At 65.2% G+C, this 57,025-nt stretch carries 51 protein-coding genes and 4 tRNA genes (2 of these 55 cut by a window edge); 49 read left to right on the forward strand and 6 right to left on the reverse strand.

Annotated features, from left to right (window positions below; genetic code table 11):
• Both FQU96_RS20455 and FQU96_RS20460 read right to left on the reverse strand, forming a co-directional pair.
• On the reverse strand, positions 1-210 hold the 5' portion of the coding sequence (locus FQU96_RS20455) for a P-II family nitrogen regulator (RefSeq protein ID WP_146543187.1). The gene continues 129 nt to the left of window position 1, outside the view; only the first 210 of its 339 coding nucleotides appear in the window; its start codon is at positions 208-210; its stop codon lies off the left edge, out of view.
• Between the two features lie 222 nt (positions 211-432).
• A complete protein-coding gene (locus tag FQU96_RS20460; RefSeq protein WP_218574782.1) occupies positions 433-582 on the reverse strand; it encodes a putative 2OG-Fe(II) oxygenase in 150 nt (49 codons plus the stop codon).
• Positions 583-893: 311 nt separating this feature from the next.
• Here FQU96_RS20460 and FQU96_RS20470 point away from each other — a divergent pair, with 311 nt between their 5' ends.
• Positions 894-2,057 carry an aminotransferase gene (locus FQU96_RS20470; protein WP_146543188.1) on the forward strand — a complete coding sequence of 388 codons (1,164 nt, stop codon included), beginning with the start codon at positions 894-896 and terminating at the stop codon, positions 2,055-2,057.
• Between the two features lie 126 nt (positions 2,058-2,183).
• Positions 2,184-3,377: an SMI1/KNR4 family protein gene (locus tag FQU96_RS20475; protein ID WP_146543189.1), complete on the forward strand. Its 1,194-nt coding sequence runs from the start codon at positions 2,184-2,186 to the stop codon at positions 3,375-3,377.
• Between the two features lie 428 nt (positions 3,378-3,805).
• Here the strand turns inward: FQU96_RS20475 and FQU96_RS20480 are convergent, their stop codons facing one another.
• Positions 3,806-5,380 carry an NAD(P)/FAD-dependent oxidoreductase gene (locus FQU96_RS20480; RefSeq protein ID WP_178130610.1) on the reverse strand — a complete coding sequence of 525 codons (1,575 nt, stop codon included), beginning with the start codon at positions 5,378-5,380 and terminating at the stop codon, positions 3,806-3,808.
• A 126-nt stretch (positions 5,381-5,506) separates the two neighbouring features.
• Between FQU96_RS20480 and kynU the strand changes: the two genes are divergently transcribed.
• The 31 genes from kynU to FQU96_RS20635 all read left to right on the forward strand — a co-directional run bounded on the left by kynU (position 5,507) and on the right by FQU96_RS20635 (position 35,394).
• A complete protein-coding gene (gene kynU / locus FQU96_RS20485; protein WP_146543191.1) occupies positions 5,507-6,739 on the forward strand; it encodes a kynureninase in 1,233 nt (410 codons plus the stop codon).
• A gap of 11 nt (positions 6,740-6,750) precedes the next feature.
• Positions 6,751-7,542: a tryptophan 2,3-dioxygenase gene (gene kynA, locus FQU96_RS20490; protein WP_255468421.1), complete on the forward strand. Its 792-nt coding sequence runs from the start codon at positions 6,751-6,753 to the stop codon at positions 7,540-7,542.
• Positions 7,543-7,648: 106 nt separating this feature from the next.
• Positions 7,649-7,725, forward strand: a tRNA-His gene (locus FQU96_RS20495).
• Positions 7,726-7,804: 79 nt separating this feature from the next.
• On the forward strand, positions 7,805-8,347 hold the full coding sequence (locus tag FQU96_RS20500; RefSeq protein WP_146543192.1) for a hypothetical protein: 543 nt from the start codon (positions 7,805-7,807) through the stop codon (positions 8,345-8,347).
• A 2-nt stretch (positions 8,348-8,349) separates the two neighbouring features.
• The gene (locus FQU96_RS20505) at positions 8,350-9,870 is read left to right on the forward strand and encodes an NAD(P)H-hydrate dehydratase (RefSeq protein ID WP_146543193.1); all 1,521 of its coding nucleotides are present in this window, start codon (positions 8,350-8,352) and stop codon (positions 9,868-9,870) included.
• A gap of 80 nt (positions 9,871-9,950) precedes the next feature.
• Positions 9,951-10,035 (forward strand) — tRNA-Leu (locus FQU96_RS20510).
• Positions 10,036-10,065: 30 nt separating this feature from the next.
• Positions 10,066-11,439, forward strand: coding sequence for a trigger factor (tig, locus tag FQU96_RS20515; RefSeq protein ID WP_218574783.1), 1,374 nt, complete (start codon positions 10,066-10,068; stop codon positions 11,437-11,439).
• 159 nt (positions 11,440-11,598) lie between these two features.
• Positions 11,599-12,249 (forward strand): ATP-dependent Clp protease proteolytic subunit, encoded by a 651-nt coding sequence (locus FQU96_RS20520; RefSeq protein WP_178130627.1) that lies wholly within the window; start codon positions 11,599-11,601, stop codon positions 12,247-12,249.
• A 185-nt stretch (positions 12,250-12,434) separates the two neighbouring features.
• Positions 12,435-13,706: an ATP-dependent Clp protease ATP-binding subunit ClpX gene (gene clpX, locus FQU96_RS20525; RefSeq protein WP_146543194.1), complete on the forward strand. Its 1,272-nt coding sequence runs from the start codon at positions 12,435-12,437 to the stop codon at positions 13,704-13,706.
• A gap of 226 nt (positions 13,707-13,932) precedes the next feature.
• A complete protein-coding gene (lon, locus tag FQU96_RS20530) occupies positions 13,933-16,335 on the forward strand; it encodes an endopeptidase La (protein ID WP_146543195.1) in 2,403 nt (800 codons plus the stop codon).
• A gap of 237 nt (positions 16,336-16,572) precedes the next feature.
• Positions 16,573-16,845, forward strand: a complete 273-nt coding sequence (locus FQU96_RS20535) for an HU family DNA-binding protein (protein ID WP_146543196.1) — start codon at positions 16,573-16,575, stop codon at positions 16,843-16,845.
• Positions 16,846-16,904: 59 nt separating this feature from the next.
• Positions 16,905-16,980 (forward strand) — tRNA-Val (locus FQU96_RS20540).
• A gap of 184 nt (positions 16,981-17,164) precedes the next feature.
• A tRNA-Asp gene (locus FQU96_RS20545) sits at positions 17,165-17,241 on the forward strand.
• 194 nt (positions 17,242-17,435) lie between these two features.
• Positions 17,436-17,801, forward strand: coding sequence for an NADH-quinone oxidoreductase subunit A (locus tag FQU96_RS20550; protein WP_146543197.1), 366 nt, complete (start codon positions 17,436-17,438; stop codon positions 17,799-17,801).
• Positions 17,792-18,319, forward strand: coding sequence for an NADH-quinone oxidoreductase subunit B family protein (locus tag FQU96_RS20555; protein ID WP_304623180.1), 528 nt, complete (start codon positions 17,792-17,794; stop codon positions 18,317-18,319). The genes FQU96_RS20550 and FQU96_RS20555 overlap by 10 nt, the downstream gene beginning before the upstream one ends.
• Before the next feature lies 1 nt (position 18,320).
• Positions 18,321-18,926 carry an NADH-quinone oxidoreductase subunit C gene (locus FQU96_RS20560; protein WP_146543199.1) on the forward strand — a complete coding sequence of 202 codons (606 nt, stop codon included), beginning with the start codon at positions 18,321-18,323 and terminating at the stop codon, positions 18,924-18,926.
• Between the two features lie 13 nt (positions 18,927-18,939).
• The gene (locus FQU96_RS20565) at positions 18,940-20,124 is read left to right on the forward strand and encodes an NADH-quinone oxidoreductase subunit D (RefSeq protein WP_146543200.1); all 1,185 of its coding nucleotides are present in this window, start codon (positions 18,940-18,942) and stop codon (positions 20,122-20,124) included.
• Between the two features lie 13 nt (positions 20,125-20,137).
• Complete coding sequence (nuoE, locus tag FQU96_RS20570) at positions 20,138-20,773, forward strand: NADH-quinone oxidoreductase subunit NuoE (RefSeq protein ID WP_218574784.1); 636 nt, start codon at positions 20,138-20,140, stop codon at positions 20,771-20,773.
• A gap of 19 nt (positions 20,774-20,792) precedes the next feature.
• Positions 20,793-22,079: an NADH-quinone oxidoreductase subunit NuoF gene (gene nuoF / locus FQU96_RS20575; RefSeq protein ID WP_146543201.1), complete on the forward strand. Its 1,287-nt coding sequence runs from the start codon at positions 20,793-20,795 to the stop codon at positions 22,077-22,079.
• Between the two features lie 7 nt (positions 22,080-22,086).
• Positions 22,087-24,132 (forward strand): NADH-quinone oxidoreductase subunit NuoG, encoded by a 2,046-nt coding sequence (gene nuoG, locus FQU96_RS20580; RefSeq protein ID WP_146543202.1) that lies wholly within the window; start codon positions 22,087-22,089, stop codon positions 24,130-24,132.
• Between the two features lie 9 nt (positions 24,133-24,141).
• Complete coding sequence (gene nuoH, locus FQU96_RS20585; protein WP_218574796.1) at positions 24,142-25,164, forward strand: NADH-quinone oxidoreductase subunit NuoH; 1,023 nt, start codon at positions 24,142-24,144, stop codon at positions 25,162-25,164.
• Positions 25,165-25,182: 18 nt separating this feature from the next.
• Positions 25,183-25,671: an NADH-quinone oxidoreductase subunit NuoI gene (gene nuoI, locus FQU96_RS20590; RefSeq protein ID WP_146543203.1), complete on the forward strand. Its 489-nt coding sequence runs from the start codon at positions 25,183-25,185 to the stop codon at positions 25,669-25,671.
• A 13-nt stretch (positions 25,672-25,684) separates the two neighbouring features.
• On the forward strand, positions 25,685-26,305 hold the full coding sequence (locus FQU96_RS20595; RefSeq protein ID WP_146543383.1) for an NADH-quinone oxidoreductase subunit J: 621 nt from the start codon (positions 25,685-25,687) through the stop codon (positions 26,303-26,305).
• The gene (gene nuoK, locus FQU96_RS20600) at positions 26,302-26,610 is read left to right on the forward strand and encodes an NADH-quinone oxidoreductase subunit NuoK (protein ID WP_146543204.1); all 309 of its coding nucleotides are present in this window, start codon (positions 26,302-26,304) and stop codon (positions 26,608-26,610) included. Before FQU96_RS20595 ends, nuoK begins: the two co-directional genes overlap by 4 nt.
• A 29-nt stretch (positions 26,611-26,639) precedes the next feature.
• Positions 26,640-28,607: an NADH-quinone oxidoreductase subunit L gene (nuoL, locus tag FQU96_RS20605; protein WP_218574785.1), complete on the forward strand. Its 1,968-nt coding sequence runs from the start codon at positions 26,640-26,642 to the stop codon at positions 28,605-28,607.
• A 3-nt stretch (positions 28,608-28,610) separates the two neighbouring features.
• A complete protein-coding gene (locus FQU96_RS20610) occupies positions 28,611-30,128 on the forward strand; it encodes an NADH-quinone oxidoreductase subunit M (RefSeq protein ID WP_146543205.1) in 1,518 nt (505 codons plus the stop codon).
• Position 30,129: 1 nt separating this feature from the next.
• Positions 30,130-31,575 (forward strand): NADH-quinone oxidoreductase subunit NuoN, encoded by a 1,446-nt coding sequence (nuoN, locus tag FQU96_RS20615; RefSeq protein ID WP_146543206.1) that lies wholly within the window; start codon positions 30,130-30,132, stop codon positions 31,573-31,575.
• A 142-nt stretch (positions 31,576-31,717) separates the two neighbouring features.
• Positions 31,718-32,476, forward strand: coding sequence for a biotin--[acetyl-CoA-carboxylase] ligase (locus FQU96_RS20620; RefSeq protein WP_146543207.1), 759 nt, complete (start codon positions 31,718-31,720; stop codon positions 32,474-32,476).
• A 72-nt stretch (positions 32,477-32,548) separates the two neighbouring features.
• Positions 32,549-33,325 (forward strand): type III pantothenate kinase, encoded by a 777-nt coding sequence (locus FQU96_RS20625; RefSeq protein WP_146543208.1) that lies wholly within the window; start codon positions 32,549-32,551, stop codon positions 33,323-33,325.
• Positions 33,326-33,407: 82 nt separating this feature from the next.
• Positions 33,408-35,066 carry a ribonuclease J gene (locus FQU96_RS20630; protein WP_146543209.1) on the forward strand — a complete coding sequence of 553 codons (1,659 nt, stop codon included), beginning with the start codon at positions 33,408-33,410 and terminating at the stop codon, positions 35,064-35,066.
• Positions 35,067-35,157: 91 nt separating this feature from the next.
• Positions 35,158-35,394, forward strand: a complete 237-nt coding sequence (locus FQU96_RS20635; RefSeq protein WP_146543210.1) for a DUF1467 family protein — start codon at positions 35,158-35,160, stop codon at positions 35,392-35,394.
• 339 nt (positions 35,395-35,733) lie between these two features.
• Here the strand turns inward: FQU96_RS20635 and FQU96_RS20640 are convergent, their stop codons facing one another.
• On the reverse strand, positions 35,734-37,026 hold the full coding sequence (locus tag FQU96_RS20640) for an NCS2 family permease (protein WP_146543211.1): 1,293 nt from the start codon (positions 37,024-37,026) through the stop codon (positions 35,734-35,736).
• 241 nt (positions 37,027-37,267) lie between these two features.
• Here FQU96_RS20640 and proS point away from each other — a divergent pair, with 241 nt between their 5' ends.
• From proS to FQU96_RS20670, 6 genes are all read left to right on the forward strand, one after another.
• A complete protein-coding gene (gene proS / locus FQU96_RS20645; protein WP_146543212.1) occupies positions 37,268-38,587 on the forward strand; it encodes a proline--tRNA ligase in 1,320 nt (439 codons plus the stop codon).
• 81 nt (positions 38,588-38,668) lie between these two features.
• A complete protein-coding gene (locus tag FQU96_RS20650; RefSeq protein WP_146543213.1) occupies positions 38,669-39,286 on the forward strand; it encodes a hypothetical protein in 618 nt (205 codons plus the stop codon).
• Positions 39,287-39,295: 9 nt separating this feature from the next.
• Positions 39,296-40,627: an FtsX-like permease family protein gene (locus tag FQU96_RS20655; RefSeq protein ID WP_146543214.1), complete on the forward strand. Its 1,332-nt coding sequence runs from the start codon at positions 39,296-39,298 to the stop codon at positions 40,625-40,627.
• A gap of 33 nt (positions 40,628-40,660) precedes the next feature.
• On the forward strand, positions 40,661-41,920 hold the full coding sequence (locus FQU96_RS20660; RefSeq protein ID WP_146543215.1) for a lipoprotein-releasing ABC transporter permease subunit: 1,260 nt from the start codon (positions 40,661-40,663) through the stop codon (positions 41,918-41,920).
• On the forward strand, positions 41,913-42,599 hold the full coding sequence (locus tag FQU96_RS20665; protein ID WP_146543216.1) for an ABC transporter ATP-binding protein: 687 nt from the start codon (positions 41,913-41,915) through the stop codon (positions 42,597-42,599). The genes FQU96_RS20660 and FQU96_RS20665 overlap by 8 nt, the downstream gene beginning before the upstream one ends.
• A gap of 231 nt (positions 42,600-42,830) precedes the next feature.
• On the forward strand, positions 42,831-44,261 hold the full coding sequence (locus FQU96_RS20670) for an aldehyde dehydrogenase family protein (RefSeq protein ID WP_146543217.1): 1,431 nt from the start codon (positions 42,831-42,833) through the stop codon (positions 44,259-44,261).
• Positions 44,262-44,331: 70 nt separating this feature from the next.
• Here FQU96_RS20670 and FQU96_RS20675 read toward each other — a convergent pair whose 3' ends face one another.
• Entirely contained in the window at positions 44,332-44,631 is a 300-nt protein-coding gene (locus tag FQU96_RS20675; RefSeq protein WP_146543218.1) for a hypothetical protein, read from the reverse strand.
• A gap of 238 nt (positions 44,632-44,869) precedes the next feature.
• On the opposite strand from FQU96_RS20675, the gene dnaE reads away from it, so the two are divergent.
• Together dnaE and FQU96_RS20685 are read left to right on the forward strand one after the other, a co-directional pair.
• On the forward strand, positions 44,870-48,310 hold the full coding sequence (gene dnaE / locus FQU96_RS20680) for a DNA polymerase III subunit alpha (RefSeq protein WP_146543219.1): 3,441 nt from the start codon (positions 44,870-44,872) through the stop codon (positions 48,308-48,310).
• A 104-nt stretch (positions 48,311-48,414) separates the two neighbouring features.
• Entirely contained in the window at positions 48,415-49,458 is a 1,044-nt protein-coding gene (locus FQU96_RS20685; protein ID WP_146543220.1) for a DUF72 domain-containing protein, read from the forward strand.
• Here the strand turns inward: FQU96_RS20685 and FQU96_RS20690 are convergent.
• The gene (locus FQU96_RS20690) at positions 49,437-49,943 is read right to left on the reverse strand and encodes a hypothetical protein (protein WP_146543221.1); all 507 of its coding nucleotides are present in this window, start codon (positions 49,941-49,943) and stop codon (positions 49,437-49,439) included. The two genes, FQU96_RS20685 and FQU96_RS20690, sit on opposite strands and share 22 nt — an antisense overlap.
• Before the next feature lie 218 nt (positions 49,944-50,161).
• On the opposite strand from FQU96_RS20690, the gene rpsB reads away from it, so the two are divergent.
• The 8 genes from rpsB to rseP form a co-directional block, all read left to right on the forward strand.
• Positions 50,162-50,956, forward strand: coding sequence for a 30S ribosomal protein S2 (gene rpsB, locus FQU96_RS20695; protein WP_146543222.1), 795 nt, complete (start codon positions 50,162-50,164; stop codon positions 50,954-50,956).
• Between the two features lie 80 nt (positions 50,957-51,036).
• Positions 51,037-51,972: a translation elongation factor Ts gene (gene tsf, locus FQU96_RS20700; RefSeq protein WP_146543223.1), complete on the forward strand. Its 936-nt coding sequence runs from the start codon at positions 51,037-51,039 to the stop codon at positions 51,970-51,972.
• 180 nt (positions 51,973-52,152) lie between these two features.
• Positions 52,153-52,878, forward strand: a complete 726-nt coding sequence (gene pyrH, locus FQU96_RS20705) for a UMP kinase (protein WP_146543224.1) — start codon at positions 52,153-52,155, stop codon at positions 52,876-52,878.
• 5 nt (positions 52,879-52,883) lie between these two features.
• Entirely contained in the window at positions 52,884-53,441 is a 558-nt protein-coding gene (gene frr, locus FQU96_RS20710; protein WP_146543225.1) for a ribosome recycling factor, read from the forward strand.
• Positions 53,442-53,466: 25 nt separating this feature from the next.
• Complete coding sequence (locus FQU96_RS20715) at positions 53,467-54,213, forward strand: isoprenyl transferase (RefSeq protein ID WP_146543385.1); 747 nt, start codon at positions 53,467-53,469, stop codon at positions 54,211-54,213.
• On the forward strand, positions 54,194-54,886 hold the full coding sequence (locus FQU96_RS20720; protein WP_146543226.1) for a phosphatidate cytidylyltransferase: 693 nt from the start codon (positions 54,194-54,196) through the stop codon (positions 54,884-54,886). The genes FQU96_RS20715 and FQU96_RS20720 overlap by 20 nt, the downstream gene beginning before the upstream one ends.
• Complete coding sequence (locus tag FQU96_RS20725) at positions 54,877-56,091, forward strand: 1-deoxy-D-xylulose-5-phosphate reductoisomerase (protein ID WP_370461383.1); 1,215 nt, start codon at positions 54,877-54,879, stop codon at positions 56,089-56,091. Before FQU96_RS20720 ends, FQU96_RS20725 begins: the two co-directional genes overlap by 10 nt.
• Positions 56,092-56,118: 27 nt before the next feature.
• A protein-coding gene (gene rseP, locus FQU96_RS20730) for an RIP metalloprotease RseP (RefSeq protein ID WP_146543227.1) crosses the window boundary here: on the forward strand, positions 56,119-57,025 show its 5' portion. 494 nt of this gene lie beyond the right edge of the window; the window shows 907 of its 1,401 coding nt (coding positions 1-907); the start codon lies at positions 56,119-56,121; the stop codon falls past the right edge of the window.

Genomic DNA, 57,025 nt, shown 5'->3' on the forward strand with positions numbered 1-57,025 from the left:
GACCATCTCGTCCTCGATCACCAGTTCGAGCTTCACCTTGGGCAGGAAGTCGACGACGTACTCGGCGCCGCGATAGAGCTCGGTGTGACCCTTCTGGCGGCCAAAGCCCTTCGCCTCCAGCACCGTGATGCCCTTCAGCCCGATGTCGTTCAGCGCTTCCTTCACCTCGTCGAGCTTGAACGGCTTGATGATCGCTTCGATCTTTTTCATCGTCGTGCCCGTCCGTTGAAGTCGCACCACCACCATACGGCCGCCGGACGGCGCCGATGCGCCTTCACAACAGCACGTTCTGTGCCAGCGCTGACGAGAGACTGCGTAAACTCCAGTCAGTTGCCGGCCGGCGGTGCTATAGCCCACTTTTTTGAAGCAGGCGTGCGGGAAATTTATGCAAATTGACTAAATTTTAGCCAATTGACTGCTGCCAGGGCAGGGTTATCCAAGGGTGCAGTTGAAGGCGATGGAAATCCGTTCGCCAGCGCCCTGGAAGGGGCTGACCCAGTGGTCGAGCCAGCTGGGGAACAGCAGCAGCATGCCCGGTTGCGGCAGCACCGAGATACCGCGGTCGAACTTGAAGCCGGCCACCCGGCATGGCGCGCGCCATCGGGCGCAGGTCGGGGAACTCGATGGCCCCGTTGTTGGCGACCTGCGAGTCGGGCTGGCCGATGTCGACGCAGTAGACGCCCGACCAATGCTCGCCGGGATGTAGGTGCATGCGGTTGTCGTGGCCGTTGCGGTTGATGTTGGCCCAGGCATGGGCATGGAAGGTCGTGGTGCCCGGCGCGCGGTCGCGGAACAGGGGGCTTGGGCAGCACCCGTGCACAGTATCGGGAAACTGCGCTACAACCCTGCGCGCGCCCGGTGGGCGCCGCGCCAATTCGTGTGGATCGCAGTCGATGAAGCAGGGCAACAGCGTTCTGGGTGGCTACGCCGATACCATCTTCGAGCAGATGTCGGCGCTGGCGCGGCAGCACCAGTCGGTCAATCTCGGTCAGGGCTTTCCCGACGACCCCGGGCCCGAGGATGTGCGCCAGAAGGCGGCCGAGTACCTGATGACCGGCAACAACCAGTATCCGCCGATGCTGGGCATTCCCGAGCTGCGCCAGGCGGTGGCGGCGCACAACAAGCGCTTCTACGGCCTGGACGTCGACTGGCAGAGCGAAGTCATGGTGACATCAGGCGCCACCGAGGCGCTGGGCGACTGCCTGTTCGGCCTGATCGATCCGGGCGACGAGGTGGTCGTGCTCGAGCCGCTCTACGACTCCTATGTGCCGATCGTGCGCCGGGCCGGCGGCATCCCCAAGTTCGTGCGGCTCGAGCCGCCTTCCTGGGAACTGCCGCGCGAGCAGCTCGCCGCCGCTTTCGGCCCCAAGACCAAGCTGCTGCTGCTGAACTCGCCGATGAACCCGGCCTCCAAGGTGTTCACGGCGGACGAGTTGGCCTTCATCGCCGAGCTGTGCGTGGCGCACGATGTGTTCGCGGTATGCGACGAGGTCTACGAGCACATCACCTTCGATGGCCGCCCGCACATCCCGCTGATGACGTTTCCCGGCATGCGCGAGCGCACGGCGCGCATCGGCTCGTCCGGCAAGACCTTCAGCGTCACCGGCTGGAAGGTGGGCTACATCACGGCGGCGCCCAATGTGCTGAAGCCGATCCTGAAGTCGCACCAGTTCGTCACCTTCACCACGCCGCCCAACCTGCAGTGGGGCACAGCGCACGGCCTGCGCAAGGACGACGCCTATTTCACCAGCCTCGCCGGCGACTTGCAGGCCAAGCGGGACTACCTCGCCAAGGGCTTGCGCGACATCGGCTTCGACGTGATGGACGCGCAGGGCACGTACTTCATCACCTCGGATTTCCGGCCGCTGGGTTTCAACGGCACCGACGAGGATTTCTGCCGCCACATCACGGTCGAGGCCGGCGTGACGGCAGTGCCGATCAGCGCCTTCTATCAGGGGCAGGGCGCGCCGCAGCATTTCGCGCGCTTCTGTTTCTGCAAGCACGACGCCACGCTCGACGCGGCGCTGGAACGGTTGGCCAAACATTTCCGACGCTGATGGCGCGGGGCGTTCTCACCGGCACTGGCTGTCATTCCGAGCGAAGCGAGGAATCTTTGGCGGTCTCCGGCCAGCCGCGACGGCAAGATCCATCGCTACGCTCGGGATGAAGATCATGTGCGAGGTATGACGATGGAGCCTGAGCTCGATATCGATCCCGCACCGCTGACGTCCGACACGTTCTTCAAGTCACCGGGCTACTGGCGGGTGAATGCGTCGCGGGAGGCCATGGAAGGGCGCGGTGCGATCGTCGAGAAGCCCCCGCTGGCGGCAACCGAGGCCATGATCGCGGCACGCGAGGCAAAACTTGGCGTGCGGTTGCCGCAAGCCCTGCGCCACCTCTATCGCATGATGAACGGTGGGTATGTCGGTTGGCTCTTCGTGCCGCTGAAGGCAGAGCCGCAGCCCGTCTATGACGACTGGCGGGGCGCGTTCGCGATCGACTATTCCAGCCTGGTACCGCTCGAGAAACTGCGGACGGTCGCCGAGCACTATGAGGATTTCACGCACGAACCCGAGGAAGTGCCAGCCGGCGCCGACCGCCTGATCATTCTGCAGGCACGCTACGGCGACATGACGTTGCTGGACTATACGCAGGGTCCGCAACCGCGCGTGCTGATCGTCGACTACGACAAGCCCATCGGCGATGACCCGGTCGACATCGCGTTTGCGACCTTCGATACCTTCTTCGCGGCTCTTCGCCGCAGACGCAGCAGCGATGCCGTTGTCGGCGGGACGGCAAAGGAGCCCGGCCCGCGGCTGGGCGGTCTCCCCCGGTCAGACTGGCCATCGCGGTTCTGGGGCCCGTCGGGGCCGCACGCGTTCCACGGCAATGCGATCACGCGCAAGGCCGCGTTCATACCGAAGCTTGCGGCCGACGATGCGCTTGTCAGCGAAACGCAGGCGCGGCTCGGCGTGACGCTGCCGGCGGGCCTCATCGATCTCTGGCGCACCAGGAACGGCGGCAGCGTCTCGTCCCGCTATATCGAACTGATGACGGACGATGGCCTCGAGGAGCGGGAGACGCTGCGCTATCCCGTTCCCCTCGAGTATCTCGTCAGCCTCGCCGGTCTGTCCGACCGGATCGCGTTTCCGCCAGGGGACGTTCCCTGGAAACAACGACATGCGGGCGCGGACCAGCTGATCGTGCTCGAAGCGGATCACAATCGCGCGGTTCTCCTCGACTATCGCGACCGGCCGGACGGAGATCCTGCCGTGCTGCTCGTTGATGATCTCGATCGCGCGTCGCTCGCGGACGCCCTGCGCTTTGGCCGCTTCGATGACCTGTTGGCTGGCCTGCGCATACCGCGCGGCGGATGAAAATGTTTAGTTTCGTTCCGCTTGCGGCGCGACCCGGCCGTTCTCAAATGACCGCTATCGCATGCGCGTCATGTCATCCCGACAGCCTGTGATTTTATGGCCGCACGCTATCATTGCGAGCGTAGCGAGGAATCTTTTCCGGCCGTGAACGGCCCAGAAACTGCCGAAAGATTCCTCGCTACGCTCGGAATGACAGCGCGAAGCGATAAAGATCACATCCTCCGGGCGCAGCGAGGGATCTTGGAACGGTGCTGGATCTCTCGCGACGCTGTTTGAACAGTAACGATAGCCGACGACTTTCTGGCCGTAACTGCCGCTTTCTGCCGTCACCTGGCCGGCCCTAAGAACGTCAGGCAACCAACTGCAAGAGCGAGCGAAAAGGACTTTCTGGCCGTATTTGCCCTTTCTGCCGCGCCGTTGCGATGGGTCTACGCCCAGCGTCCCTGGGCCTGCCGTGCGGCGCGCAGGCCGCTTTCGACGGCGCCGTTCATGAAGCCGCTGTAGGCGACGCTGGTGTGCTCGCCGGCAAACAGCAGCCGGCCGCCGAGTTCGGGCTGCGCCTCGATGCCCAGGAAGCCGGTGTACTGGCCGGGCCGGGGGCAGGAGTAGGCGCCGCGGCTGAAGCGGTACTTGTCCCAGTTCATGAAGGTCTGAATGCCGGTGAAAGCAGAACGCAGTCGCGGGTCCAGGCTCGCGAGGAAGCCGATCGGCGCCGCCTGGTGGGCGGCGGTGAACCCGGCGGCGGCCTTGCCGCCCAGGAAGTTGGTGAGGATTCCATGCTGGCCCTTCTGATCGCGGCTGGTCTCCCAGAAGCCCTGGTGGCCGGTGTCGGTCAGCAGGAAACCGTCGTAGGCCGGCAGGCGGTTGGTCGCGGTACGCCAGACCCGGGTCGAGAAGTCCGACATCAGCTTGGTATTGGCGCCGTAGCCATACGCGGCGATGCTGCGCTTCTTGAGCGGATGGAGATCGAGTGCCGCGATGCCCTCGACGTGCCGCAGTACCGAGAAGGGCAGGGTGAGCAGCATGCGCGCGGCCGTCACCGCCACCGAGCGGCCGTCGTGACGGAACGTCAGGGTCAACTGCCGGCCATCGTCCTTGATGGCGACCAGTTCGTGCCGCAGCCGCAGAACCGTGTCGGCATTGCCGCCGGCCTGGCGTACGACGGCGTCGTGCAGCGCCTGGATCATCGACGAACTACCGCCGGCGATGCGCCAGGCTTCGTCGCTGTCGCCGTACAGGCTGTCGGTCGACGGGTCCATCAGCCCGATCAGGTTCAGCGCCGACTGCGCCTCGGTCTCGGCGCCCATCTCGCCGACATAGGCGATGCGCACGGCCTCGCGCACCCAGGGATCGACGTCGGTCTGCCGCTCGAGGAAGGCGGCCAACGTCATGTTGTCGTAGCCGGCCGCGTTCATCGGCGTGGCGTAGGTGATCGGCGTGTACTTGCTGCCGCCGCCCACGATCTCGCGCTGGGCCCGCGCCACCGCGCGCAGCAGCGGTTTCAGGCCCTGCTCGAACTGCGCGCCGGTGTAGATCTGGCCGCGGATATGGAACAGCTCGCTGGCCACGTCGCCGGCGGGGACGGCGAATTCCTGCAGGCCGACGTCCAGCGCGCGGCACAGGCGGCGCAATGCGGTGTGACCGGTATCGACCAGTTCGGCGCCCATCTCGACGAACTGGCCATCGGCATTGAAGCCGTTGAGCGTCCAGATACGGCCGCCGATCCGGCCCGAGGCTTCGTAGATCACGGCGGGGGTGCCGGCCCGGCCCAGCGCATAGGCCGCGCTCAGGCCGGCGGCGCCGGCGCCCACGATCACCACAGGCGGATCGGATGAGCGTGACGGATCGGCGCAGGCCGCCAGGGGACCCGCGATCACGCCGGCCGCGCCCAGGCGCGCCGTGTTGGCCAGCAGCGACCGCCGCGTCAGCCCGCCGCTGTCGGGTGCTGCTGCGGCCGCGCGCCAGCGGCGCCGGAAGGCGCGGAACAGTGGCGTACGGGCCATGTCGTATCTCCCCCACAACATCTTGGTTGGCGTCAGCCTACCAAGTCGGCACTCTGATTCCAGGACCAAAGCGCACAGGATGGCGTCGATGATGAACACGATTGTCGATCGCGCGGGAGCAACGGCGTGACGCTCAGTCGGCAGGACTGCGTCGGCCTGGACGCGGCCGACCCCCTGGCGTCGGTACGGGATCGCTTCGTCCTGCCGGCCGGGATCAACTATCTGGACGGTAACTCGCTGGGCGCGCTGCCGCGCGGCGTGGCGGAGCGCGTCGGGACCGCGATCAACCAGGAGTGGGGTGACGGCCTGGTGCGATCGTGGAATGCGGCGGGCTGGTACGAGTCCCCCGGCCGCATCGGCCGCAAGCTGGCGCCGCTGCTGGGCGCCGCACCGCACCAGGTGACGGTGACGGACACCATCTCGGTCAATCTCTTCAAGCTGCTGGTGGCGGCGGTGCGCCTGCGTCCGGGGCGCAAGACGATCGTGGCCGAGGCGGGCAACTTCCCGTCCGACAACCACATCGTCGACAGCGTCGCGCGCCTGCATGGCATGACGGTGCGCACTGTGCCGGCCGCCGAGGTCGCCGCGGCTGTCGATGACGACACCGCGGTGGCCGAGCTGTCGCACATCAACTACCGCACGGCCGAGGTCCAGGACATGGCGGCAGTGAGCGCCGCCATTCAGTCCCGCGGCGCGCTGGTCGTCTGGGATCTCGCGCATTCCAGCGGCGCCGTCGAACTCAGCCTGGACGCCGACCGCGCCGATTTCGCCGTCGGTTGCGGCTACAAGTTCCTCAACGGCGGGCCGGGCGCACCCTCGCATGTCTATGTCGCCGAGCGGCACCTGGCAGGGCTCGACCAGCCGCTGACCGGCTGGTTCAGCCACGCCGCGCCGTTCCAGTTCGATGCGGCGTTCGCGCGGGCCGAGGGCATCCGCGCCATGCTGTGCTCCACACCGCAGATGCTGGCCAACGTCGCATTCGAGGTAGCACTCGATGCCTTTGACGGGATCGCGATGCGCGACGTGCAAGCCAAGGGCCGGGCGCTGGGCGATCTGATGATCCGGCTGTACGACGAGCGCCTGGCGCCGCTGGACTGCGGGCTGGTGACCCTGCGCGACGGCACGCGGCGCGGCAACCATGTCTCGATCACGCACGCGGCGGGCTACCAGGTGATGCATACGCTGATCGCACGCGGGATCATCGGTGACTTTCGCGCCCCCGACGCGATGCGCTTCGGCTTCGCGCCGCTTTATGTGCGCCATGTCGATGTCTGGGACGCCGTGGCGGCCGTCGAGGACATCCTGCGCTCCGGCGCCTGGCGCGCCGTACCGTCGCCGTCCGCCGGCACGGTGACGTAGGGAGGCGACTCGTGACTCAGGACATGGCCTACGGCGATTACCTGCAGCTCGATCGGTTGCTGGGCGCGCAGCAGCCGCTGTCGGGCGATCGCAACGAGATGCTGTTCATCATCCAGCACCAGACGTCCGAGCTGTGGATGAAGCTGATCCTGCACGAACTCTCGGGCGCCATCGAGGCGATCCGCGCCGACACCTTGCCGCCGGCCTTCAAGATGCTGGCGCGCGTGTCGCGCATCATGGAGCAGCTGGTGAAGGCCTGGGACGTGCTGTCGACCATGACGCCGCCGGAATACAGCGCGCTCCGTCCATCGCTGGGCAGCTCGTCGGGGTTCCAGTCCTACCAGTACCGCCTGATCGAGTTCCGGCTGGGCAACAAGAACCGCGCCATGGTGGCGGTGCACCAGCGCGACCCGCAACGCGAGGCCGAGGTGGCGGCGGCACTGCAGGCGCCCTCGATCTACGACGAGGCCGTCGCGTTGTTGGCGCGCAAGGGCTTCGCGATCCCCGACGCGGTGCTCCATCGCGACAAGACCGAGGCCACGCGCCCTGACAGCGATGTCGAGGCGGCCTGGCTCGCCGTTTATCGCGACCCGCAGCACTACTGGGATCTCTACGAGCTGGCCGAAGAACTGGTGGACCTGGAGGACGCCTTCCGCCTGTGGCGCTTCCGCCATGTCACGACGGTGGAGCGTATCATCGGCTTCAAGCGCGGCACCGGCGGCACCGAGGGCGTCGGCTACCTGCGCAAGATGCTGGACGTCGTGCTGTTTCCCGAACTGTGGCGCCTGCGGACCGCGATGTGATGGCAGCCCGAAGCACATCGTTTGCCGGCGGTGGCGCCAGACTTGACGCAAAAAGGGGAGCGGAGTACCTACGCGGCCGGTTTCCGGGCCTCGGCCCGGAACGATGGCGGCCGTAGCTCAGTTGGTTAGAGCGCTAGATTGTGATTCTAGATGTCGCCGGTTCAAATCCGGTCGGCCGCCCCAATTCTCCCTATATGATGTAGGATTTGCCTCCCGGGACACCACGTTCCAGGAGAGTTCACTCGTGTGGCGTGAGGAGCGTATGCGCCGCTTTCTGAAGCGTTTTCTCACACCGCCGCTGGCGCTGATCGCGGCGCTGCTGGTGCTGCTCGAAGAGACGCTGATCGCCTGGCTGCAGCGGCTGATGGCGTCTTTGGCCCGCTTGCCCTGGGTGGCGGCGATCGAGGCGCGTGCGGCGCGGCTGCCGCCGTATCCGGCGATGATCCTGTTCCTGCTGCCCGCCGCCATCCTGTTCCCGATCAAGCTCGCGGCGCTGTGGATGATCACGCAGGGCCACTTCTTGCTGGGTGCCGCGATCATTTTCGCAGGGAAGGTCGTTGGTACTGCTTTTGCCGCCCGGGTCTACAAGGTGCTGCATCCGACCTTGGCGACCCTGGGCTGGTTCGTGCGCGCCGAGGCCTGGGTGTTTGCCTGGCGTGACTGGCTCTATGCCTTCGTGAGGGCCCTGCCGGCATGGCAGGCGGCGGCCGCCATGATCCATCGCCTGCGCCGCCTGTTGGCCCGGCCGGGCTGGGTATCGCGGCGCTTCGCGGCCATGCGCCGCCGCTACCGCCGGTCGGCCTGACCATGGCCGATCTTGCTGCCGACGACGACCTCGTCCTGCTGACCTGCGCCGAGATGCAGGCGGCCGAGCGTTACGCCATGCGCGGCGCCGGTCCCGAACAGCGCCAGGCGACGTCGGGTAGCGAGCTGATGGAAGCGGCGGGCGCCGCGGTTGCCAACACCATCATCGAGCGCTTCCTGCCTCAACCGATCGTTGTCCTGTGCGGTCCCGGCAACAACGGCGGCGACGGCTTCGTGATCGCCCGCCACCTGGCGGCGGCCGGCTGGCCGGTGCGCGTCGGGCTGCTGGGCGATCGCGCCAAGCTCACCGGCGATGCGATGTGGGCCGCGATCCTGTGGGATGGTGCTGTTGAGCCCTTGTCGCCGGCGTTGCTGGCCGACCGGCCGCTGGTCGTCGATGCTTTGTTCGGTGCCGGACTGAAGCGGCCGATCGACGGCGTGGCGGGCGATGTCATCGCGGCGATCAACAGCCAGGCGCTGACCTGCATCGCGGTCGACCTGCCCAGCGGCCTGGAGGGCGACACCGGCCGAATGCTGGGGCATGCGCCGCGGTGTGCCCTGACGGTGACGTTCTTCCGGCTCAAGCCGGCACATCTGTCGCTCAACGGCCGGTTGTTGTGCGGCGACGTGCGGGTGGCCGACATCGGCGTTCCGCGCGCCGCCCTGAAGTCGGTCAGCCCACGCCAGTGGCGCAACGCCCCGGCCCTGTGGCGGGCGGCGCTGCGTGCGCCCGCATTGGGGGACCACAAGTACGCCCGCGGCCACGTTCTTGTTGCCGGCGGCGACACCATGACGGGTGCCGCGCGCCTGGCGGCGCTGGCGGCACGGCGGATCGGGGCCGGCCTGGTGACCATCGCCGCCGCGCCGGCAGCTGTCGGCGTCTACCAGGCGGCGGAGCCCGGCAATATCGTGGCCGCACTCGACGGCCCCAACGCTTTTCGCCAGCTGGCGGCCGATCCGCGGCGCAATGTCTTCGTCGTCGGGCCCGGGGCAGGGGCGACACCCGCCACGCGACGGCTGGTGGCCGATGCGCTGGCCACCGGCCGTGCCTGCGTGCTGGACGCCGATGCGCTGACGGCCTTCGCCGGCGCGCCGCAGGCGCTGTTCGCCGACATCAAGGGGCCGGCGGTGCTGACGCCGCACGATGGCGAGTTCAGCCGTCTGTTCCCGGATCTGGGGGCCGATATGGGCAAGCTTGAGCGGGCGCGACAGGCGGCGCGCATGGCCGGCGCGGTCGTGCTGCTGAAGGGCGCCGACACGGTGATCGCTGCGCCGGACGGGCGGGCGGTGATCAACGACAATGCGCCGCCGTGGCTGGCGACCGCCGGTGCCGGGGATGTGCTGGCGGGCCTGATCGCCGGTCTGGCCGCCCAGGGCATGACCCCGTTCGTCGCGGCCGTGGCGGCGGCCTGGATCCATGGTGCCGCCGCAGCCCGGTTCGGGCCGGGCCTGATCGCCGAGGACCTACCGGCGCAGGTGCCGAAGATCCTGGCCGACCTCCTGGATGGGAGAGCGGGCGCATAACCCTTTGACCGGCCAAAGTTCGCGGGCTAGAAGGCGCCCCTTGGCCGCCGGACCGGCGAGCTGGGCGCGCGGGTGTGGCCGCGGGCGTGGTGGAATTGGCAGACACACTGGATTTAGGTTCCAGCGCCGCAAGGCATGGGGGTTCAAGTCCCTCCGCCCGCACCATCTCCCCTCGGCAGGCATGCACGACAACGAATGATTGAGATCGAGCGGAACGTCATCACCATGCAAGTCACCGAACTCACCAACGAAGGCCTCAAGCGCGCCTATAAGATCGTGGTGCCGGCCGCGACGCTGAGCGGTCAGGTCGACACGCGCCTGGCGGAAATGTCGAAGACGGCGGTGATGCCGGGCTTCCGCCGCGGCAAGGTGCCGGTGACCCTGCTGCGCAAGCAGTACGGCCAGGCCCTGTTCGGCGAGGCGGTCGAGAAGACCGTCAACGAAAGCGTGGGCAAGACCGTCGAGGACAACGGCCTGCGTCCGGCGCTGCAGCCGCGGGTCGACGTCAAGGCGATCGGCGAGGACAAGGATCTCGAGTTCGACGTCACGGTCGAACTCATGCCCGAGATCGGCGACGTCGACTTCAGCGCCATCGAGCTCGAACGGCTGAAGACGGCGGTCGAAGAGTCGCAGGTGAACGAGGCGCTGGAGCGCATCGCCGGCGCCAACAAGGAACAGAAGGAACTGGCCGCGCCACGTCCGGCCGCGAAGGGTGACCAGGTGACGATCGACTTCACCGGTTACGTCGACGGCACGGCGTTCCCCAACGGTTCGGCCACCGACTACCCCCTGGAACTCGGCTCGGCGAGCCTCATCCCCGGCTTCGAAGACCAGCTGATCGGCGCCTCGGCGGACGAGGAGCGCGAGGTCAAGGTGACGTTCCCGGCCGACTACGGCAACACGGAGCTCGCCGGCAAGGACGCCACGTTCAAGGTCACCGTGAAGGCGATCCGTGAACTGGTGGCGCGCGCAATCGACGATGAGCTCGCCAAGGGCGCGGGCTTCGACAACCTCGACGCCATGCGCCAGGCCGTGCGTGAGCGCATCGAGCAGGACTACAACCAGCTGTCGCGCACCCTGGTGAAGCGCAAGCTGCTGGACCAGCTTGCCGAGCGTTACAAGTTCTCGGTGCCGGCCGGCCTGGTCGACCTGGAGTTCGAGTCGATCTGGAAGCAGGTCGAGGACGCCAAGACCGCCGGCCAGAAGGTCGAGGGCGACGAGGAGAAGCTGAAGGAAGAGTATCGCGGCATCGCCGACCGCCGGGTCCGACTGGGCCTGCTGCTGGCCGAGGTCGGCCGCAAGAACAACATCGAAGTCAGCGCCGCCGAGATCAACCAGGCAGTGTTCCGCGAGGCGCAACGCTTCCAGGGCCAGGAGCGCCAGGTTCTGGAGTTCTATCAGAAGAATCCGCAGATGCGCGATCGCCTGCGGGCGCCGATCTTCGAGGACAAGACGATCGATTTCGCGCTCGAACTGGCGAAGGTCACCGACAAGGTGGTGTCGGCGGATGACCTGCTGAAAGCGGCCCGTGAAGCCGAGGCCGAGGAAGACAAGCCCAACGCGGCCTGAAGCAGGCAGGGCGCCCAGCGCTTGCGTTGCGCTGGGGCGCTCGCCATGTCTGGATGTGATATGGCGCCGTCGGCCTTGATTCCGGCGGCGCAACCGATCCAGATAGGCGGCGAGAAGCCGCAAAACCCCAATCCGGCTGAGGATAAAGGACTGCGTCACATGATCCGCGAGCGCGATCCCGTCGAGGTCTTCAACAACATCTACGTCCCGATGGTGGTCGAGCAGACCGCGCGCGGCGAGCGAGGCTATGACATCTGGTCGCGCCTGCTGAAGGAGCGAATCGTGTTCCTCAGCGGGCCGGTCGAGGACCATGTGTCGACCCTGCTTTGCGCACAGCTTTTGTATTTGGAATCTGAGAATCCGACCAAGGACATCTCATTTTACATTAACTCGCCGGGTGGCGTGGTCTCCTCGGGCCTCGCGATCTACGACACCATGCGGTACATCCGCCCCAGCATCTCCACCGTGTGCATCGGCCAGGCGGCGTCCATGGGCTCCCTGCTGCTGACGGCCGGTGAGAAGGGCAAGCGCTATGCGCTGCCCAACGCCCGCGTGATGATCCATCAGCCTTCGGGCGGTGCGCAGGGGCAGGCGGCCGATATCGAGATCCAGGCGCGCGAGATTCTGATGACGCGCAACAAGCTCAATCGCATGTACGTGGAACATACCGGCCAGCCGATCGAGGTCATTGAACAGTCGATGGATCGCGACAAATTCTTTAGCCCGGACGAGGCGAAGGAATTTGGGCTGATCGACGATGTTCTATTGAAGAGACCGACCGGTGCGGAACCGGTGAAAGTTGGCGGCTGATTCGGCACGACTCGTCCTTGCAAAGGCGTTCGCAATCGTCACCATGTAGTGCCTGATGTGTTGCGGACGGTTCATGCGCCCTGCGAAGTCATACCCACAATATTTTGATGTTGTACCAAGGCGTTTGCGGGGCGTAACATAGGGATAGCGTGCCGGTGGGTGCGCTCTGGAGGTAGTGTACGCCCATGGCGACGAACAAGACCGGCGGCGATTCGCGGAACACGCTCTACTGTTCGTTCTGCGGCAAGAGCCAGCACGAGGTCCGTAAGCTGATCGCTGGGCCTACGGTGTTCATTTGCGATGAATGCGTCGAACTGTGCATGGACATCATCCGGGAGGAAAACAAAACCACCCTGGTGAAGTCCAAGGACGGCGTGCCGACCCCGAAGGAAATCCGCCAGATCCTGGATGACTACGTCATTGGTCAGGACTACGCGAAGAAGGTTCTCTCGGTCGCGGTACACAACCACTACAAGCGCCTGCATCACGGCGCCAAGAACAACGACGTCGAGCTCGCCAAATCTAATATCCTGCTGATCGGTCCGACCGGTTCGGGCAAGACGCTGCTGGCGCAGACGCTGGCCCGCATGCTCGACGTGCCGTTCACTATGGCCGACGCCACGACGCTGACCGAAGCGGGCTACGTCGGCGAGGATGTCGAGAACATCATCCTGAAGCTGCTGCAGGCCTCCGACTACAACGTCGAGCGGGCGCAGCGCGGCATCGTCTACATCGACGAAGTCGACAAGATCAGCCGCAAGTCGGACAACCCGTCGATCACGCGCGACGTGTCGGGCGAGGGCGTCCAGCAGGCGCTGCTCAAGATCATGGAAGGCACGATCGCGAGCGTTCCGCCACAGGGTGGCCGCAAGCATCCGCAGCAGGAGTTCCTGCAGGTCGACACGACGAACATCCTGTTCGTGTGCGGCGGTGCCTTCGCCGGCCTGGAGCGCATCATCTCTCAGCGTCGCCAGGGCACGTCCATCGGCTTCGGCGCCGAGGTGCGCGGTCCGGACGACCGGCGGACCGGCGAGATCCTGCGTGACCTGGAGCCCGAGGATCTGCTGAAGTACGGTCTGATCCCGGAGTTCGTGGGCCGTCTGCCGGTCGTGGCAACGCTGGACGATCTGGATGAAGCGGCCCTGGTCGAGATCCTGACCAAGCCCAAGAACGCCCTTGTCCGCCAGTACCAGCGGCTCTTCGACATGGAGAGCGTGCGGCTGAAGTTCACCGACGAGGCCCTGCGCTCCGTCGCGCTGAAGGCGATCGCGCGCAAGACCGGCGCCCGCGGATTGCGTTCCATTATGGAAGCCATCCTGCTGAACACCATGTACGAGCTGCCGGGGTTGCAGGGTGTCGACGAAGTCGTGGTCAATGGCGAAGTCGCCGAAGGCCGGGCCCAGCCGCTCTACACCTACAGCGAGCGCAAGGAACTCGAGGCGCCGGCCGGCGCCTGATCAATCGTTTCGCTAAGCGAGGGGGCGGCGCTGCCGGCTGGGAATAGGCCGGGCCGCCCCTTGTCAGTTTGTGACACAATTGGTCCGGTTATCGCGGATATCCTTGAACACGTGTCACGAATCGCCATTTTGTACGGTATAGAACAGGTCCGACAGCGGATATGTGCGTGCTGGTGCGGCAAACGTGGCGGCGGCATATAGGGCGAGAGGACCAAAGAGAGGCGTCATGAGTTCCAACCCCCGTGGATCGGTCTTTCCGGTGTTGCCTCTGCGCGACATCGTTGTTTTCCCCCATATGATCGTGCCGCTGTTCGTCGGCCGCGAGAAGTCCGTGCGCGCCCTTGAAGAAGTGATGGGCGACGACAAGCAGATCCTCCTGGTTGCGCAGAAAAATGCGGCCCAGGACGATCCCGGCCCGGAGGACATCCACCGGGTCGGCACCGTCGGCACCGTGCTGCAGTTGCTGAAGCTGCCGGATGACACGGTGAAGGTGCTGGTCGAGGGCGGCCGCCGGGCTCGCATCTCCGACTTCACCGACCGCACCGAATTCTTCGAGGCGCATGCTACAGTGCTCGACGAGCCGCCGGCCGACACCGCCGAGGTCGAGGCGCTGGCACGTACCGTCGCCAGTGAGTTCGAGCAGTATGTGAAGCTCAACAAGAAGGTGCCGGCCGAGGTCGTGGTCTCGATCAACAAGATCGACGATCCGTCGAAGCTCGCCGACCAGATCGCCTCGCACCTGGCGCTCAAGATCGCCGACAAGCAGGCGTTGCTCGAGATCGAGTCGGTCTCCGAGCGGCTTGAGAAGATCTACGCCATGATGGAAGGCGAGATCAGCGTCCTGCAGGTCGAGAAGAAGATCCGCAACCGCGTGAAGCGTCAGATGGAGAAGACGCAGCGCGAGTACTACCTGAACGAACAGCTCAAGGCGATCCAGAAGGAGCTGGGCGAGGGCGAGGACGGCAAGGACGAAGTGTCCGAGCTGGAGTCGCGCATCAAGAAGACCAAGCTGACCAAGGAAGCCCGCGAAAAGGCGATGGCTGAGGTCAAGAAGCTGCGCACCATGAGCCCGATGTCGGCCGAGGCCACGGTCGTGCGCAACTACCTCGACTGGATGCTCTCGGTGCCGTGGAAGAAGCGCACCAAGATCAAGAAGGATCTCAAGGGCGCCCAGCAGATCCTCGATACCGACCATCACGGTCTGGAGAAGGTCAAGGAGCGCATCCTTGAGTATCTCGCCGTCCAGCAGCGCACCGAGAAGATGAAGGGGCCGATCCTGTGCCTCGTCGGCCCGCCGGGCGTCGGCAAGACGTCACTCGGCAAGTCGGTGGCCAAGGCCACGGGCCGCAACTTCGTGCGCATGTCGCTGGGCGGCGTGCGAGACGAGGCCGAGGTCCGCGGCCACCGCCGCACCTACATCGGCTCGATGCCCGGCAAGATCATCCAGTCGATGAAGAAGGCGAAGTCGTCCAACCCGCTGATCCTGCTCGACGAGGTCGACAAGCTGGGTGCCGACTGGCGCGGCGATCCGTCGGCGGCGTTGCTGGAGGTGCTGGATCCGGAGCAGAACAACACGTTCAACGACCACTACCTGGAGGTCGACTACGACCTGTCGGACGTGATGTTCATCACCACGGCCAACAGCCTGCGCATGCCGCAGCCGCTGCTGGACCGCATGGAGATCATCCGCCTCGCCGGCTACACCGAGGACGAGAAGATCGAGATCGCCAAGAAGCACCTGGCGCCCAAGCAGATCGCCGCTGCCGGGCTGAAGGAGGGCGAGATCGTCGTCAAGGACGAGGCCATCCGCGACCTGATCCGCTACTACACCCGCGAAGCGGGCGTGCGGAACCTTGAGCGTGAGATCGCCAACTTGGCACGCAAGGCCGTCAAGGAAATCCTGATGGATGGCGTCGACAAGGTGAAGGTGACGTCGAAGAACCTCGAGAAGTACGCCGGTGTGCGGAAGTTCCGCTTCGGCGAGGCCGAGGCCGAGGACATGGTCGGTGTCACCACTGGCCTGGCTTGGACCGAGGTCGGCGGCGAACTGCTGCAGATCGAGGCCGTGCTGGTGCCGGGCAAGGGTCGCATGACCATCACCGGCAAGCTCGGCGACGTGATGCAGGAGTCGATCCAGGCGGCGAAGTCCTACGTGCGTTCGCGTGCGGTGTCGTTCGGCATCAAGCCGACGGTGTTCGAGCGTCGTGACATCCATGTCCACGTGCCGGAGGGCGCCACCCCCAAGGATGGTCCGTCGGCGGGTGTGGCGATGTGCACCTCCATCGTGTCGGTGCTGACCGGCATTCCCGTGCGCAAGGATGTCGCCATGACCGGCGAGATCAGCCTGCGCGGCCGGGTGCTGCCGATCGGCGGCTTGAAGGAGAAGCTGCTGGCCGCCCTGCGGGGTGGACTCAAGACAGTGCTGATCCCGAAGGAAAACGAGAAGGATCTCGCCGAGATTCCTGACAACGTGAAGAAGGCCCTGGAGATCGTGCCGGTCACCATGGCCGATGAGGTCTTGGCCCGCGCGCTCACCAAGCCGCTGGTGCCGATCGAGTGGACGGAGGAAGCCGACAACGTCACGGCTCCGGCCTCCGAGGATGCCGTCGAAGGCGTCATGACGCACTGATCCAGCCTTCGGGCTGCAGACGGGCGGCTCCCCTGCGGGAGCCGCCCGTTTTGCGTTGTGGATAACTGCGTGGGAGCGAGATTTTGCTAGATGCAGACGCTGCAATCCGGCCAAGCCCCAAAATGTTGTTTCAGGTCGTTGACGTCGGCGGAGGCGGCCACCTAGATTAACGCCCGGGGGCGTGGCCGGCCGTGTTGGTTCGGCAGCCGTAGTAGTGACGTGAGGGGACCCTCGACCATGAACAAGAACGATCTCGTCGCGGCCGTGGCGAATGCGGCGAATCTCTCCAAGAGCGGTGCCCAGGGTGCCGTCGATGCGGTCTTCGCGTCCATCATCAAGGCACTGAAAAAGAAAGACAAAGTCCTTATTGTCGGGTTCGGAACCTTCTACGCCACCAAACGCAAGGGCGGCGTCGGCCGCAACCCGCGCACCGGCGAGCCGATCAAGATCGCGCCGGCCGTGCAACCCAAGTTCAAGGCCGGCCGCGGACTGAAGGATGCCTTGAACTGATGGGTTTGGCTGGTGCGCTGCGGCAGTGCCGTATGGTATGACGCCAACCGTCGGCGGGCGGGCGATTAGCTCAGTTGGTAGAGCATCTCGTTTACACCGAGGGGGTCGGCGGTTCGAGCCCGTCATCGCCCACCACGCGCCGTTTTGAGGCCACACCGGATGATGTGTGGGGCTCAACTGGCAGTGCGTCTGCCGCCATCTTGCCCACAGGCGCCAGTCCTCTGAAACTCCAAGCGAAAATCCCCGCAGTGCGATACCCGTTTTCATTGACACGCAGGTGCACGCCGTCTAAACGTGCGCCCGCCAACGAGGCCAATACGCGGGCGTAGTTCAGTTGGTTAGAACGCCGGCCTGTCACGCCGGAGGTCGCGGGTTCGAGTCCCGTCGCTCGCGCCATTTCTCCCCTTGAGAGGAGAAATGGCTGGTCATCGGCCCCGTCCGGCAAGAGGGGTGAGGCGATCTGTCTTCCGTCGCATCCCTTCCGCGTATGCCAGAACGCATCGAATGCGGCAGCGCGCGGTCGGAGTGCCGGAGAAACGGCGACGGCGCGGACCGACTCGGCTGCCTGCGATGCTGGACGAGGGGAAGCGATGGACGCGCTGCTGACCGAGTACCTGCCGATCCTCGTTTTCATCGGTATCGCTGTCGGGCTGGTGATCGCGATGCTGGGCGGCTCCTACGTGATCGCCCGCCAGAACCCGGACTCCGAAAAGCTGTCGCCCTTCGAATGCGGTTTTGCCCCGTTCAGCGACGCGCGCGGCCAGTTCGACGTGCGTTTCTACCTGGTCGCAATCCTCTTCATCATCTTCGACCTTGAGGTCGCCTTCCTGTTTCCCTGGGCGGTGGCACTAAAGGACATCGGCGTCCTCGGCTTCTGGTCGATGATGCTGTTCCTCGGCATCCTCACGGTCGGCTTCGTTTATGAATGGAAGAAAGGGGCCCTCGAATGGGAGTGACGGCCACTGATTCCGCCGCCGGCACCACCGCGCTCACCCGCGCGCTCGAAGGAGAGCTGGCCGACAAGGGCTTTGTCGTCGCCCAGCTCGACAAGCTGGTGTCGTGGGCGCGATCGGGTTCGCTGTGGGGTCTGACCTTCGGTCTGGCCTGCTGCGGCGTGGAGATGATCCACACCTGGATGAGCCGCTACGATCTCGACCGCTTCGGCGTGGCGCCGATGCCCAGCCCGCGGTCGGCCGACATCATGATCGTGGCCGGCACGTTGACCAACAAGATGGCGCCGGCGCTGCGCAAGGTCTACGACCAGATGGCCGAGCCGCGTTACGTGATCTCGATGGGCTCGTGCGCCAACGGTGGCGGCTACTACCACTACAGCTATTCGGTGGTGCGCGGTTGCGATCGCATCGTACCGGTCGATATCTATGTGCCGGGATGCCCGCCGACAGCCGAAGCGCTGCTCTACGGCATCCTGCAGCTGCAGAAGAAGATCCGCCGCACCGGTACGCTGGTGCGCTGACATGGACGACAAGCTCAACGAACTTGCCGCGCACATCACCGCCTCGGCCGGTGAAGCTGTCGTTTCCACCACCGTCCGGCTGGGCGAGCTGACAGTACAGACGACGGCAGCGAAGCTGCTGTCGCTGCTGGCCTTCCTGCGCGACGATCCGAAGTGCCAGTTGCGCCAGCTGGTCGACATCTGCGGCGCTGATTATCCGGAGCGGCCGCAGCGCTTCGAGGTCGTGTACCATCTGCTGAGCCACCGCCTGAACCTGCGGCTGCGGGTCAAGCTCTCGACGGATGAGGACACGCCGGTGCCATCGGCGGCCGACGTCCATCCCGCCGCATCCTGGTTCGAGCGCGAGACATGGGACCTCTACGGCGTCTGGTTCTCCGACCATCCTGATCTGCGCCGCATCCTCACCGACTACGGTTTCGAAGGCCACCCGCTGCGCAAGGATTTTCCGCTGACCGGTTTCGTCGAGCTGCGCTACGACGAGACGCAGAAGCGGGTGATCTACGAGCCGGTGAAGCTGACACAGGAATTCCGCCGCTTCGACTTCTTGAGCCCTTGGGAAGGCGCGCGTTACGTGCTGCCGGGCGACGAGAAGGCGACCAAGAACTGAGGCCGGGGCCACGATGTCCGACGTCGCCATCAAGAACCTGACGTTCAACTTCGGCCCGCAGCATCCGGCCGCGCACGGCGTGCTGCGCCTGGTGGTCGAGATGGACGGCGAGATCGTCGAGCGCTGCGATCCGCATATCGGCCTGCTGCATCGCGGCACCGAGAAGCTGATCGAGTACAAGACCTACTTGCAGGCGGTGCCGTACTTCGATCGGCTCGATTACGTCTCGCCGATGTGCCAGGAGCACGCTTTCGCGCTCGCCGTCGAGCGGCTGCTGGAGATCAAGGCACCCGAGCGCGGCCAGTGGATCCGCGTGCTGTTCTCCGAGATCACCCGCATCCTCAACCACCTGCTGAACGTCACCACGTTCGCGATGGACGTCGGCGCGCTGACGCCGACCCTGTGGGGCTTCGAGCAGCGCGAGCTCCTGATGGAGTTCTACGAGGGCGTGTCGGGCTCGCGCATGCATGCGGCCTATTTCCGTCCTGGCGGCGTCCATCAGGACCTGCCGTCCGGCATGCTCGACAAGATGAAGACATGGTGTGACCAGTTCCCGGAATTCCTTGAGGATCTGGAACGACTGGTCACCGAGAACCGCATCTTCAAGCAGCGCACCGTAGACATCGGCACGGTCAGCGCCGACGACGCTATCGCCTGGGGCTTCTCCGGTCCGATGCTGCGGGCGTCCAACGTCGCCTGGGATCTACGCCGTGCGCAGCCCTACGACGTCTACGACAAGGTCGATTTTGAGATCCCGGTCGGCAAGACCGGCGACTGCTTCGCGCGCTACCTCGTGCGCATGGAGGAGATGCGGCAGAGCCACCGCATCATGCTTCAGTGCATCGATGCCTTGCGCACGGTGACGGGGCCGGTTCGGGTCGATGATCGTAAGATCTCTCCACCGCGCCGCGGTGAGATGAAGACCTCGATGGAAGCCCTGATCCACCACTTCAAGCTCTACACCGAAGGCTACAAGGTGCCGGCCGGCGAAATCTACGCCGCCGTCGAGGCGCCCAAGGGCGAGTTCGGTGTCTATGTCGTCGCTGACGGCACCAACAAGCCTTACCGGTGCAAGATCCGCGCGCCGGGATTTCCGCATTTGCAAGCGCTGGACATGATGAGCAAGGGCCACATGCTCGCCGACCTGTCGGCCAACATCGGCTCGCTCGACATCGTGTTCGGCGAAGTCGACCGCTAGGAGAGCGGGCCGCATGAGCATGATCACCGCCGACCCGCAGGACGTGCCGCACGTCCAGTCGTTCACCTTCGCGCCGGAGTATCTCGAGAAGGCGAAGGAGCAGATCGCCCATTATCCGCCAGGCCGTCAGGCCAGCGCCGTGATCGCCTGCCTCGACCTGGCGCAGCGCCAGGCCGGCGGCTGGCTGCCGCGTGCGGCGATGGACCACGTGGCGCAGTTGCTCGATATGGCGCCGATCCGGGTCTATGAGGTCGCGACTTTCTACACGATGTTCCAGCTCAAGCCGCGCGGCAAATACCTGCTACAGGTGTGCACGACGACGCCGTGCTGGCTGCGCGGCTCCGACGCGGTGATGAAGGCCTGCCGTTCCGTCAGTGGCGTGGGGCCGGGCGAGATCAGCGCCGACGGCCTGTTCACCACCGTCGAGGTCGAGTGCCTGGGTGCCTGCGTCAACGCACCGATGATGCAGATCAACGATGACTTCTACGAAGACCTCGATGAGGATTCGACGCACCGCCTGCTGGAGGCGTTCAAGCGCGGCGAGACGCCCAAGCCAGGACCGCAGGTCGATCGGCAGACCTCGGCACCGGTCGGCGGACCGACGACCCTCACGAGCATTCCCGGCGGCGCTGCGCCGCGCGACCGATAGACGCCTGGAGTAGCGGGCGATGCTGAACGACAACGATCGGATCTTCACGAACCTCTACGGCTTCGATGACTGGGGCCTAGACGGCGCGCGTCGTCGCGGCATCTGGGACAACACGGCCGCATTGCTTGCCAAAGGCGGCCCCGCGATCATCGATGAGATGAAGAAGTCGGGCCTGCGCGGGCGCGGCGGCGCCGGCTTTCCGACCGGCCTGAAATGGTCGTTCATGCCCAAGGAGGTTGGCGACCGGCCGCACTACCTGGTGGTCAACGCCGACGAGTCGGAACCCGGCACCTGCAAGGATCGCGACATCATGCGTCACGATCCGCACATGCTGATCGAAGGCTGCCTGGTTGCCGGCTTCGCCATGCAGGCGCACGCGGCCTACATCTACATCCGGGGTGAGTTCTACGACGAGGCAGTGAAGCTGAACGCCGCCGTCCGCCAAGCCTACGACGCCGGCCTGATCGGCAAGGACGCCTGCGGCTCGGGCTGGGCGTTCGACGTCTATGTTCATCGCGGCGCTGGCGCCTACATCTGCGGCGAGGAGACGGCGCTGCTCGAAAGCCTTGAGGGCAAGAAGGGCATGCCGCGGCTGAAGCCGCCGTTCCCGGCCGGCGCCGGCCTCTATGGCTGTCCGTCGACCGTGAACAACGTCGAGTCGATCGCCGTGGCACCGACCATCCTGCGCCGCGGCGCGGCCTGGTTCGCCGGTATCGGCCGGCCCAACAACACGGGCACCAAGCTGTTCTGCATCTCGGGTCACGTGAACAAGCCGTGCAATGTCGAGGAGGCCATGGGCATCCCGCTGCGCGAGCTGATCGACAAACATGCCGGCGGCGTGCGCGGGGGCTGGGACAACCTGTTGGCGGTGATCCCCGGCGGTGCTTCGGTCCCGCTGCTGCCGAAGTCGATCTGCGATGACATTCTGATGGACTTCGACAGCCTGCGGAACGTGCAGTCCGGTCTCGGTACCGCGGCCGTCATCGTCATGGACAAGTCGACCGACGTCATCAAGGCGATCGCGCGGCTGTCGTACTTCTACAAGCACGAGAGCTGCGGCCAGTGTACGCCGTGCCGCGAGGGCACCGGCTGGATGTGGCGCGTCATGGAGCGCATGGTGAGCGGCGACGCGCGCATCGAAGAGATCGACGTCCTGCATGACGTTACCAAGCAGGTCGAAGGCCATACGATCTGCGCGTTGGGCGACGCCGCGGCGTGGCCGATACAAGGTCTGATCCGCCATTTCCGACCGGAGATGGAACGGCGGATCAACGAGTCGAAGACTCGCCGGATCGCAGCGGAGTAGGGCGGCCATGCCGAAGATGAAGATCGACGGGATCGACATCGAGGTGCCGGCCGGCATCTCGGTCCTGCAGGCCTGCGAGATGGCCGGCGTCGAGATCCCGCGTTTCTGCTACCATGAGCGGCTGTCGATCGCCGGCAACTGCCGCATGTGCCTGGTCGAACAGGAAAAGGCACCCAAGCCGATCGCGTCCTGCGCCATGCCGGTGATGGACGGCATGGTGATCAAGACCAACACGCCCGCCGTCAAGAAGGCGCGCAACGGCGTGATGGAGTTCCTGCTGGTCAACCATCCGCTCGACTGTCCGATCTGCGATCAGGGCGGCGAGTGCGACCTGCAGGACCAGGCCATGGCCTATGGCTATGACCGCAGCCGCTTCCACGAGAACAAGCGCGCGGTGCCCGATAAGGATCTCGGGCCGCTGGTCAAGACCTCGATGAACCGCTGCATCCAGTGCACCCGCTGCGTGCGCTTTGCCACCGAGGTGGCGGGCGTCGAGGAACTGGGCGCCACCGGTCGCGGCGAGCAGATGGAAATCACGACCTACGTGCACAAGACGCTGTCGTCGGAGATGTCTGGCAACATCGTCGACCTGTGCCCGGTCGGCGCGCTGACCTCCAAGCCCTATGCCTTCAACGCGCGTCCCTGGGAGTTGCGCAAGACCGAGTCGGTCGACGTCATGGACGCGCTGGGCTCCAACATCCGCATCGACACGCGCGGCGCCGAGGTGATGCGCGTGCTGCCGCGCGTCAACGAGGACGTCAACGAGGAGTGGATCGCCGACAAGACGCGCCACGCCATCGACGGTCTGAAGCGCCAGCGGCTCGACCGGCCGTATGTGCGGCGTGACGGCAAGCTCAAGCCGGCGAGCTGGGGTGAGGCCTTCGAGGCGATCGCCGCGCGCCTCAAGGACGTGCCGGGCACGAAGATCGCCGCCGTCGCCGGCGATCAATGTGACGCCGAAGCCATGGTGGCGCTCAAGGACCTCATGGCAGCGCTGGACGGTGCTCGGGTCGAGTGCCGCCAGGACGGTGCCGCGCTCGACGCCTCGGTTCGCGGTGCCTACCTGTTCAACGCCGGCATCGCCGGCATCGACAAGGCCGATGTGATCCTGCTGCTGGGCACCAACCCGCGCTGGGAAGCGCCGGTGCTCAACGCGCGCATCCGCAAGCGCTACCTCGCGGGCAAGGTGAAGATCGCGCTGATCGGCGATACGCCGGTTGACCTCACGTATCCCGTCGAGCACCTGGGTCATGGGCCGTCGACGCTGCGGGACCTGGCCGACGGCAAGCTCGCGTTCGCCGATGTGCTCAAGGGCGCCAAGAACCCGATGATCATCATCGGCCAGGGGGCTTTGCGGCGTTCCGATGGCCCCGCCGTGCTGGCGCAGGCACGGGCACTCGCCGAGACCGTCAATGCCGTACGTGCGGACTGGAACGGCTTCTGCGTGCTGCACACGGCCGCGGCGCGGGTTGCCGGTCTTGATCTGGGCCTGGTGGCCGACGGTGGCATCGACGGCATTTATGCCGGCGGCGAGAAGGGCGACATCGAGGTCGTGTATCTTCTGGCGGCGGACGAGGTCGACACCAAGCGGTTGGGCAAGGCGTTCGTGATCTACCAGGGCCATCATGGCGATGTCGGCGCGCATCGTGCCGACGTGATCCTGCCGGGTGCAGCCTATACCGAGAAGCCGGGGGTCTACGTCAACACCGAGGGCCGCGTGCAGCTGGCCAAGCGTGCCGGCTTCCCGCCGGGTGACGCGCGCGAAGACTGGGCGATCCTTCGTGCGCTCTCGGCAGCGCTGGGCAAGGCACTGCCGTACGACACGCTTGATCAGGTGCGGCAGCGTCTGGTCAAGGCCAACCCGGTGTTCGGCGCCATCGATCAGCAGGCACCCGGGGCATGGGGCGCTTTCGGCCGGTCCGGTGATGTGGCCGAGGCGGCTTTCGTGTCACCGATCGGCAATTATTTCATGACGTGCCCGATCAGCCGCGCGTCGCAGACCATGGCGGAATGCATGGCCAACCGGCAGCCGCAAGCCGTGGCGGCGGAGTAGGCCATGACCCTGATGGAGTTCTTCACCACCCACTGGCTCGGTCAGCTCATCGTGATCGCCGCGCAGTGTCTGGCCATCACGGTGCCGCTGCTGGTGGCGGTCGCCTACATGACCTACGTCGATCGCAAGGTGTGGGCTGCGATCCAGCTGCGCCGCGGTCCCAACGTCGTCGGGCCGTTCGGCCTGCTGCAGCCGTTCGCCGACGGTCTGAAGCTGGTGCTGAAAGAGACCATCGTACCCAGCGGCGCCAACAAGGTGTTGTTCGTGCTGGCGCCGATGATCACCTTCATCACGGCGCTGATTGCCTGGGCCGTGGTGCCGTTCGATGACGGGTGGGTGGTCGCCAACATCAATGTCGGCATCCTCTACCTGTTCGCGATCTCGTCGCTGGGTGTCTACGGCATCATCATCGCGGGCTGGGCGTCGAACTCCAAGTACGCCTTCCTCGGTGCCCTGCGCTCAGCGGCGCAGATGGTGTCGTATGAAGTATCGATCGGATTCGTGCTGGTCACGGTGTTGCTGTGCGCCGGTTCGTTGAACCTGACCGATGTGGTGAAGGCGCAGGCCGGCGGGTTCTGGAGCTGGTACTGGCTGCCGCTGCTGCCGATGTTCGTCGTGTTCTTCATCTCGGCTCTGGCCGAGACGAACCGGACGCCTTTCGACCTGCCGATGTCGGAAGCCGAACTGGTTGCGGGCTTTCATACTGAATACTCGGCCATGGCGTTCGGGCTGTTCTTCCTGGGCGAGTATGCCAACATGATCCTGTTGTCGGGCATGGGGGCGGTGCTGTTCCTTGGTGGCTGGCTTTCGCCGCTGCCGTTCGCGCCGTTCACCTGGGTGCCCGGCGTTGTGTGGTTCGCACTCAAGATCGCGGTGCTGTTGTTCGTGTTCTCATGGACCAAGGGCACCGTGCCGCGTTATCGCTACGATCAGCTCATGCGGCTCGGCTGGAAGGTATTCCTGCCGTTCTCGCTGCTGTGGGTCGTGCTGACGGCGGCGGCGATTCAGTTCTTGGGTTGGGGACCTCGGTGAGGGAACGGGAGTAGGGATATGGCTTTCCTCGACCGCACCGCGCGCGCGTTCCTGCTGACCGAAGTGATCTCGGGCTTCGCGCTGACGCTGAAATACATGTTCAAACCCAAGGTGACGGTGAACTATCCCTTCGAGAAAGGGCCACTGTCGCCGCGTTTCCGGGGTGAGCATGCGCTGCGCCGCTACCCCAACGGCGAAGAGCGCTGTATCGCCTGCAAGCTGTGCGAAGCGATATGCCCGGCGCTTGCCATCACCATCGAGGCCGAACCGCGCGATGACGGCAGCCGCCGCACCACGCGCTACGACATCGACATGACGAAGTGCATCTATTGCGGCTACTGCCAGGAGTCGTGCCCGGTGGATGCGATCGTCGAGGGACCGAACTTCGAGTTCTCGACCGAGACGCGCGAGGAGCTGATGTACGACAAGCAGAAGCTGCTCGCCAACGGCGACCGCTGGGAGGCCGAGATTGCGGCCAACCTGGCGGCCGAGGCACCGTACCGGTGAGCTGGGGGAGACAATCGTGATCCAGACCCTGGCATTTTATGTGTTTGCGGCCGTGACGGTGGTGTCCGCCTTCATGGTGATCTCGGCACGCAATCCCGTGCACTCGGTCCTGTACTTGATTCTGGCCTTCTTCAACTCGGCAGCCCTGTTCCTGCTGATGGGCGCCGAGTTCATCGCCATGATCCTGGTGATCGTCTATGTCGGGGCCGTGGCGGTGCTGTTCCTGTTCGTCGTCATGATGCTCGACATCAATATTGCCGAGCTGCGCCAGGGATTCCTGAAATACCTGCCGATCGGTGCTGCCGTCGGCACGGCGTTGTTTGCCGAACTGCTGCTGGTGCTGGGCGCCTGGTCGACGTCGCCGATTGCGGCTGAGGCGCTACGTGGCAAGACACCGGACCTGGCCAAGACGACCAATACCGAGGCGCTGGGCCGGCTGATCTATACCGATTACATCTTCCTGTTCCAGGCGGCGGGCATGGTGCTGCTGGTGGCCATGATCGGCGCCATCGTGCTCACCTTGCGGTCGCGGCCCGGCGTGCGGCGGCAGAAGATCGCCGACCAGATCGGACGTCGGCGCGAGGACGCCGTCGTGCTGGTCAAGACCGGAGTGGGCGAAGGAGTCTCGTCATGACGATCGGTCTGGCCCACTACCTGACCGTCGCGGCGATCCTGTTCGTGCTCGGCATCTTCGGCATCTTTCTGAACCGCAAGAACGTCATCGTCATCCTGATGTCGGTCGAGTTGATGCTGCTGGCCGTCAACATCAACCTGGTAGCGTTCTCCACGCACCTGGGCGATCTCATCGGGCAGGTGTTCGCCATGTTCGTGCTGACCGTCGCCGCCGCCGAAGCGGCGATCGGGCTTGCGATCCTGGTCGTCTACTTCCGGAACCGCGGCACCATCGCCGTCGAAGAAATCAACCTGATGAAAGGCTGAGGCCGGCTTGCCGGCACTCCGACGGACCCATGGAATTCCTGGTCAAAGCCATTGTCTTCCTGCCGCTGATTGCGGCCCTGATCGCCGGCTTCGCCGGCCGCGCGATTGGCGATCGCGGCGCGCAATGGGTGACCACCCTGGCGCTGATCGCGAGCGCCGTGCTGTCGTGGATCGTCTTCTTCAAGGTCGGCTTCGAGGGCGCCGGCGGTACGTATCGCATTGCCACCTGGATCGTGTCGGACACCTTCGACGGGGCCTGGAGCCTGCGCGTCGACACGCTGACGGCGGTGATGCTGATCGTGGTGACGACCGTCTCCTCGATGGTCCATCTCTATTCGATCGGCTACATGGCCGAGGATCCCAGCATCCCGCGGTTCATGGCCTATCTCAGCCTGTTCACCTTCGCCATGCTGATGCTGGTGACGGCGGACAACCTGGTGCAGCTCTTCTTCGGCTGGGAAGGCGTCGGCCTCGCGTCCTACCTGCTGATCGGCTTCTGGTACGAAAAGCCCTCGGCCAACGCCGCCGCCATCAAGGCCTTCATTGTCAACCGGGTCGGTGACTTCGGCTTCGCGCTGGGCATCTTCGCCGTCTATCTGATGACCGGTTCGGTGCAGTTCGACGCGATCTTCAAGCTCGCCCCCGAGCTGGCGAAGATGCACTTCACGTTCCTCGGCGCCGAAGTGCCGGCGCTCACCACGATCTGCCTGCTGCTGTTCGTCGGCGCCTGCGGCAAGTCGGCCCAGCTGGGCTTGCACACGTGGCTGCCGGACGCCATGGAAGGCCCGACGCCAGTCTCGGCCCTGATCCATGCCGCGACCATGGTCACGGCCGGCGTCTTCATGGTGGCTCGCCTGTCGCCGCTGTTCGAGCTGTCGCCGACGGCGCTGGCCGTCGTCACAATCGTCGGCGCCTCGACCGCGTTCTTCGCCGCCACCATCGGTCTCACCCAATGGGACATCAAGCGGGTGGTGGCGTATTCGACCTGCAGCCAGCTCGGCTACATGTTCTTTGCCTGCGGCGTGGGCGCCTACAGCGCCGGCATCTTCCATCTCATGACGCACGCCTTCTTCAAGGCGCTGCTGTTCCTCGGGTCGGGCTCGGTGATCCATGCCATGCACCACGAGCAGGACATGCGTCACATGGGCGGGCTGAAGAACAAGATCCGCCAGACCCATATCTTGATGTGGATCGGCACCTTGTCGCTGGCTGGCATCGGTATTCCCTTCATCCTGGGCAGCGGCATCGGCCTTGCCGGGTTCCACTCCAAGGACATCATCCTGGAGGCGGCCTACGGCGCGCATTCGGGAGTCGGCTTCTATGCCTACTGGCTGGGCATCGCTGGCGCCTTCATGACGGCCTTCTACTCCTGCCGCCTGATGTTCCTGACGTTCTACGGCAAGCCGCACGACCATCATCACTACGAGCACGCGCATGAATCGCCGGCCGTGATGCTGATACCGCTCTACGTACTGGCGCTCGGCGCGGTGGTGGCCGGCTTCGTCGGCTACGGCATCTTCGTCGGCGAGGGCTGGGCCGGCTTCTGGCGCGGTGCGATCGCAGCGGAGTCCACCAAGGAAGCGCTGCATCATGCCCATGAAGTGCCGTGGCTGGTGAAGCTGCTACCGCTGATCGCCGCCGTGGCGGGGATCACCCTGTCGTGGTGGTTCTACGTCGGATCCAAGTCCAACCTGCCGAAGATGATGGTCAACGCGTTCCCGCCGATCTACCGGCTGTTCTACAACAAGTGGTACTTCGACGAGCTCTATGACTTCCTGTTCGTGCGGCCGTCGATGTGGATCGGCCGCCAGCTCTGGAAGAAGGGCGATGTCGGCATCATCGACGGCATCGGTCCCAACGGGCTGGCCGCGGGTGCCAGCCGCATGTCGGGCATCCTCAGCCGGGCTCAGAGCGGCTATCTCTACCATTACGCATTCGCCATGCTGATCGGCGTCGCCCTGCTGGTCACCTGGTACATGCTCTCTCGCGGGCGCTAGATCATGTCATCCTGGCCGATCCTGTCGCTCGTCATCTTCCTGCCGCTCGTCGGCGCGGTGTGGATCCTCGCCGTCTGCCGTGACGACGAAACCGGTGCCAACAACGCCCGGCACGCTGCGCTGTGGACATCGCTGATCACCTTCGTGGTGTCGCTGGCGCTGTGGGTGAAGTTCGATCCCAAGAACGCCGGCTTCCAGTTCGAGGAGCACCTCGACTGGGTGCCGGCCTACGGCATCAGCTATCATCTGGGTGTCGACGGCATCTCGATGTTCTTCGTGCTGCTGTCGACCTTCCTGACGCCGCTATGCGTGCTGGCGAGCTGGACGGCGATCCAGAAGCGTGTGCGCGAGTACATGGTCGCCTTCCTGGTGCTCGAGACCTTGATGGTCGGCATGTTCTGCGCGCTCGACTTCGTGGTCTTCTACTTGTTCTTTGAGGGCGTGCTGATCCCGATGTTCCTGATCATCGGGGTGTGGGGCGGCAAGGATCGCGTGTACGCCGCCTTCAAGTTCTTCCTCTACACGCTCGCCGGCTCGGTGCTGATGCTGCTGGCGATCATCGCCATCTACTGGCAGGTCGGCAGCACCGATGTCGTGGAGGCGATGAACTTCAAGAAGCTGTCGTTCGAGTGGCAGTTCTGGCTCTGGCTGGCGTTCTTTGCCTCGTTCGCCGTCAAGGTGCCGATGTGGCCGGTGCACACCTGGCTGCCCGATGCCCACGTGCAGGCGCCGACGGCGGGCTCGGTGATCCTGGCCGGCGTGCTGCTGAAGATGGGCGCCTACGGCTTCCTGCGCTTCTCGCTGCCCATTATGCCTCTGGCGTCGGAGTATTTCGCGCCCCTGGTGTTCGGTCTGTCCTGCATCGCGGTGGTCTACACCTCGCTGGTGGCGCTGGTGCAGGAGGACATGAAGAAGCTGATTGCGTACTCCTCGGTGGCGCATATGGGCTTCGTCACCATCGGCATCTTCGTGGTCAACATGCAGGGCGTGCAGGGTGCCATCTTCCAGATGCTGAGCCACGGCGTGGTGTCGGCGGCGCTGTTCCTGTGCGTGGGCGTCGTCTACGACCGCCTGCATACGCGCGAGATCGCCGACTACGGCGGGCTTGCCAGCACCATGCCGAAATACGCCCTGGTGTTCATGGTCTTCACCATGGCCAGCGTCGGCCTGCCGGGGCTGTCGGGGTTTGTCGGTGAGATCCTGGTTCTTGTCGGCGCCTTCAAGGCCAACACGTGGGTGGCGACGATTGCCGCGACCGGCCTGATCCTGGGCGCGGCCTATGCCCTGTGGCTCTATCGCAAGGTGGTCTTCGGCACCATCACGCGGGATGCGGTACGCGCCATGCCCGACATGAGCATGCGCGAGATCGCCGTGTTCGCGCCGCTGATCCTGATCACGATCTGGATGGGCATCTACCCGTCTTCGTTCCTTGATGTGATGGATGCGTCCGTCGGCAAGCTGGTGGCCGACTACCAGGCGGCGCTGAAGGCTGCCAAGGCAACCGCGATGTTGGGCCGGTGACATGACGACTGGATTGGACAACTGGACCCTGGCAGCGCCGGAAATCTTCCTGGCTGCCGCGGCGATGATCGTGCTCATGGTCGGTGCCTTCCGTGGCGAGAAGGGTGCCGACCTGGTGTCATGGCTGTGCGTCGCGAGCCTGGGCGTCGCGATCTTCCTGGTATTGCGGCTGGAACACGGCGCGGCATTCCATGACCTGTTCCTGGTCGATGCCTTCACCAAGGCGATGAAGGTGCTGTCACTGGTGGCGGCGGGCATTGCCATCGTGATGTCGCGCAGCTTCTTCCTGCGCGCCGGCATGTGGCGCTTCGAGTTCCCCGTGCTCGTTCTGCTGGCGACACTGGGCATGCTGATCATGATTTCGTCCAACGATCTCATGACGCTCTATCTCGGGCTCGAGATGCAGTCGTTGGCATTGTACGTCACCGCCGCCTTCCAGCGCGACGATCAGCGCTCGACCGAGGCTGGCGTGAAGTACTTCGTGCTGGGCTCGGTGGCGTCCGGCATGATGCTGTACGGCTCGTCGCTGGTGTATGGCTTCGCCGGCACCACCAGCTTCCCCAGCCTCGCTGCCGGTTTCCTCGCTGGACAGGCATCGACCGGGGCCGTGATCGGCTTGGTGTTCGTGTTGGCCGGGCTGGTGTTCAAGGTCTCGGCCGTGCCGTTCCATATGTGGACGCCTGACGTCTACGAGGGCGCACCGACACCGGTGACGGCGCTGTTCGCTGCGGCACCCAAGATCGCGGCGCTGTCGCTGATCGTCTCGGTGGTCATGGGGCCGTTCCGCCCGCTGCTGCTGCAGTGGCAGCAGATCCTGATCGCGGTTGCCGTGCTGTCGACCATCTGGGGCGCGGTGGCGGCGCTGCGGCAGGAGAACATCAAGCGCCTGATGGCGTACTCCTCGATCGGCCATATGGGCTATGTGCTGCTGGGCCTGGCGGCGGCGACGGAGGAGGGCGTGCGCTCGGTGGTGGTCTACATGATCATCTACCTGGCGATGAACGTCGGAACCTTCGCCTGCATCCTCTCCATGCGCCGCAAGGGCGTGATGGTCGAGCGGATCGGCGATCTCGCCGGCCTCTCGACGCGCCAGCCCGGGATGGCGTTCGCGCTGTTGCTGTTCATGTTCTCGATGGCCGGCATCCCGCCGCTGGCGGGCTTCTTCGGCAAGCTCAACGTCTTCCTCGCGGCCATCAACGCCGGTCTCTACATTCCGGCGGCCATCGCCGTGCTCGCCTCGGTGGTGGGCGCCTACTACTACGTGCGCATCGTCAAGGTAATGTACTTCGACGATCCGGCGCCGGCGTTTGACCGGCCGGTGGAACGCGACATGGCCGTGATCATGCTGGCCGCGGCGCTGTTCGTCTTCCCGGTCTTCCCGGTCTTCCAGACGCCGTTCCTCAACGGCGCCCAGACGGCCGCCAAGACGTTCTTCTCCGGGAAGTGACTGCTTCATGGTGAGCTTGTCGAACCATGAAGCAGGTCGCACCACTGTTCGTGCGACGCCTTCATGGTTCGACCCGGTGAATGCTTCGCATTCACCTGTACTCACCATGAAGGCTACTTAGTCCGTCGCCGGGAATGCCGGTATGAACTCTCTTGTCCTCCCTTCAGGATGGACTGCAATCGTCTTCGAGACGATCGGTAGCACCAATGACGAGGCGTTGCAGCGTGCCGAGGCCGGTGCGTCGGAGGGCACGGTCATTGTCGCACGCCAGCAGGAGGGTGGGCGCGGGCGCCGCGGACGGTCGTGGAGTTCGCCGCCGGGCAACGCCTACAGCTCGACGATCGTTCGGCCACAGTGCGCGCCCGAGCGCGCGGCGCAGCTGGGGTTCGTCACGGCTTTGGCGGTCTGTGATGCGGCGGCAGCCGGCTTGCCGGCGACCCGCGCGATCCGCCTGAAATGGCCCAATGACGTGCTGGTCGACGGCGCCAAGATCTCGGGCATCCTGCTGGAGTCGGCCGTCGGGGCCGACGGCACGGTCGACCACGTGGTGATCGGCACCGGCATCAACGTCGCTGTGCCGCCGCCTGCCGGCGTGACGACCTACGCCGCCGCCTGCCTGCGCGACTTGGGCGACTCGCGGGATGTCCCGGTGGTCCTGCAGGCCTATCTGACGGCGCTGGCGGCGCGCCTGGCGCAGTGGCGACAGGGGTTCGAGGGTACGCGTGCCGACTGGTTGGCGCGCGCGGCGTGGTTGGGCGAAACGGTCGCGGTTTCGCAGGGAGAGACCCGGATCGAGGGCCGGTTCGCCGGGCTTGACGCCGACGGCGCGCTGCTGCTGGAACCGGCCGGTGATCCGCCAAGACGAATCGTTTCCGGCGAAGTGTTCCGACCTGTAGGCTAATGTCATCATCTCCTGCCGAAAGCCGGGAGTGTGAGTGCGCGGCGGTGGCCGCGCCGGGGTAAGGGGTCGTCCATGCTGCTTGCGCTTGATATCGGCAACACCAACAGCAAGTTCGCCCTGTTCGATGGCGAGACGCTGATCGCGCAATGGCGGCTGCGCACCGAGGGCAAGCGCACGGCCGACGAGTACGCTGTGTGGCTCAGCCAGCTGATGACGCTGAAGGGGCTCGAGATGAGCCAGGTGAAGGGCGTGATCATCGCCTCCGTCGTGCCGGCGGTCCTGTTCAACCTGCGCCGGCTGTGCGAAACCTACTTCGACGTCGAGCCCCTGGTCGTCGGTGATCCCAGCGTCAAGCTGGGGATCAAGGTGCTGATCGACCGGCCGCAGGACGCCGGCGCCGACCGCCTGGTCGATGCCATCGCCGGCTTCAGCAAATACGGCGGGCCGCTGATCGTGATCGACTTCGGCAGCGGCACGACGTTCGAGGTCGTCGACCGCGACGGCAATTTCTGTGGTGGCGCCATCGCGCCGGGCATCGAGTTGTCGATCGAGGCGTTCTATCTGATGACGGCGCGCCTGCCGCGGATCCGCGTCGAGCGGCCATCCGGTGTCGTCGGCAAGACGACGATCTCGGCCATGCAGTCCGGCATTTTCTGGGGTTATGTCGGCCTGATCGAGAGTCTCGTCACGCGCATCCAGGCCGAGTTCGGCGAACCGATGAAGGTGATCGCCACCGGCGGCTTGGCTTCGGTGTTCGAAGCCGAAACCAAGGTCATCCAGGCCATTGAACCCGACCTGACACTGTACGGACTGCTGGAGATCTGGCGCCGCAACTGCCCGCCGGCATGATGAGTGGCAGTACGCCATGCTTGAATAAATCCTCGCCCTGAGAAGCGCGCCGCAGGCCCCTCAGGATGAGGTAGTATCGCGTATGACCACGCCGAACGACGAACTGCTCTTCCTGCCGCTGGGCGGCGCCGGTGAGATTGGGATGAATCTCAATCTCTATGGCTGCCGCGGCAAGTGGCTGATGCTCGATCTGGGCGTCACGTTTGCCGATGACTCGATGCCGGGCCTCGACGTGCTGATGCCCGACCCGGCCTTCATCGTCGACCGCCGCGACGATCTGGTGGGGATCGTGCTCACGCACGCGCACGAGGATCATCTCGGTGCGGTCCCCGATCTGTGGCCGCTGCTGCGCTGTCCGATCTACGCCACGCCGTTTGCCGCCTCGGTGCTGAAGCGCAAGCTGGCCGAGGCGGGGTTGGGCGACGACGTGCCGCTGACCATCGTCCCGCTGGGCGGCAAGCTGTCGTTGCCGCCGTTCGAGTTGGAGTTCGTCACCATGACGCACTCCATCCCCGAGCCCAACGCGGTCGCGATCCGCACGCCACATGGCGTCGTCCTGCATACCGGCGACTGGAAGATCGACCCGGAGCCGCTGGTCGGGGAGGCGACAGACGAGGCGGCGCTGCGCCGGCTGGGCGAGGACGGCGTGCTGGCCATGGTCTGCGACTCGACCAACGTCTTCGTGCCCGGCGAAGCCGGCTCGGAGGCAGACGTCCGGCTGCGTCTGACCGAGGTGATCCGCCACCAGGAAGCGTTGGTGGCCGTGACCTGCTTTGCCTCCAATCTGGCGCGTGTCGAGAGCGTGGCACAGGCGGCGGTTGCCGCCGATCGACAACCGGTCCTGGTCGGCCGCGCGCTGCATCGCATGGTCGAGGCGGCGCAGGAAAACGGCTACCTGCTCGATTTCCCGGCGGTGGTCAGCGAACGCGATGCCGGCTGGCTGCCGCGCGATAAGGTGTGCCTGATCTGCACTGGCAGTCAGGGCGAGCCGCGCGCGGCGCTGGCCCGCCTCGCCTCCGGCGAGAACCGCGACATCGGACTGCAGCCCGGCGACACCGTGGTGTTTTCCTCACGCGTGATTCCTGGCAACGAGAAGTCGATCGGCCGGCTGCAGAACCAGCTGACGGTGATGGGCGTCGAGATCATCACCGATCGCGACGCCGACATCCACGTCTCGGGCCATCCGGCACGTGACGAACTGACCCGCCTCTACCAGTGGGTGCGCCCGCGCATCGCGCTGCCGGTGCATGGCGAGCATCGGCACATGGTCGAACACGCGGCGTTGGCGCAGGCCTGCCAGGTACCCACCGCGATCGTAGCGCCCAACGGCAGCCTGGTGCGGTTGGCGCCGGGACCGGCCACCGTGATTGATCACGTACCCACGGGCCGCCTGGCGCGCGACGGCACGCGGTTGGTGTCGATCGACGACACTGGCCTGCGCGATCGTCGCAAGATGCTGTGGAACGGCGCTGCCGTGGCGACGCTGGTGCTCGACCGGACCGGGCGTCCGCTGACGGCGCCGAAGCTGACGGTGCAGGGCCTGGGAGGCGATGCCGAGGCCCTGGACGAGGCCATCGCTGCCGGCGTCGAGGCGCTGCGGGCCTCGGTGACCGACCTCAGCGACAGCGAGGCGCGCGACGATGCCACCGTGGCGGAGGCGGCGCGACGGGCGGTTCGCCGTGTCTTCAAGTCGCGCTTCGACAAGAAGCCGTTGACGGACGTGCAGGTGGTCCGCATCTAGAGCGAAAGCGGCGGCGTTCTATCGCGACGAGCGCACCGGCACCCTGGGTTTCCATCTTCCGCAGGCGCGGAAGGAGGGAAAGCGACCGTCCATGAACGTGTATACCAGCATCCTCGTCTTCGCTGTCATCTGGTGGACGGTGATTTTTGCGATCCTGCCGATCGGCGTTCGCCGCGCTGAAAATCTGACGCAGGGGTCAGATCAAGGGGCACCGGAGCGTCCCGACCTGAAACGCAAGGCGCTGATTACAACCGCCATTACTGTCGTGCTGTGGCTGCTCTGGTACGTTGTATGGGTGATGGACGTGTTCGCCTTGCGCGGGGGCTGAAAAAGAGTCGACCGCACAAAAAACAAACGGTAAACCCCGGAGGATTTACCGTTCGCGCACACAACGGCTTCTTTCCAGTCGCACGGTTCTTGTGCCGTGTCTGCCCGTTTCCGGGCGCTTTTCCTCCCTCAAACTCGGGCTCCGGGCCTTAGCCCCAACCTACCCGACGCATGGTTTCTAGCGGAACCCGGAGGGTCTGCCTAGGAATTTTTCTTGCGAGCGGATACTTATTTTTGAAATCACAATGACTTGCAGAGATCGTTCGTCGTCATACCATTTCTTCGAGGCGGCCAGGTGTCGCACAGCAGATTGTCGATGGCCGCCTCGAAACATGCATCGTCAGCCGATGACGGCGAACTTGATCACGAACAGCACTGAGAGAATGCCAACGGCAGGATGCACATCGCGGATGCGGCCTGCCGCGATTTTGATCCCGGTGTAGGTGATGAATCCGAAGGCGATGCCTTCGGCGATCGAGAACGTGAAGGGCATGGCGAGTGCAGTGACCACGGCGGGCGCTGCTTCTGTAACGTCGCTCCACTCGATTTCAACCAGGCCGTGCGCCATGAGGCACGCGACATACAACAGCGCCGGCGCGGTCGCCCATGTCGGCACCGACGTCGCCAGTGGCGCGAAGAACAGGGCCAGCAGGAAGAGGATTGCAACGACGACGGCCGTCAGCCCGGTCCGCCCGCCGGCGTTGATGCCCGACGCGCTCTCGATATAGCTGGTCGTGGTCGATGTGCCGACCGCGGCGCCGATCATCGCGGCCGAGGAGTCGGCGATCAGGGCCCGACCCAGGCGCGGCACGGTGCCGTCTTTCCGCAGGAAACCGGCGCGGTGGGCGAGGCCGATCAGCGTGCCTGAATTATCGAACATATCGACGAACAGGAACGCAAAGATCACGGTGATGAGACCGACATTGAGCGCGCCAGCGAGGTCCATCTGCAGGAACACGGGCGCGATACTGGGGGGCGCCGAAACGACGCCGGAGAACTTGCTGACGCCCAGCAGCGCCGACGCGGCGGTGACGGCCAGCACGCCGATGATCACGCCGCCTGGCACTTTCCTGTACTCCAGCGCCGCGATCAGCACGAAGCCCAGCGCCGCGAGGATCACGGGCCAGCTCTTGAGATCGCCGGCCGTGATCAGGGTTGCCGGATGGGCGACGACGATCTTGGCGCCCTGCAAGGCGATCAGGGCCAGGAACAGGCCGATGCCGGCTGCGATCGCCATTTTCAGCGATTTCGGGATGGCGTTGACGATCCACTCGCGCACCGGCAGCACGCTGAGAATGAGGAAGATCACGCCCGAGATGAAGACGCAGCCGAGCGCCACCTGCCAGGTGAACTTCATGCCCAGCACGACGCCGAAGGCGAAGTAGGCGTTCAGTCCCATGCCCGGCGCCAGCGCGATCGGGTAGTTTGCCAGGAAGGCCATCAACAGCGTGCCGATGGCGGCAGCGACGCACGTCGCCACAAAGACGGCGTCCTGCGGCATGCCGGCCTTGGCCAGGATGTCAGGGTTGACGAAGATGATGTAGGCCATGGTCAGGAACGTCGTGATGCCGGCCAGGACCTCGGTACGAACCGTCGTGTTGTTTTCCCGCAGCTTGAATAGCGTTTCGAACATCTATTTCTCCCCGCGACTTTTATGAGCAGCTGGCAAACGCCATGTCGCTGCGGTGATTGTGCGAAAGGCGTACCAACCCGACCAGCCGCCGACTCGCGATTCCTGGGGAAAATCGTGATCACCGCTCCCGCGTGTGGAAGAGGCGAAACACCGGCGTTTGCCTTCCGGGCGGCCGTTGCCTAAATTCGCGCGTCTTTTGTAGCCAGTTTGGCTGCCCACCGAGCCCACGGGTCCCGATACGATGCGCCTCAGCCAGTATTTCCTGCCAACGCTGCGTGAGAATCCCGCCGAGGCCCAAATCGTCTCACATCGGCTCATGCTGCGGGCCGGGATGATCCGCCAGCAGGCGGCCGGCATCTATGCGTGGCTGCCTCTGGGCTATCGCGTGCTGCGCAACATCGAGCGCATCGTGCGCGAGGAGCAGGATGCCACCGGGGCCCAGGAAGTGCTGATGCCGACCATCCAGTCGGCCGACCTGTGGCGCGAGAGCGGTCGCTATGACGCCTACGGCCCGGAAATGCTGCGGATCAAGGACCGGCATGACCGCGAGATGCTCTACGGGCCGACCAACGAGGAGATGATCACCACCATCTTCCGCGACGGCGTGAAGACCTATCGCGACCTGCCGCGCAATCTTTATCACATCCAGTGGAAATTCCGTGATGAGGTGCGGCCGCGTTTCGGCGTCATGCGCGGTCGCGAGTTCCTGATGAAGGACAACTACTCCTTCGACATCGACAAGGCCGGTGCCACGCGGTCCTACAACAAGATGTTCGCCGCCTATCTGCGGACATTCGCGCGCATGGGCCTGAAGGCCATCCCGATGCGCGCCGATACGGGACCGATCGGCGGCGATCTCAGCCACGAGTTCATCATCCTTGCCGATACCGGCGAGAGTGCCGTGTTCTGCGACAAAGGCCTGGTCGACAAGGACATCCTGGGCCGGACCATCGACTATCAGGCCGATCTGCAGCCCCTGGTCAACGAATGGACGTCGCTCTACGCTGCGACCGATGAAATGCACGACCAGGCAAAATTCGAGGCTGACGTGCCGGCCGACCGACGCCTTACCGCGCGCGGCATCGAGGTCGGTCACATCTTCTATTTCGGCACCAAGTACTCATCACCGATGAACGCCGTGGTGTCGGGGCCCAAGGGCGAGTCGATCGCGGTCGAGATGGGTTCCTACGGCATCGGCGTCTCGCGCCTGGTCGGCGCCATCATCGAGGCCAGCCATGACGATGCCGGGATCATCTGGCCGGAATCGGTGGCACCGTTCAAGGTCGGCCTGCTGAACCTGAAGATCGACGACGGCGCGGTGTCGAAGGCGTGCACGGATCTCTACACCTCGCTCAAGGCCAAGGGTATCGAGGTGCTGTACGACGACCGCGACCTGCGGCCGGGCGCCAAATTTGCCGACATGGATCTGATCGGCGTGCCCTGGCAGGTCATCATCGGGCCCAAGGGGCTCGCTGCGGGCAAGGTCGAACTGAAGCATCGCGCGACCGGCGCGCGCGAGGAGTTGGTCCTCGACCAGGCACTGGCCAGGATCGGTGCCTGAGGGCCTCTTTCACCTCGCCCCGCGTGAGCGGGGAGAGGGGCGGGCGGCGCTACGCACGATCGCCTGGTACGGAGGGAAAACATGCAGGCCTTGATCCGGCTGAGCCTCGCCGGCCTGGCGTTCCTGGCCGGGGTGAGCGTCTGGGCCGCGGCCTGGGCGGAATATGTCGTGCCGGACATCGGGGTCCTTTTCCCGGATCGCCTGGCCTCGTTCGACCTGTTCAAGGGCGAGAAGTATCCTCAGGCCGAGCTCGGCCACGGTGTCGAGTATCGCGCACCTGGTTTTGCCGGTTCCGTGTACGTTTATCGTGGCCGCAACCCTTCGGTCCCCGACGGTGTCGCCAATAACGTGGTGCGCACCGAATTCGCCACGGCGCGCGGCGATGTCGCGGCGCTGGCGAAAATGAAGGGCGATTCCGAACCCGAGCTGCTGGGTGAACAGTCCGTCAAGGCGCTTGGCCTTGAGTTCCTGACGGCGACCTATCGTATGCAGCGCGGCGATCAGATCGTTACCAGCCTGGTCGGCATGACCGGCGCGCGCGGCTATTTCATCAAGCTGCGGGTCAGCGTGCCGGCGGCCGGCGCGGTGCCGGTGACGGACGAAACGTACGCCTTCATCGCCGCCGTCGCCCGCCTGCTGGCCAAGTCATCGAGTGCGATCGATGGTCGGCCCGTCACGGCTACCACGTTCACTCGATAGCATCGCACAATGGCTTTCAGCGCCGTCGAACGTCTGATCTCGCTGCGCTATCTCAGGGCGCGCCGCGAAGAGGGGTTTATCTCGATCATCGCCTGGTTTTCGTTGGTCGGCATCGCGCTGGGTGTTGGCACGCTGATTGTCGTCATGGCCGTCATGAACGGCTTTCGCGTCGAGCTGCTCAACCAGATCACGGCGGTCAACGGACAGCTCGGCGTCACCTCGGGCCGGGGGCCGATTTCCGACTATCAGCCGCTGCTCGACAAGATCCGCATGATCCCCGGTGTTGCCAGCGCCAACCCCGTGGTCGAAGGGCAGGCCGTCGTGGTGTCGACCGACGGCGTGCGCGGCGTGATGATCCGCGGCATGCGCTTGGAGGATCTCGAGGCGCGGGCGCCCATCGCGCGCTCCTTGCTACCCTCGGCCGCCACCGCTCGTCGTGATGCGTCGCGATCCGACGTCTGCGCTCCGCGGGACAAACCACCCACCGTTATTGGCGACCGCGGCCGGCTGCAGGACTTGGCCGATGACGGCAATGTCATTGTCGGCATCCAGTTGGCCGAGATCCTCGACGTGAAGGTCGGCAGCGAGATCGACATCGTCTCGCCGCGCACCATCGATACGCCGGTGGGCCGCGTGCCGCGCAAGATCCGGGTTCGTGTCGCGGCGGTCTTCGAAGTCGGCATGTACGACTACGACTCGAACTTCATCTACATGCCCATGGAGAAGGCGCAGGACTTCTTCGACCAGCCGGGCCAGGCCTCGCTGATCGAGGTATTCGCCGCCGATCCTGGCAACTACCAGCGGCTGGCACCGCGCATCTCGGAAGCCGTCGAGTGGAAGGCCTACGCCTTCGACTGGATCGAGGCCAATGCCGGCTTTTTCAACACGGTGCAGGTCCAGACCAATGTGATGTTCCTGGTGTTGACCCTGATCATCGTCGTGGCGGCGTTCAACATCGTGTCCAGCCTGATGATGCTGGTGCGGACCAAAGGGCCCGATATTGCCATTCTGCGCACCATGGGCGCCTCGCGCGGCCAGATCCTGCGCATTTTCCTGGTCGACGGCATGGGTATCGGTCTCGTCGGCGTTGGCCTGGGTGTCGGCCTCGGCCTGCTGTTCGTGCGCAACATCGAGGCGCTGCGACAGGCGATCCAGTCGACGTTCCGCGTATGCCTGTTCGATCCGCAGCTCTATCTGCTATCCGAATTGCCAGCCCGCATCTCCAGTGGTGAAGTGATCTTGATCGCCGTCATGGCGCTGGTCTTCGCCTTCCTTGCCACGCTCTATCCGGCATGGACCGCGACCCGGCTCGACCCTCTGGAGGGCCTGCGCCGTGGATAGGTCCCGCAAGCGGGGGAAGGTACTGGGTATCCCATGACTCTCTTCCCGTCCCAATCCGAGCGGATGATCGCGTTGCGCTACCTGCGCACGCGCGAAAAGGATGGCTTCATCTCGTTCATCGCCATCTTCTCGCTGATCGGGGTCGCGCTGGGCGTCGCGACCCTGATCGTCGTGCTGAGTGTGATGAACGGCTTCCGCGGCGAACTCTACAACCGCATCCTGGGCATGAACGGTCACGTCCGGGTGGCGCCGGAAAAGGGCGTTCTCGGCGAATGGGAACCGCTGGCGGAACGCCTGGCCACGATACCGGGTGTGCGGTTGGTGACGCCGACGGCCGAGCGGCAAACCATGGTGACGGCCGATACGATCTCGCGCGCCATCACCATACGAGGCATCCGGCCCGAGGATCTGGAGTCGCGCGATATCGTTGCGCGGAATCTGACCAGCGGCAACCTGGCCGATTTCACGAGCAAGACCAATCCGATCGTCATCGGCGACAGGTTGCGCCAGGCATTGGGACTGCGCCTGGGTGATCAGTTGCGCGTCATCGCCTATGTCCGGGACGAGAAGGGCGCCGTGCAGACGCGACCCGTGACCTATGAGGTGGTCGCCACATTCCTGAGCCGGCGCAGCGAGTTCGACCTGACGCTGGGATTCATTCCGCTCGATCTTTTTCAGGAGGATTTCGGGCTGGCCGAGGACGCCGTGACGGCGCTCGACATCATGATCGACGATCCGTCGCGCGCCGCCGATGTGGTCTCCATGGTGCGCCAGAAGCTTGAACGCGACGGGTTGCGCGTCAGCGACTGGCGGACGCGCAATGCCCGCCTGGTCGGGGCTCTGGATCTGGAACGCGTCATGATGTTCCTGATCCTGGGGTTGATCGTGCTGGTCGCCTCGATGAACGTGATCGCGAGCTTCACCATGCTGGTGCGGACCAAGGGCAGGGGGATCGCCATTCTGCGCACCATGGGTGCGACGCGCGGCGGCGTGGTCCGTATCTTTTTCCTGGCCAGCGCCAGCGTCGGCGTTGTCGGAACGCTCATCGGTGCGGCGCTTGGACTTCTGATCTGCGCCAGCATGAAGTCGATCGGCGCCGCCCTGACGGCCATCACGGGTGGGCCGATGCGCAGTAGCGAGGTGGACTTTCTGGCCACGCTGCCGGTGCGCGTCCAGGCCAGCGAGGTGGTCTCGATCCTGGTTCTGGCACTGGTGCTGTCGCTGGCGGCCGCCATCTATCCCGCGCGGCGCGCCGCGAGTCTCGATCCGGTAGAGGCCCTGCGTTATGAGTGAATCGGCAGCAGCCCTGGCGTTGCGCGACATCCGCCGTACGTTCCACCAGGGCGACCGCAGCCTGGAAGTGTTGCGCGGCGCCTCGTTCAACCTGCAGCCCGGCGAGATCGTGGCGCTGGTCGGCCCGTCGGGTGCCGGCAAGTCGACGCTGCTGCATATCGCCGGCCTGCTGGAGAAGCCGGACGATGGCGACGTGCTGCTGGACGGCAAGCCGGCCGCCTCGCTTTCCGATCGCGAGCGTACGGCGTTGCGCGGTCGCTACCTGGGCTTCGTCTACCAGTACCACCACCTGCTGCCCGAGTTCTCGGCACTGGAGAACGTGATGCTGCCGCAGATGCTGGCCGGCATCGGCCGTAGCGTGGCGCGCAGCCGGGCGCGGGAACTGCTGGCGATGGTTGGCCTCGCCGAGCGCGAGAGCCATCGGCCGGCACGGCTGTCGGGCGGCGAGCAGCAGCGCGTTGCGATCGCGCGGGCTGTCGCCAATGCGCCGCGCGTGCTGCTGGCCGATGAGCCGACCGGCAACCTGGATCACACGACCTCGGACGCGGTCTTCCGCCAGCTGCTGGCGCTGACCCGCGGCGCCAACCTGGCGGCGCTGATCGCCACGCATAATCCCGAGCTTGCATCGCGCATGGACCGTATCGTGCGCCTGGAAGACGGTCTGCTCGTGCCGGGATGAATGCGCGTGTCATCGACGGGAACGCGACTGCTGCCGGCCTGCCATGTATACGCATGGCTATATCGAAGATGCGATCCGACAGGCGATATGGCGGTCACCATTTGTAGTGTTTCAGAGCAGCCGAGGGCTACCAGCCGCTAGCCGAGACTCGCATCAGGGCGCTATTCGGTGCAGGCTGGCTCCGAGGAAGCTGTTGCCGTGTCGTCAGCCTGCCCACAACGGAGGGAAACCATGTCCGATCATCTGAATTTTTACATCAACGGTGCCTGGGTGGCGCCGGCGGAGTCGCGGCCGTTCGACGTGATCAACCCTGCCACCGAGGAGCCGTGCGCGCGCATCAGCCTGGGCTCGGCCAAGGACGTTGACAGCGCGGTGGCGGCAGCCAAGGCGGCCTTCCCCAGCTTCTCGCGCACGACGCGGGAGGAAAGGGTGGCGCTGCTGGAGGCGATCCTGGCCGCCTACAAGAAGCGCTACGACGACGTCGCCAAGGCGATCTCGATGGAAATGGGGGCGCCGATCACCCTGTCGACCAAGGCGCAGGCGGCGACCGGCGTCGGCCACCTGATGCAGATGATCAAGGTGCTGAAGGAGTTCCAGTTCGAGGAGATGCGCGGCACCACCTTGCTGGCCAAGGAGCCGGTCGGTGTGTGCGGCTTCATCACGCCGTGGAACTGGCCGATCAACCAGATCGTGTGCAAGGTGGCGCCGGCGCTGGCGGCGGGCTGCACCATGGTGCTGAAGCCCAGCGAGATCGCGCCGCTCAACGCCATCCTGTTCGCCGAAGTGATGCACGATGCCGGCGTGCCCAAGGGCGTCTTCAACCTGGTGAACGGCGATGGCCCGACCGTGGGCCAGGCGCTCTCCTCGCACCCCGATGTCGACATGGTGTCGTTCACCGGTTCGACCCGGGCGGGCGTTCAGGTGGCCAAGGCGGCCGCCGACACGGTCAAGCGCGTACACCAGGAGTTGGGCGGCAAGTCGGCCAACATCGTGCTGCCCGACGCCGACCTGGAGAAGGCCATCAACGGTGGTGTCCGCGGCGTGATGCAGAACAGCGGCCAGTCGTGCAACGCGCCAACCCGCCTGTTCGTGCAAAAGGGCCAGCACGATGCGGCCGCCGCGATTGCCAAGAAGGCAGCCGAAAGCCTGAAGGTCGGCGATCCGACGGTGCCGGAGACGGCGCTCGGTCCGGTGGTGAGCGAACTGCAGTACAACAAGATCCAGCGCCTGATCGAGGCGGGGATCGCCGAGGGTGCCACCCTGGTGACCGGCGGACCGGGCCGCCCGGAGGGCGTCAACCGCGGCTACTACGTGCGGCCCACGGTGTTCGCCAACGTGCGCAACGACATGACGATCGCCCGCGAGGAAATCTTCGGACCGGTGCTGTCGATCCTGCCGTACGAGACTGAAGAGCAGGCGGTCACCATGGCCAACGACACGCCCTATGGCCTCGCTGCCTATGTCCAGTCCGGCAGCGCCGAGAGCGCACGCCGCGTGGCAGGTCAGCTGCGGGCAGGCAACGTGCATCTCAACGGCGCCGCCATGGACATGTCGGCACCGTTCGGCGGCTTCAAGCAGTCGGGCAACGGCCGCGAGTTCGGCGAGTGGGGCCTGGACGAGTTCCTCGAGCTGAAGGCCGTCCTCGGCGTCAAGGCGGCGTAGCGCGAAACAGCACTGGGCGGCCACCGTGGCCGCCCAGTACTGCACACTCAGTCTTTGCTCTATGGGGGCGTCAGTCGGTGCGGCCCGCAAGGAGTGCTTCGACGATGCTCGCCCATTCTGTCTCCAACGATTCTGCAGCCTCAGGGCGCTGCGCGCGGCGATACCAGTAGCCGGCATTCGACAGGTCGCCTTCGACACGATGAAGGTGCGCGTGCACCCAGGCGCTGGTGCGGTCGTCTTGTTCCTGTGTGACTTCATGCGCCTTCTTCCAGTCGCCCTTGCCCAGCCACCACAGGGCGAGAAGCGGCGGTGAAAGACCGGCAAGCGGGGCGTCGGCTCTGAGCGACTCTTTGAAACTGGCCATGTCCATGGTTTGCCTCCGGCTGGCCGGCGAGGGCTCGTGGTGTACGAATACCACGGTCGGCCCTTCCAGCGCTTCGCGCCATGGGCGCTGACGGAACCGAGACGCTGCCGTGCCTTGATTCCATTGGAAAAAAAGTACGTCTCACGCCTGGCGGCCCGGCGCAAAGCATTGATCAGACGGCCCTGGTTTTCCACATCCCATTTGACGGAAGATAGCGGTCAACGATCAACACCCCCTCGGCCCCATGTCCTTTGCTCCTTTCGTCCATTTGCGTGTGCGCTCGGCCTATTCGTTGGCCGAGGGTGCCATCAAGCTCGACAAGCTGGCCGCGCTGACCAAGTCCATGGCCATGCCGGCGGTGGCTGTTACCGACCGCGACAACCTGTTCGGTGCGCTGGAGTTCGCCCAGTACGCCTCGAATGCGGGCGTGCAGCCGATCGTCGGCTGTGATCTCGCGATCCGGCGCGAGGAGGAAGGCGGTATCGCCGGCACGGTCAAGGCGCCGCAGGCCGACTGGCTGGCATTGCTGGCGCAGAACGAGCAGGGCTATCTCAACCTGCTGCGGCTCGTCAGTGCGGCGCACCTGCAATTCAAGACCGGCTCGCTGGCGTCGCTGCCGCTGGCGGAACTGGAAGGACGCACCGAGGGGCTGATCGCGCTGACCGGCGGTGCGACCGGTGCGCTCGGCCGCTTGCTGGCCGAGCGCCAGGATGTCGCGGCCGGCCATCTGCTGGAACGACTGAAGGGGCTGTTCGGCGATCGGCTGTACATCGAACTGCAGCGTCACGGCGAGGCGGTCGAGCGACGGATCGAACCGATGCTGGTCGATCTGGCGTACAATCACAGCCTGCCGCTGGTGGCCACCAACGACGCGCACTTCGCTTCGCCCGACATGTTCGAGGCGCATGACATCCTGATGTGCATCGCGCAGGGCACGCTGCACGACGATCCCAACCGGCGGCGGCTGACGCCGGAGCACTGGCTGAAGCCGGCCGACGCCATGCGCACGCTGTTCGCCGACCTGCCCGAGGCATGCGACAACACGCTGGCCGTGGCGCAGCGCTGCGCCTACATGCCCGAGCCGCGCAAGCCCATCCTGCCGCGCTATCCCCAGCTGGGCGAGCGCTCCGAGGGTGCCGCGCTGCGCGAGATGGCCGAGACCGGTCTTGTCGCCTTGCGCGATGCCGGTCGACTGGCCGAGGGGATCCCCTTTCCGGACTACGAGAAGCGGCTGGCCTACGAAGTCGACATGATCGACCGCATGGGGTTCTCGGGCTACTTCCTGATCGTCGCCGACTTCATCCGCTGGGGCAAGGACCACGACGTGCCGATCGGGCCGGGCCGTGGTTCCGGTGCCGGTTCGCTGGTTGCCTGGGCGCTCAAGATCACCGATCTCGATCCCCTGCGCTGGGGTCTGCTGTTCGAGCGGTTCCTGAACCCCGAACGCGTGTCGATGCCGGACTTCGATATCGACTTCTGCCAGGACAAGCGCGGCAGGGTCATCAAGTACGTGCGTGACGAGTACGGCGCCGATCGCGTCGCCTCGATCATCACGTTCGGCAAGCTGCAGGCGCGCGCGGTGCTGCGCGACGTCGGGCGCGTGCTGGGCATGCCCTATGGCCAGGTCGATCGCATCTGCAAGCTGGTGCCCAACAATCCGGCCAAGCCCGTGACGCTGGCGCAGGCACTGGAGAGCGAGCCGCTGCTGAAGGAGCAATACCAGGACCCGGAGATCAAGCGCCTGGTGGACCTGGCGCTGCGCCTGGAGGGATTGTTCCGCAACGCCTCGACCCACGCCGCCGGCGTGGTGATCGGCGACCGTCCATTGGACGAACTGGTACCGCTCTACCGCGATAGCGACGACCAGAACCAGCTGCCGGCGACCATGTTCAACATGAAGTGGGTCGAGACGGCGGGCCTGGTGAAGTTCGACTTTCTCGGACTGAAGACCCTGACGGTCCTGGAGAAGGCCGTCGATCTCATCGGCCGCGACAGGATCCATCTGCCGTCGCTGCCGCTGGAGAACGAGCCGACTTATCGCATGCTGGCGCGTGGCGATGTCTCGGGCGTGTTCCAGCTCGAAGGCAGCGGCATGCGCGACGTGCTGCGCAAGATGCGGCCTGACCGCTTCGAGGACATCATCGCGGTGGTGGCGCTGTACCGGCCCGGCCCGATGGAGAACATTCCCAGCTACATCAAGCGCAAGCAGAAGGAAGAGCCGATCGATCACCTGCATCCGATGCTGGAGGGCATTCTCAAGGAAACCTACGGCATCATCATCTACCAGGAACAGGTGATGCAGATCGCCCAGGTGCTGTCCGGCTACTCGCTGGGCGGCGCCGACCTTCTGCGTCGCGCCATGGGCAAGAAGATCAAGTCCGAGATGGACGCGCAGCGCGCGATCTTCATCGAGGGTGCCAAGAAGAATGGCGTGCCGGCAGCCCAGGCGTCATCGATCTTCGACCAGGTCGACAAGTTTGCCGGCTACGGCTTCAACAAGTCGCACGCCGCAGCCTATGCGCTGGTGTCGTATCAGACCGCTTATCTGAAGGCGAACTTCCCGGTCGAGTTCATCGCCGCCTCGATGACCCTCGATATGGGCAACACCGACAAGCTGTCGCTGTTCCGTCGCGAGCTCGATCGGCTGCGCATCGCCATGCTGCAGCCTGACGTGAATGCGTCGGGTGCCGAGTTCACCGTCGAGACGGCGGAAGACGGCAAGAAGGCGGTGCGCTATGCGCTGGGTGCCATCAAGGGCATCGGTCGCGACGCGATGGAGACCCTGGCACAGGAACGGCGTGCCAAGGGTCCGTTCAAGTCGCTGTGGGACTTCGCCGAGCGTCTCGATACACGGGTGCTGAACAAGCGGCAGTTGGAGAACCTGGTGCGCGCCGGCGCATTCGATTCGCTGAACCCCAACCGGGCCCAGACCTTCCAGGCCATCGAAAGCCTGATCAAGCATTCCAACGCCACGCACGAGAGCCGCCGCAGCGATCAGGTGGCCCTGTTCGGCGACGATACGGCGGCACGGCGTCCGCCGTTGCCCAAGGTCAGCGACTGGTCGGCCATGGAGCGTCTCAACCACGAGATGGCGGCGATCGGCTTCTATTTCTCATCGCACCCGCTGGCCGCCTATGGCCGCAGCCTCGAGCGCCTGGGTGTCGTCCGTGCCGCCGATCTGCCGGGACGACTGTCGAATGGCAGCGCCCGTGTGAAACTCGCCGGCACCGTCATCGACAAGGCGGAACGCACGTCGGCCAAGGGCAACCGGTTCGCCTTTGTCTCGGCCTCCGATGCCTCGGGGAATTTCGAACTCACGGTCTTCAGCGAAGTGCTGAGCGCCAAGCGCGACCTGCTGCAGCCGGGCATGGCCATCCTGGTATCGGCCGACGGACGGATGGACGGCGAGCAGATCAAGCTCACGACTCAGACCGTGGAGAAGCTTGATGATGCCGTTCAGCACGCCGCGGCGGGCCTGCGCATCACGCTCAACGATGCCACAGCGTTGGCCCGGCTGAAGGAGATCATCGGCCAGGCCAAGGGACGCGGCCGCATCAGCCTGTTGATGCAGCTGGATGGCGACAACGAAGCCGAGCTGACGCTGCCGGGCGGCTACGCCGTCGCCCCGGGCATGCGCGAGAGCCTGTGGAGCGTGCCGGGCATCACCCAGGTCGAGGAAGTGTAGGGCTTGACCTTTTTCGGACTGCGCGCCTTCGCTCGTAGCGAAGCGCGAAGCACAGTCGGCGCTGATATGCCGGTGCGCGCGTGGGCGCGCACGGTCCGAAAATCATGAGTGACGACCAGCTCTTCATGTTTGAGGCGCCGGCGCGCGAGCGCCGGCCGGGTAAGCTGCCGGCGCCCGCGTCCGCTTCACCGCTGAGCGTTCAGCCGCCGTCAGGCCTCTATCTCGGCACGTCGTCCTGGTCGTTCCCCGGCTGGAAGGATCTGGTGTGGGATGCCGAGTACGGCGCCGACACCCTGGCGCGTAATGGGCTTGCGGCCTACGCCGCGGTCGGGTTGTTCAGGTCGGTCGGCATCGATCGGACATACTACGAGCCGATCGACGCCGACGTTTTCGCGGCCTACGCGGGACAGGTGCGCGACGGCTTCCGATTTCTGGTCAAGGCGCCGCAGCTGGTGACCGACGCGGTTATCCGCGCCGACACGGGACAGGGGCGTGCGCCCAATCCCTGTTATCTCGATAGCGATATCGCCATCGATCGCTTCATCGTGCCGGCCATCGAGGGGCTGGAGGACAAGGCGGGCCCGCTGGTCTTTCAGTTTCCGCCGGCACCGCGTGAGATCCTGCATGATCCGGCGGGGTGGGTGGAACGGCTGGGCGTCTTTCTGGAAGCGTTGCCGCGTGACGTCGGAGGACGGACGCCGGTCTATGCCGTCGAACTGCGCAATCCGGAGCTCCTCACGCCGAGATTGATGCGGATGCTGCGCGACGTTGGTGTTCGCTACGTTGTGGGACTGCATGACCGCATGCCCAGCGTCGCGCGGCAGGTGAATGCCTTGCGGGTACTGGATGATTGTCCGGAGGGTCCCTATGCGCCGGCGGGCCCGGTGATCGTGCGGTGGAACCTGCGGCCGGGATTCCGCTACGAGCAGGCCAAGAACCGCTACTTTCCCTTCAACCGCCTGATCGATGAGGATCCGCAGACGCGCCAATTGCTGGCGCGTCTGGCACAAGAGGTTCTCGCCCTGGGGCGATCGATCTGGATCATCGCCAACAACAAGGCCGAGGGCAGCGCACCGCTGACGCTGCTCCAGCTCTATACGGTCCTGCTCGAGTTGATGACGGCCGATCAGACGAAGTCGCCCGTGTAGGCTTGGCCCGGGCCAAGTGCCGCCTTGACGCGGAAGGGCAGGGGCTTCACGCCCTTCCACTGCGGAATGCCCGAACCCGGCGGATACGTCTCGATGGACGTGTGGTCGATCACCGGGATGACCTTTGCCAAACGTCGCGGGCCACTGATCTCGAAATCGGCTACCTGGCGGTCCTTGAAGCGGCGCACATCGGCCGTGCTCCAGCCCTGTTCCAGGGTCAGGCGCTGCTCCTGGATGGGCGGTGGCGAGGCATGCGTCAGATGCCCCTGCACGCGACCGCCGGAGAAATGCGTATAGCCGTGCATCTCGTAGTCGTCCGGCGTCGGCCGCCGCAGCATGAAGAACAGGTACCAGCCCTGCGACAGACGGCCGGGCCGAAAGCCGATGCGCTTTTCCAGCTCGGCTGGCGACTGGCCACGGATGAAGTGGAGCTGCAAAAAGTAGCCCGTCATGTTGATTGTGTCGCCTACGGTGAACGCGGCCATGAGATCTCCGGTAATGATTTGTGACCAGATACTCATTTATGAGTGAGGCGTCAATTCCAAACCAACTGAGCCGGCCGGCTCTTGCCAAACCAGCAGCAGGGCTGTATCACCCGCGCCATCTCGCACGCGGGGCTGCGGTCGGCGGGGAGAAATCCCGTCGTTCGCTCCGGTGTCCGCAAGGACGACCCCCGCGGAGGCTCAACCGGAGAAGGTAGAAGATGACGATTCCGTCGTTTACGATGCGTCAGCTGCTGGAAGCTGGCGTCCATTTCGGCCACCACACACGCCGCTGGAACCCCAAGATGAAGCCGTACCTGTTTGGGGTGCGCAACGGGGTGCACATCATCGACTTGACGCAGTCCGTGCCGCTGCTCGAGCAGGCCATGAAGGTCGTGCGCGACACGGTCGCTGCCGGTGGCCGTGTGCTGTTCGTCGGCACCAAGTCGGCCGCGGCGGAGCGGGTCGCCGAGGCCGCCAAGCGATGCGGCCAGTACTACGTCAATCACCGCTGGCTGGGCGGCATGATGACCAACTGGCAGACCATTTCGGCGTCGATCAAGCGGCTGCGCGAGCTGGACGACAAGCTGGCCGGTGACCTGGTCGGCCTGACCAAGAAGGAAACGCTCGATATGTCGCGCGAGCGCGACAAGCTCGAGCGCTCGCTGGGTGGCATCAAGGAAATGGGCGGCCTGCCCGACATCCTGATCGTGATCGACACCAACAAGGAGGCGATCGCGGTGCTGGAAGCGCGCAAGCGCGGCATCCCCATCGTCGCCATCCTCGACAGCAATTCCGATCCCGATGGCATCACCTATCCGGTGCCGGGCAACGACGACGCCATCCGCGCCATCTCGCTCTACTGCGAACTGCTGTCGGGCGCCGTGCTCGACGGCATCCGCGAAGAGATCAAGGCATCGGGCGGTGACCTTGGCGAAGTTGCCGAGCCGCTGCCGGAAGAACTGCCGGATGTGACCGAAGCGGCGGCTGCCGAAAGTGCGGCCCCGGCCGCCTGAGCCCGCCCTGCATCGAAGGTATTCGGGGCGGCCGGTCGCATGACCGGCCGTCTCGCATTGGCAAGATACGGAGACCGACAATGGCCGAGATTACCGCCGCCCTGGTCAAGGAGCTTCGCGAGAAGACCGGCGCCGGCATGATGGACTGCAAGAAGGCGCTGAACGAAACCGGCGGCGATCTTGAAGCTGCGATTGATTGGCTGCGCAAGAAGGGCTTGTCGGCAGCGGCCAAAAAGGCCGGCCGCGTTGCTGCCGAAGGTCTGGTTGGCGTGGTCGCCAACGGCACCGCGGGAGCCCTGGTCGAGGTCAATTCCGAAACTGATTTCGTGGCCCGCAACGACACCTTCCAGGCGTTCGTGCAAGCGGCGGCCCAGCAGGCGCTGGCCAATGACGGTGACATCGCCAAGGTTGCGACGGCGGCGTATCCGGGGACGGGCCGCGACGTGCAGGGCGAGCTCACCCACCTGATTGCCACCATCGGTGAGAACATGTCGCTGCGGCGTGCGCGCAAGCTCGCCGTATCGCAGGGCGTTGTGGCGAGCTATGTGCACACGGCGGTGGCGCCGTCGCTGGGCAAGATCGGTGTGCTGGTGGCGCTGGAGTCGACCGGCGACCAGGCCAAGCTGGCGGCTTTCGGTAAGCAGTTGGCCATGCATGTGGCGGCCGCCAATCCGCAGTCGGTCTCGACCGCCGACCTCGATCCGGCAGCGGTCGAGCGCGAGCGCAAGGTGCAGCTGGAGGTGGCTGGCCAGACGGCCAAGACGCCCGAGATTGCAGCCAAGATGGTCGAGGGCCGGTTGCGCAAGTTCTATCAGGACGTCGTGCTGCTGGAGCAGACCTACGTCATCGACGGCGAGACCAAGGTGGCCAAGGCGATCGACGCGGCGGCCAAGGACGTCGGCGCGCCGATCAAGCTCACCGGCTTCGCCCGCTTTCAGCTCGGTGAAGGCATCGAGAAGAAGCAGGATGACTTCGCCGCCGAGGTGGCGGCCCAGGCTGGCCTGGCGAAGAACTGAGCCGGCCACAACATTGATCCTTGCCGTCCGCGGCAAGGTCCACCGTATCTGGCGAGCACCGTACGGTGGAGCACAAAATACCGTGCGTGAGGGGACGGCTGGTGTAATATCGGCCGTCGCTTTATGTCCGTCGGCCGTCGCCACGATTTGTGGCCGGCGCACCAAGAACAGAGTCCAGGCATGCCTGCTGTACCCGCCTATCGCCGTGTGCTGATCAAGCTGTCCGGCGAAGGACTTATGGGTGAGCGCGAATACGGCCTGGATCCCAAGATGCTGGCCTCGATCGCGCGTGAGATCGGCGCCGTGCACGCCATGGGCGTCGAGGTGTGCATCGTGATCGGCGGCGGCAACATCTTCCGCGGTGTCGCCGGTGCGGCCACCGGCATGGAACGCGCCAGCGCCGACTACATGGGCATGCTGGCCACCGTGATCAACGCACTGGCGCTGCAGAACGCGCTGGAGAAGATCGGCGTGCACACGCGCGTGATGTCGGCGATCCCGATGACCACGGTGTGCGAGCCCTATATCCGCCGCCGCGCCGAGCGCCACATGGAAAAGGGGCGTGTCGTCATCTTCGCCGCCGGCACCGGCAATCCGTTCTTCACCACGGATACGGCCGCCGCTTTGCGCGCGGCGGAGATGGGGGTGGGCGCCATGTTGAAGGCGACCCAGGTCGACGGCGTCTACTCCGCCGATCCGCGCAAGAACCCCGGTGCCCAGCGCTACGATCGTTTGACCTACATGGATGTCCTGTCACAAGACCTGCAGGTCATGGACGCGTCGGCGATTTCGCTGGCCCGCGAGAACCGCATTCCGATCGTCGTGTTCGATCTGCACCGGCCCGGCGGGCTGGCCGAGGTCATGCGCGGCGAGGGTACGTTTACGATTATCACCGACGAGGAGTGACGGTCATGGCCGCTCCAGACCTGAAGGAATTCGAGAAACGGATGCAGGGCGCCATCGATGCGCTGAAGAAGGAGTTCGCCGGTCTGCGCACGGGTCGCGCCGCGGTAAGCCTTCTCGAGCCGGTGGTGGTCGAGGCCTATGGCCAGCGCATGCCGCTCAACCAGTGCGGGACGGTGAGCGCACCGGAGCCGCGGTTGCTGTCGGTCCAGGTGTGGGACAAGGGGCTGGTGGTGGCCGTGCAGAAGGCGATCCGGGAAGCCGGTCTCGGCCTCAATCCGGCCGCCGATGGCACCCTGGTGCGGGTGCCGATTCCCGAGCTCAACGAGGAGCGGCGCAAGGAACTGACGAAGGTGGCGCACAAATACGCCGAGCAGGCGCGGGTGGCGGTGCGCAATGTGCGTCGTGACGTCATGGAAGACCTGAAGAAGGCCGAGAAGGACAAGTCGATTTCGCAGGATGAACACCGGCGCTTGAACGAGGATGTTCAGAAGATGACCGACAGGTTCGTGAAGGCCGCCGATGAGACGCTCGCGGCCAAGGAAAAGGAGATCATGACGGTCTGAGATGTCGTCGACCGCCTGTCCCGCAATGCCGCCTGTCGCTGCACCCATTCCCGCGCCGTCCGACCCCTCGGATGGGCCGCGCCATGTCGCCATCATCATGGATGGCAATGGGCGCTGGGCGAAGGCGCGTGGGATGCCCCGCACCGCGGGCCATCGTCGCGGCGTGGAAACCGTGCGCGCGACCGTGCGGGCTGCGGGTGAACTGGGCGTCGAGTACCTGACACTTTTCGGATTTTCGACCGAGAACTGGAAACGGCCGGCCGACGAGGTCAATTTCCTCATGGGCCTGTTGCGGCAGTATCTGCGAGCCGAGCTCGATACGCTGGCCAAGGAGGGCGCGCGCCTGCGGGTTGTGGGCGATCGCGATGGCCTGGCGGCGGACATCGTCGACATGATCAACATCGCCGAGGAGCGCACGCGGGCCAACGCCCGCATTCACGTCTCGATCGCGCTGAACTACGGTGGTCGTGCCGACATCGTGCAGGCCGCACAGCGCCTCGCCCAGGCCGTCGCGCTGGGTAAACTGGCCCCGGCAGCGATCGACGAGCAGACGGTGGAGCGCCACCTGCTGACGCGTGACCTGCCCGAGCCCGACCTTCTGATCCGCACTGGCGGTGACCAGCGGATCAGCAATTTCCTGTTGTGGCAGTCAGCATACACCGAGCTGATTTTCAGCCCAGCGCTGTGGCCCGACTTCAGCAAAGCCGACCTTGAGTACGCCATTGCCGAGTTCCGGCGGCGGGAACGTCGCTATGGCGCCGTCGCCGGCTGAGGCGCCGCGCACCGGCCGGTTTCGCGATCTGGCGGTACGCGTGGTGTCGGCGGTGGTCCTGGCGCCGCTGGCGATCGCCGCGGTTTGGTACGACTTCCCCTGGTTCGACCTGCTTGTCGCGCTGGCCACGGTGATGATGATCTTCGAGTGGCGGCAGATGGTGGGGGGCTGGCGTCGGCCTGGCTGGCTGGTGATCGGTTACATCTATATCGGATTGGCGGTGCTCGCCGCGTTCTGGCTGCGCCACGATGCCAAGGCCGGGTTGATGACGTTCCTGTGGCTGCTGGCTGCCGTATGGGCCACGGACATTTTCGCCTTCTTCACCGGCCGTACACTGGGCGGTCCGAAGCTGGCGCCCAGCATCAGCCCCGGCAAAACCTGGTCCGGACTGGCGGGCGGGGTGGTGGCGGCGGCCGTGGTCAGCGTAGTCTTCACGGCCTGGATGGCCGCCAGCGGCCTGTCGTTGGCATTCTGGGGCGCCCTGATCGCGGTCGTGGCGCAGATCGGAGACCTCGTCGAGTCGGCGATGAAACGCCGGTTCGGGCACAAGGACAGTGGCCGACTTATTCCAGGACATGGTGGTATTCTCGATCGGGTGGATGGCTTGCTGGCGGCGCTTCTGTTTGTGGCCGCAATTCGTCTGCTGGGTGGCGGAGCGGTGCCATGGAACTGAGCATGGAACTGACAAGACCCGTGGCGTCCGGTGACGGGCGCCGCGTGACGGTGCTGGGATCGACGGGGTCGGTCGGGTGCAACACGATCGATCTGATCGCAAGCACGCCGGGACGCTTCGCCGTCGAGGTGCTGACGGCCCATCGCAATGTCGACCTGCTGGCCAAGCAGGCGCGGCAGCTGGGCGCCCGCTTGGCGGTGGTCGCCGATACATCGTGCTACGCCGCCCTCAAGGAGGCGCTGGCCGGCACCGGAATCGAGGCGGCCGCCGGCGAAAGCGGGCTGATCGAGGCTGGCGAGCGGCCCGCTGACTGGGTGATGGCGGCGATCGTGGGGTTTGCCGGTCTGCCGCCGACGTTGGCGGCGGCGCGGCGCGGCGCGGCGATTGCGTTGGCCAACAAGGAAGCGCTGGTTTGCGCCGGCGATGTTCTGCTGCAAGCCGTGCGTGAGGGTGGCGGCCGGCTTCTACCCGTCGACAGTGAACACAACGCCATCTTCCAGTGCCTCGATGAAGCCAATCGGGACTCCGTGGATCGGTTGATACTGACCGCATCAGGCGGCCCGTTCCGCACCTGGACGCTGGAGCAGATGGGGCACGCCACGCCGGCCCAGGCGGTGGCCCACCCGAACTGGGACATGGGCGCCAAGATCTCGGTCGATTCGGCCACCATGATGAACAAGGGCCTGGAGCTGATCGAAGCGCACCACTTGTTCGATATGCCCGATGAGCGCATCGACGTCGTCGTTCACCCACAGTCGGTGATCCACTCGATGGTCGAGTACGCCGATGGATCAGTCGTGGCTCAGATGGGCGATCAGGACATGCGGGTACCGATCGCCCATACGCTGGCTTGGCCGCGACGGATGAAAACGCGCGCCGCGCGCCTCGACTTCGCCAAATTGTCGGCGCTCACATTCGAGCCGCCGGACCTGGAGCGCTTCCCTGCGTTGAGGCTCGCGCGGGAGGCTCTGCAATTGGGCGGATATTTTCCCATAATCCTGAACGCTGCCAATGAGATAGCCGTCGAATCTTATCTGAAATCTCAGATTAGATTCTTGGATATTGCTCGTATTGTGCAGGACGTGATGGAGCGAATGGGCGGCCGGGCGCGCACCAATGCCGTTCCGTCAAGTTTCGCTGATATTCAGGCGGTCGATACCCAGGCCCGTGCCGAGGCGCAGTCGATGTGCGCGCGCGATCGGTGACGGGCGGAACGGGGAGAATGCAGTCCCATGGACTTCGTCGGTTTTATCACCAACAACATCATTCTCACCCTGCTGATCATCACTGTGTTGGTGTTCGTGCACGAGTGGGGGCACTACTGGATCGGCGTACGCAATGGTGTGCACGCCGAGGTCTTTTCGATCGGTTTCGGACCCGAGGTGTGGGGCTGGACCAGCCGCAAGACCGGAACGCGCTGGCGCTTCGCGGCGCTGCCGTTGGGCGGTTACGTCAAGTTCCTCGGTGATGCCAATGCAACGGGCGCTGGTGCCGGCGACGACAGTCTGACGGCGGAGCAGCGCAAGCGCGCCTTCCATACCCAATCACTGGGTGTGCGCGCGGCAGTGGTCGTCGCCGGGCCTGCCGCCAACTTGATCTTCGCCGTCGTGCTGATGGCGATCCTGCTGATGACGCTGGGCCAACCCTATACGCCACCCACCGTCGTCGTTGTCGATTCGCAAGGCGCCGCCGCCAAGGCCGGGCTGCGCACGGGCGATACGATCGTGTCGATCGGCGGTCGCTCGGTGGATAGTTTTGAGGATGCGTTGTCCGTCGTGCAGATCAACCCGGGCGTGGCGCTGCCGGTGACGCTGACCCGCGACGGCAAGACGCAGTCGCTCATGGTGACGCCCACACCTCACGACTACAAGGATCGCTTCGGCAACGTGCATCGCCTGGGGGAACTGGGCGTTGCGAGCACCAGCGCGCTGCCCGTGATTGGCCGCGTGCTGCCCGGTAGCGTGGCGGAGAGCGCGGGCCTGCGGGCTGGCGACCGGGTTGTGGAGGTCGAGGGCACGCCGATCCAGTATTTCGGCCAGATCCCCAAGATCGTTCGTGAGCGGCCCAACCAGCCCACGACCATCAAGGTCGACCGGGACGGGGCCACTGTGGATATCGTGGCTACGCCGGCGGCCGAGG

It is taken from the genome of Reyranella sp. CPCC 100927 (genome assembly GCF_007859315.1).
GTDB lineage: Bacteria > Pseudomonadota > Alphaproteobacteria > Reyranellales > Reyranellaceae > Vineibacter.

Bases quoted from the DNA above. Each gene is read 5' to 3' on its own strand.
- FQU96_RS20470 (WP_146543188.1), top strand. From the start codon at position 894: ATGAAGCAGGGCAACAGCGTTCTGGGTGGCTACGCCGATACCATCTTC.
- FQU96_RS20475 (WP_146543189.1), top strand. From the start codon at position 2,184: ATGACGATGGAGCCTGAGCTCGATATCGATCCCGCACCGCTGACGTCC.
- FQU96_RS20480 (WP_178130610.1), bottom strand. From the start codon at position 5,380: ATGGCCCGTACGCCACTGTTCCGCGCCTTCCGGCGCCGCTGGCGCGCG.
- FQU96_RS20500 (WP_146543192.1), top strand. From the start codon at position 7,805: ATGCGCCGCTTTCTGAAGCGTTTTCTCACACCGCCGCTGGCGCTGATC.
- FQU96_RS20505 (WP_146543193.1), top strand. From the start codon at position 8,350: ATGGCCGATCTTGCTGCCGACGACGACCTCGTCCTGCTGACCTGCGCC.
- tig (WP_218574783.1), top strand. From the start codon at position 10,066: ATGATTGAGATCGAGCGGAACGTCATCACCATGCAAGTCACCGAACTC.
- FQU96_RS20520 (WP_178130627.1), top strand. From the start codon at position 11,599: ATGATCCGCGAGCGCGATCCCGTCGAGGTCTTCAACAACATCTACGTC.
- clpX (WP_146543194.1), top strand. From the start codon at position 12,435: ATGGCGACGAACAAGACCGGCGGCGATTCGCGGAACACGCTCTACTGT.
- lon (WP_146543195.1), top strand. From the start codon at position 13,933: ATGAGTTCCAACCCCCGTGGATCGGTCTTTCCGGTGTTGCCTCTGCGC.
- FQU96_RS20535 (WP_146543196.1), top strand. From the start codon at position 16,573: ATGAACAAGAACGATCTCGTCGCGGCCGTGGCGAATGCGGCGAATCTC.
- FQU96_RS20550 (WP_146543197.1), top strand. From the start codon at position 17,436: ATGGACGCGCTGCTGACCGAGTACCTGCCGATCCTCGTTTTCATCGGT.
- FQU96_RS20555 (WP_304623180.1), top strand. From the start codon at position 17,792: ATGGGAGTGACGGCCACTGATTCCGCCGCCGGCACCACCGCGCTCACC.
- FQU96_RS20560 (WP_146543199.1), top strand. From the start codon at position 18,321: ATGGACGACAAGCTCAACGAACTTGCCGCGCACATCACCGCCTCGGCC.
- FQU96_RS20565 (WP_146543200.1), top strand. From the start codon at position 18,940: ATGTCCGACGTCGCCATCAAGAACCTGACGTTCAACTTCGGCCCGCAG.
- nuoE (WP_218574784.1), top strand. From the start codon at position 20,138: ATGAGCATGATCACCGCCGACCCGCAGGACGTGCCGCACGTCCAGTCG.
- nuoF (WP_146543201.1), top strand. From the start codon at position 20,793: ATGCTGAACGACAACGATCGGATCTTCACGAACCTCTACGGCTTCGAT.
- nuoG (WP_146543202.1), top strand. From the start codon at position 22,087: ATGCCGAAGATGAAGATCGACGGGATCGACATCGAGGTGCCGGCCGGC.
- nuoI (WP_146543203.1), top strand. From the start codon at position 25,183: ATGGCTTTCCTCGACCGCACCGCGCGCGCGTTCCTGCTGACCGAAGTG.
- nuoK (WP_146543204.1), top strand. From the start codon at position 26,302: ATGACGATCGGTCTGGCCCACTACCTGACCGTCGCGGCGATCCTGTTC.
- nuoL (WP_218574785.1), top strand. From the start codon at position 26,640: ATGGAATTCCTGGTCAAAGCCATTGTCTTCCTGCCGCTGATTGCGGCC.
- FQU96_RS20610 (WP_146543205.1), top strand. From the start codon at position 28,611: ATGTCATCCTGGCCGATCCTGTCGCTCGTCATCTTCCTGCCGCTCGTC.
- nuoN (WP_146543206.1), top strand. From the start codon at position 30,130: ATGACGACTGGATTGGACAACTGGACCCTGGCAGCGCCGGAAATCTTC.
- FQU96_RS20620 (WP_146543207.1), top strand. From the start codon at position 31,718: ATGAACTCTCTTGTCCTCCCTTCAGGATGGACTGCAATCGTCTTCGAG.
- FQU96_RS20625 (WP_146543208.1), top strand. From the start codon at position 32,549: ATGCTGCTTGCGCTTGATATCGGCAACACCAACAGCAAGTTCGCCCTG.
- FQU96_RS20630 (WP_146543209.1), top strand. From the start codon at position 33,408: ATGACCACGCCGAACGACGAACTGCTCTTCCTGCCGCTGGGCGGCGCC.
- FQU96_RS20635 (WP_146543210.1), top strand. From the start codon at position 35,158: ATGAACGTGTATACCAGCATCCTCGTCTTCGCTGTCATCTGGTGGACG.
- FQU96_RS20640 (WP_146543211.1), bottom strand. From the start codon at position 37,026: ATGTTCGAAACGCTATTCAAGCTGCGGGAAAACAACACGACGGTTCGT.
- proS (WP_146543212.1), top strand. From the start codon at position 37,268: ATGCGCCTCAGCCAGTATTTCCTGCCAACGCTGCGTGAGAATCCCGCC.
- FQU96_RS20650 (WP_146543213.1), top strand. From the start codon at position 38,669: ATGCAGGCCTTGATCCGGCTGAGCCTCGCCGGCCTGGCGTTCCTGGCC.
- FQU96_RS20655 (WP_146543214.1), top strand. From the start codon at position 39,296: ATGGCTTTCAGCGCCGTCGAACGTCTGATCTCGCTGCGCTATCTCAGG.
- FQU96_RS20660 (WP_146543215.1), top strand. From the start codon at position 40,661: ATGACTCTCTTCCCGTCCCAATCCGAGCGGATGATCGCGTTGCGCTAC.
- FQU96_RS20665 (WP_146543216.1), top strand. From the start codon at position 41,913: ATGAGTGAATCGGCAGCAGCCCTGGCGTTGCGCGACATCCGCCGTACG.
- FQU96_RS20670 (WP_146543217.1), top strand. From the start codon at position 42,831: ATGTCCGATCATCTGAATTTTTACATCAACGGTGCCTGGGTGGCGCCG.
- FQU96_RS20675 (WP_146543218.1), bottom strand. From the start codon at position 44,631: ATGGACATGGCCAGTTTCAAAGAGTCGCTCAGAGCCGACGCCCCGCTT.
- dnaE (WP_146543219.1), top strand. From the start codon at position 44,870: ATGTCCTTTGCTCCTTTCGTCCATTTGCGTGTGCGCTCGGCCTATTCG.
- FQU96_RS20685 (WP_146543220.1), top strand. From the start codon at position 48,415: ATGAGTGACGACCAGCTCTTCATGTTTGAGGCGCCGGCGCGCGAGCGC.
- FQU96_RS20690 (WP_146543221.1), bottom strand. From the start codon at position 49,943: ATGGCCGCGTTCACCGTAGGCGACACAATCAACATGACGGGCTACTTT.
- rpsB (WP_146543222.1), top strand. From the start codon at position 50,162: ATGACGATTCCGTCGTTTACGATGCGTCAGCTGCTGGAAGCTGGCGTC.
- tsf (WP_146543223.1), top strand. From the start codon at position 51,037: ATGGCCGAGATTACCGCCGCCCTGGTCAAGGAGCTTCGCGAGAAGACC.
- pyrH (WP_146543224.1), top strand. From the start codon at position 52,153: ATGCCTGCTGTACCCGCCTATCGCCGTGTGCTGATCAAGCTGTCCGGC.
- frr (WP_146543225.1), top strand. From the start codon at position 52,884: ATGGCCGCTCCAGACCTGAAGGAATTCGAGAAACGGATGCAGGGCGCC.
- FQU96_RS20715 (WP_146543385.1), top strand. From the start codon at position 53,467: ATGCCGCCTGTCGCTGCACCCATTCCCGCGCCGTCCGACCCCTCGGAT.
- FQU96_RS20720 (WP_146543226.1), top strand. From the start codon at position 54,194: ATGGCGCCGTCGCCGGCTGAGGCGCCGCGCACCGGCCGGTTTCGCGAT.
- FQU96_RS20725 (WP_370461383.1), top strand. From the start codon at position 54,877: ATGGAACTGAGCATGGAACTGACAAGACCCGTGGCGTCCGGTGACGGG.